Annotated in this window: 47 protein-coding genes; 23 read left to right on the top strand and 24 right to left on the bottom strand. The window is 62.8% G+C overall.

Translation table 11 applies throughout. The features are described 5' to 3' along the window. The first annotated feature begins 74 nt into the window (after positions 1-74). Positions 75-974: a LysR substrate-binding domain-containing protein gene (locus EN990_RS19830; protein WP_013531163.1), complete on the top strand. Its 900-nt coding sequence runs from the start codon at positions 75-77 to the stop codon at positions 972-974. Between the two features lie 27 nt (positions 975-1,001). Here the strand turns inward: EN990_RS19830 and EN990_RS19835 are convergent, their stop codons facing one another. The 10 genes from EN990_RS19835 to EN990_RS19880 all read right to left on the bottom strand — a co-directional run bounded on the left by EN990_RS19835 (position 1,002) and on the right by EN990_RS19880 (position 10,113). Further along, positions 1,002-1,949 (bottom strand): alpha/beta hydrolase, encoded by a 948-nt coding sequence (locus EN990_RS19835; protein WP_127370350.1) that lies wholly within the window; start codon positions 1,947-1,949, stop codon positions 1,002-1,004. Positions 1,950-2,181: 232 nt separating this feature from the next. Further along, entirely contained in the window at positions 2,182-2,367 is a 186-nt protein-coding gene (locus tag EN990_RS19840; protein ID WP_027160508.1) for a hypothetical protein, read from the bottom strand. 186 nt (positions 2,368-2,553) lie between these two features. After that, a complete protein-coding gene (locus tag EN990_RS19845; protein ID WP_063172386.1) occupies positions 2,554-4,707 on the bottom strand; it encodes an ASKHA domain-containing protein in 2,154 nt (717 codons plus the stop codon). Further along, positions 4,658-5,632 (bottom strand): methyltetrahydrofolate cobalamin methyltransferase, encoded by a 975-nt coding sequence (locus tag EN990_RS19850; protein ID WP_013531167.1) that lies wholly within the window; start codon positions 5,630-5,632, stop codon positions 4,658-4,660. The genes EN990_RS19845 and EN990_RS19850 overlap by 50 nt, the downstream gene beginning before the upstream one ends. An 81-nt stretch (positions 5,633-5,713) precedes the next feature. Continuing rightward, a complete protein-coding gene (locus EN990_RS19855) occupies positions 5,714-6,805 on the bottom strand; it encodes a methylenetetrahydrofolate reductase (RefSeq protein ID WP_013531168.1) in 1,092 nt (363 codons plus the stop codon). Then, positions 6,802-7,428, bottom strand: coding sequence for a methylenetetrahydrofolate reductase C-terminal domain-containing protein (locus EN990_RS19860; RefSeq protein WP_013531169.1), 627 nt, complete (start codon positions 7,426-7,428; stop codon positions 6,802-6,804). The genes EN990_RS19855 and EN990_RS19860 overlap by 4 nt, the downstream gene beginning before the upstream one ends. Next, the gene (locus EN990_RS19865) at positions 7,421-7,723 is read right to left on the bottom strand and encodes a virulence factor (protein ID WP_013531170.1); all 303 of its coding nucleotides are present in this window, start codon (positions 7,721-7,723) and stop codon (positions 7,421-7,423) included. Before EN990_RS19865 ends, EN990_RS19860 begins: the two co-directional genes overlap by 8 nt. A gap of 204 nt (positions 7,724-7,927) precedes the next feature. Continuing rightward, on the bottom strand, positions 7,928-8,710 hold the full coding sequence (locus tag EN990_RS19870; protein WP_027160505.1) for a formyl transferase: 783 nt from the start codon (positions 8,708-8,710) through the stop codon (positions 7,928-7,930). A 93-nt stretch (positions 8,711-8,803) separates the two neighbouring features. Then, a complete protein-coding gene (locus EN990_RS19875) occupies positions 8,804-9,379 on the bottom strand; it encodes a DUF4893 domain-containing protein (RefSeq protein WP_013531172.1) in 576 nt (191 codons plus the stop codon). Positions 9,380-9,483: 104 nt separating this feature from the next. Continuing rightward, a complete protein-coding gene (locus EN990_RS19880) occupies positions 9,484-10,113 on the bottom strand; it encodes a DUF1638 domain-containing protein (protein ID WP_127370317.1) in 630 nt (209 codons plus the stop codon). Between EN990_RS19880 and EN990_RS36820 the strand changes: the two genes are divergently transcribed. Beyond that, the gene (locus tag EN990_RS36820; RefSeq protein WP_318011966.1) at positions 10,099-10,317 is read left to right on the top strand and encodes a hypothetical protein; all 219 of its coding nucleotides are present in this window, start codon (positions 10,099-10,101) and stop codon (positions 10,315-10,317) included. The genes EN990_RS19880 and EN990_RS36820 overlap by 15 nt on opposite strands. Positions 10,318-10,405: 88 nt before the next feature. On the opposite strand, the gene EN990_RS19890 is transcribed toward EN990_RS36820, so the two are convergent. After that, on the bottom strand, positions 10,406-11,104 hold the full coding sequence (locus EN990_RS19890) for a cobalamin-binding protein (RefSeq protein ID WP_013531175.1): 699 nt from the start codon (positions 11,102-11,104) through the stop codon (positions 10,406-10,408). Positions 11,105-11,376: 272 nt separating this feature from the next. On the opposite strand from EN990_RS19890, the gene EN990_RS19895 reads away from it, so the two are divergent. The 6 genes from EN990_RS19895 (at position 11,377) to EN990_RS19920 (ending at position 17,946) form a co-directional block, all read left to right on the top strand. Further along, a complete protein-coding gene (locus EN990_RS19895) occupies positions 11,377-12,951 on the top strand; it encodes a trimethylamine methyltransferase family protein (RefSeq protein ID WP_127388352.1) in 1,575 nt (524 codons plus the stop codon). Positions 12,952-13,040: 89 nt separating this feature from the next. Then, positions 13,041-13,736, top strand: a complete 696-nt coding sequence (locus tag EN990_RS19900) for a 4Fe-4S dicluster domain-containing protein (protein ID WP_127384784.1) — start codon at positions 13,041-13,043, stop codon at positions 13,734-13,736. A gap of 102 nt (positions 13,737-13,838) precedes the next feature. Further along, on the top strand, positions 13,839-14,516 hold the full coding sequence (locus tag EN990_RS19905) for a FadR/GntR family transcriptional regulator (RefSeq protein ID WP_064993722.1): 678 nt from the start codon (positions 13,839-13,841) through the stop codon (positions 14,514-14,516). Beyond that, positions 14,513-15,811 (top strand): MFS transporter, encoded by a 1,299-nt coding sequence (locus tag EN990_RS19910; RefSeq protein ID WP_127368725.1) that lies wholly within the window; start codon positions 14,513-14,515, stop codon positions 15,809-15,811. Before EN990_RS19905 ends, EN990_RS19910 begins: the two co-directional genes overlap by 4 nt. A 110-nt stretch (positions 15,812-15,921) precedes the next feature. Then, positions 15,922-16,659, top strand: a complete 738-nt coding sequence (locus EN990_RS19915; RefSeq protein WP_127368724.1) for a dienelactone hydrolase family protein — start codon at positions 15,922-15,924, stop codon at positions 16,657-16,659. A 108-nt stretch (positions 16,660-16,767) separates the two neighbouring features. Beyond that, positions 16,768-17,946 (top strand): NAD(P)/FAD-dependent oxidoreductase, encoded by a 1,179-nt coding sequence (locus EN990_RS19920; protein WP_127368723.1) that lies wholly within the window; start codon positions 16,768-16,770, stop codon positions 17,944-17,946. Between the two features lie 2 nt (positions 17,947-17,948). On the opposite strand, the gene EN990_RS19925 is transcribed toward EN990_RS19920, so the two are convergent. The 6 genes from EN990_RS19925 to EN990_RS19950 are packed head-to-tail and all read right to left on the bottom strand — an operon-like array spanning position 17,949 to position 20,305. Then, positions 17,949-18,356, bottom strand: a complete 408-nt coding sequence (locus EN990_RS19925; RefSeq protein ID WP_024501305.1) for a DUF1801 domain-containing protein — start codon at positions 18,354-18,356, stop codon at positions 17,949-17,951. Between the two features lie 41 nt (positions 18,357-18,397). Next, positions 18,398-18,790, bottom strand: coding sequence for a VOC family protein (locus EN990_RS19930; RefSeq protein ID WP_024501304.1), 393 nt, complete (start codon positions 18,788-18,790; stop codon positions 18,398-18,400). Between the two features lie 39 nt (positions 18,791-18,829). Beyond that, entirely contained in the window at positions 18,830-19,270 is a 441-nt protein-coding gene (locus EN990_RS19935; protein ID WP_064993719.1) for a DUF1801 domain-containing protein, read from the bottom strand. A 13-nt stretch (positions 19,271-19,283) separates the two neighbouring features. Beyond that, positions 19,284-19,505 carry a hypothetical protein gene (locus tag EN990_RS19940; protein ID WP_013531185.1) on the bottom strand — a complete coding sequence of 74 codons (222 nt, stop codon included), beginning with the start codon at positions 19,503-19,505 and terminating at the stop codon, positions 19,284-19,286. Positions 19,506-19,559: 54 nt separating this feature from the next. Then, entirely contained in the window at positions 19,560-19,985 is a 426-nt protein-coding gene (locus tag EN990_RS19945; RefSeq protein ID WP_013531186.1) for an SRPBCC domain-containing protein, read from the bottom strand. After that, complete coding sequence (locus tag EN990_RS19950; protein WP_013531187.1) at positions 19,982-20,305, bottom strand: metalloregulator ArsR/SmtB family transcription factor; 324 nt, start codon at positions 20,303-20,305, stop codon at positions 19,982-19,984. The genes EN990_RS19945 and EN990_RS19950 overlap by 4 nt, the downstream gene beginning before the upstream one ends. 155 nt (positions 20,306-20,460) lie before the next feature. Here EN990_RS19950 and EN990_RS19955 point away from each other — a divergent pair, with 155 nt between their 5' ends. The 3 genes from EN990_RS19955 to EN990_RS35515 all read left to right on the top strand — a co-directional run bounded on the left by EN990_RS19955 (position 20,461) and on the right by EN990_RS35515 (position 23,620). Further along, complete coding sequence (locus EN990_RS19955) at positions 20,461-21,021, top strand: RNA polymerase sigma factor (RefSeq protein WP_013531188.1); 561 nt, start codon at positions 20,461-20,463, stop codon at positions 21,019-21,021. 2 nt (positions 21,022-21,023) lie between these two features. Next, a complete protein-coding gene (locus EN990_RS19960; protein ID WP_127384785.1) occupies positions 21,024-23,138 on the top strand; it encodes a VWA domain-containing protein in 2,115 nt (704 codons plus the stop codon). A 212-nt stretch (positions 23,139-23,350) separates the two neighbouring features. Then, the gene (locus EN990_RS35515) at positions 23,351-23,620 is read left to right on the top strand and encodes a hypothetical protein (RefSeq protein WP_024501300.1); all 270 of its coding nucleotides are present in this window, start codon (positions 23,351-23,353) and stop codon (positions 23,618-23,620) included. A 15-nt stretch (positions 23,621-23,635) separates the two neighbouring features. On the opposite strand, the gene bmt is transcribed toward EN990_RS35515, so the two are convergent. Both bmt and EN990_RS19975 read right to left on the bottom strand, forming a co-directional pair. After that, the gene (gene bmt, locus EN990_RS19970; RefSeq protein ID WP_063173709.1) at positions 23,636-24,658 is read right to left on the bottom strand and encodes a betaine--homocysteine S-methyltransferase; all 1,023 of its coding nucleotides are present in this window, start codon (positions 24,656-24,658) and stop codon (positions 23,636-23,638) included. 131 nt (positions 24,659-24,789) lie between these two features. Next, a complete protein-coding gene (locus EN990_RS19975; protein WP_013531192.1) occupies positions 24,790-25,647 on the bottom strand; it encodes a helix-turn-helix transcriptional regulator in 858 nt (285 codons plus the stop codon). A 230-nt stretch (positions 25,648-25,877) separates the two neighbouring features. On the opposite strand from EN990_RS19975, the gene EN990_RS19980 reads away from it, so the two are divergent. Beyond that, positions 25,878-26,888 (top strand): fatty acid desaturase, encoded by a 1,011-nt coding sequence (locus EN990_RS19980; RefSeq protein WP_024501297.1) that lies wholly within the window; start codon positions 25,878-25,880, stop codon positions 26,886-26,888. A gap of 91 nt (positions 26,889-26,979) precedes the next feature. Further along, on the top strand, positions 26,980-27,807 hold the full coding sequence (locus EN990_RS19985) for a PhnD/SsuA/transferrin family substrate-binding protein (protein ID WP_127369929.1): 828 nt from the start codon (positions 26,980-26,982) through the stop codon (positions 27,805-27,807). On the opposite strand, the gene EN990_RS19990 is transcribed toward EN990_RS19985, so the two are convergent. The 3 genes from EN990_RS19990 to EN990_RS20000 form a co-directional block, all read right to left on the bottom strand. Further along, entirely contained in the window at positions 27,772-29,127 is a 1,356-nt protein-coding gene (locus tag EN990_RS19990; RefSeq protein WP_127369928.1) for a Xaa-Pro peptidase family protein, read from the bottom strand. The two genes, EN990_RS19985 and EN990_RS19990, sit on opposite strands and share 36 nt — an antisense overlap. A gap of 9 nt (positions 29,128-29,136) precedes the next feature. Then, positions 29,137-31,707, bottom strand: a complete 2,571-nt coding sequence (locus tag EN990_RS19995; RefSeq protein WP_127388353.1) for an FAD-dependent oxidoreductase — start codon at positions 31,705-31,707, stop codon at positions 29,137-29,139. 254 nt (positions 31,708-31,961) lie between these two features. After that, a complete protein-coding gene (locus tag EN990_RS20000; protein ID WP_127384787.1) occupies positions 31,962-33,539 on the bottom strand; it encodes a trimethylamine methyltransferase family protein in 1,578 nt (525 codons plus the stop codon). A 252-nt stretch (positions 33,540-33,791) separates the two neighbouring features. Between EN990_RS20000 and EN990_RS20005 the strand changes: the two genes are divergently transcribed. The 8 genes from EN990_RS20005 (at position 33,792) to EN990_RS20040 (ending at position 43,923) form a co-directional block, all read left to right on the top strand. Then, positions 33,792-34,967 carry an MFS transporter gene (locus EN990_RS20005; protein ID WP_127384788.1) on the top strand — a complete coding sequence of 392 codons (1,176 nt, stop codon included), beginning with the start codon at positions 33,792-33,794 and terminating at the stop codon, positions 34,965-34,967. A 144-nt stretch (positions 34,968-35,111) separates the two neighbouring features. After that, a complete protein-coding gene (locus EN990_RS20010) occupies positions 35,112-36,284 on the top strand; it encodes an MFS transporter (RefSeq protein WP_024501292.1) in 1,173 nt (390 codons plus the stop codon). 66 nt (positions 36,285-36,350) lie between these two features. After that, entirely contained in the window at positions 36,351-38,423 is a 2,073-nt protein-coding gene (locus EN990_RS20015) for a prolyl oligopeptidase family protein (protein WP_127384789.1), read from the top strand. A 68-nt stretch (positions 38,424-38,491) separates the two neighbouring features. After that, positions 38,492-38,632, top strand: a complete 141-nt coding sequence (locus tag EN990_RS20020) for a capsid protein (RefSeq protein ID WP_082826679.1) — start codon at positions 38,492-38,494, stop codon at positions 38,630-38,632. Positions 38,633-38,680: 48 nt separating this feature from the next. After that, the gene (locus tag EN990_RS20025; RefSeq protein ID WP_127365792.1) at positions 38,681-40,060 is read left to right on the top strand and encodes an aspartate aminotransferase family protein; all 1,380 of its coding nucleotides are present in this window, start codon (positions 38,681-38,683) and stop codon (positions 40,058-40,060) included. A 142-nt stretch (positions 40,061-40,202) separates the two neighbouring features. Then, a complete protein-coding gene (locus EN990_RS20030; protein ID WP_127384790.1) occupies positions 40,203-40,568 on the top strand; it encodes a hypothetical protein in 366 nt (121 codons plus the stop codon). Positions 40,569-40,649: 81 nt separating this feature from the next. After that, a complete protein-coding gene (locus EN990_RS20035) occupies positions 40,650-41,294 on the top strand; it encodes a cytochrome c oxidase assembly factor Coa1 family protein (protein ID WP_024501290.1) in 645 nt (214 codons plus the stop codon). A gap of 193 nt (positions 41,295-41,487) precedes the next feature. After that, on the top strand, positions 41,488-43,923 hold the full coding sequence (locus EN990_RS20040; RefSeq protein WP_127388354.1) for an FAD-dependent oxidoreductase: 2,436 nt from the start codon (positions 41,488-41,490) through the stop codon (positions 43,921-43,923). A gap of 336 nt (positions 43,924-44,259) precedes the next feature. On the opposite strand, the gene mmsB is transcribed toward EN990_RS20040, so the two are convergent. Together mmsB and EN990_RS20055 are read right to left on the bottom strand one after the other, a co-directional pair. Further along, on the bottom strand, positions 44,260-45,144 hold the full coding sequence (gene mmsB / locus EN990_RS20050; protein WP_127369756.1) for a 3-hydroxyisobutyrate dehydrogenase: 885 nt from the start codon (positions 45,142-45,144) through the stop codon (positions 44,260-44,262). A 25-nt stretch (positions 45,145-45,169) separates the two neighbouring features. After that, positions 45,170-46,336, bottom strand: coding sequence for an isobutyryl-CoA dehydrogenase (locus tag EN990_RS20055; protein WP_127384791.1), 1,167 nt, complete (start codon positions 46,334-46,336; stop codon positions 45,170-45,172). A 144-nt stretch (positions 46,337-46,480) separates the two neighbouring features. On the opposite strand from EN990_RS20055, the gene EN990_RS20060 reads away from it, so the two are divergent. Beyond that, positions 46,481-47,095 (top strand): dimethylsulfonioproprionate lyase family protein, encoded by a 615-nt coding sequence (locus EN990_RS20060; protein ID WP_013531208.1) that lies wholly within the window; start codon positions 46,481-46,483, stop codon positions 47,093-47,095. Then, on the top strand, positions 47,095-47,951 hold an 857-nt coding region (locus EN990_RS20065; protein WP_127388355.1), incomplete at its 3' end, for a cobyric acid synthase. The genes EN990_RS20060 and EN990_RS20065, both read left to right, overlap by 1 nt.

Consider the following 47,951-nt stretch of genomic DNA (forward strand, 5'->3'; position numbering starts at 1 on the left):
ATCCTCCCAATCTGATGTTCAATCAAACGAAATGGAATGATGTTTTGTATCAGAAAAATTGAAGGTCGGTTGCCATGAACGCCCCGCTCAATCATCCGCTGCCACTGCTCGATCTCGACGTTTTGCGCACTTTCGTGGCGATTGCCGAGACCGGCAGCTTCACCACCGCCGCCAATGCCGTCTTTCGCACGCCTTCGGCCGTCTCCATGCAGATCAAGAAGCTGGAGGACATTCTCGGCCGCTCCGTGTTCGCGCGCGACGCCCGCTCGGTGTCGCTGACCACGGACGGCGAGATGCTGCTCGGCTATGCCCGCCGGCTGCTGTCGATCAACCGCGAGGTGGTGTCGAAGTTCATCATTCCCGAGATTGTCGGTGTCGTGCGGCTTGGTTCGCCGGACGATTACGGCGAGCGCGTGCTGCCGCATGTGCTGAAGCGTTTCGCGCAGTCGCATCCGTCGATCGCCGTCGACGTCACTATCGACCAGAGCAGCAATCTGCGCCGGCGCATGGACGACCGGGCGCTCGACATCACGCTGCTGACCAATTCCTACAAGACCAGCGCGCTCGGCGCCGAGGTGCTGCTGACCGAGCCGATTGTCTGGGCCGGCGCCAAGGGTGGCTGCGCGCATTTGCGCGAGCCCTTGCCGGTGTCGCTTTGGGAAGAGGGCTGCGCCTGGCGCGCCGGAGCGCTCGATGCGCTTGGCCGCGAGGGCCGCAACTACCGCATCGCCTATATGAGCGCGCACACAGCCGGCCAGCGCGCCGCGATCATGTCCGATCTCGCCGTGGCGCCGCTGCCGAAGTCGTTTCTCGGCAACGACATGGTCGAACTCTGCCCGAAGGACGGCATGCCCGACATCGGCACCTACAATCTGGCGATGGTGGTGGCGCCGGACGCCAGCGCGCCGGTCAAGGCCGTCGCCGACCACATCCGCGCGACCTTCGAAGTGTTCCGGGAAACCGGCAAGTTCTGACCGGCTGGTAAGGACGACAATATAGAGCTACTCCGCCGCTTCGGCGGGGCGCTGTTCAGGCCTTACTCTCGTGTCTTGCACGATCCGGCTCTCCCCGAGAAATTCGACGATGCGCTCGCGGGCGCGCCGGGCCTCCGGCATGTCGATCAGCGGCCAGACGTGGAACATGCCTTCCTCATAGACAAGATCGATTTCAACGCCGGCGGCGCGGGCTTTTTCCGCGAAGATCAGATTGTCGGGCGTCAAAAGATCGCGCGAGCCTGTCAAAAGCAGTGTTCTTGGCAGCACTGACAGATCTCCATAGACCGGGCTGATATGCCAGTCGCTGGGATCGATGCCGGCACTGTACAGACGAATCGCCTCTCGTCCGCCAGCTATGCCCAGCCAAGGGTCGTTGCGTTCCGCCTCGAACACTGCGGGATTGGTGAGCGACACGTCGAGACCCGGCGAAATGAGCACATGTCGTGACGGCAGGGACAGTCCTTCTTCGGCGGCCATCATGGTCAGCACCACAGCCATGTTGCCGCCGGCGGAATCGCCCATGAAGACGATGTCCTCGGCCTCCGTCTCGGCGAGCATCTGCCGGTAAACATCGCCAACCATTCCGAACATGGCGTGGAAATCATGTTCGGGAGCGATTGGATAGATCGGCACCGTGATTGCGTAGCCCAACCGATCCGCCATGTCGGCAATCAGGTGCCAATGATAGGGCGTGATTTCAAAGACATAGGCGCCGCCGTGCAAGTAGAGAATCCGCTTCTGTTCGCCGGACTTGGGTGGGATTTCGTATACGGGGAAGCCATCGACCGTATGCATCTCGATGTCGAGACGCTGGTGTAGCGAGGCGGGCGGCCGGTGGTTCTCGGTCTTGCGCGCGGCCGCGATCCAGCGCTGCAGATTTTCCGGACTGGCAAATGCCTGCTTACGGCTGTGCCGCAAGACAAAAGACACGACATGGCTTTTCAAACTTGGCATGCGAATACACGAACTTCGGCCAAAGCCGACTAAGAGAACCCCCTAGATCGAAAGATTGTGCCGTGGCTGAAAATGTCAAGATTTGCGCCCGCGTCTACACGGCGGTTTGATCCGCGCCGCAGTGGTCAGCGACGCGGTAAAAGTGCGGCTCGCAGCCGGTTGCTGGTGGTCGCCGGGGACATGCGAGGTTCCCGGCGCATGCCGAGCAATTTGCATTTGTCGGCGAAGGTCATCAGCGCGCGGCGCTCCAGATAGCGTTGCTGAGGGATGCCCTTTCACTGGATCGCGGCGACACCGGCCAGCCGATGTCCTTCTGGATTTCGGGCGGCAGGCTGTTCAGCAGGCGCCGCGCCTTGCTGCGGTCATGGGCTTGTCTGATGGCGGTGCCATAGCGGCTCAGGCTTTCGAGCATTGACATCGTTGTCTCCCCTGGAGCGTTGCAGCGGCTGAAAGATATTTCCTGCCTGCCGTTCGATGCCGGTTGAATGCGCCTGCCATGTATCTGGCGAATTTCACGAAAACAGCGTTTTGGTTTCCGGATCAGACGATCCGGAAACATTTGCATGCAAATGAGTTTCGAAAGGTGTTGGCGGGGGCGGGCCGCTTATTCCCGTCCACGCCTCCGCCCCTCGTGGCCTTCGCGCGAACGCCGGCGCGGAGCGGCGTCGCCGGCAACGCCATCCTCGCTGACCGTCTTGCGCGGCGGCAGTTTCACCGCTGCCGACAGTTTCGGGAACGGATCGACCTTGTTGGGCAGCGCCATGGCGTAGACGAAATGCTCCTGGAATTTCGGTTCCAGCGCCGTCTCGATCTTCTCGATCTTGCTGACCGTGTCCTCGATCTCGCGGCGGTAGCCGCGATTGAGCAGCGCCATGCGCGCGCCGGCACCGGCGGCGTTGCCGACCGCCGAGACCTTGTCGAGGTCGCAATCCGGGATCAGGCCCAGCACCATGGCGTATTTCGGATCGATGAAGGAGCCGAAGGCGCCGGCGAAATGGATGCGGTCGACATGCTCGGTGTTCTGCTTTTCCATCAACAGCTTGGTGCCGGCATAAAGCGCTGCCTTGGCAAGCTGGATGGCGCGCACATCGGTCTGGGTGATGGTGATCTTCGGCCCATCTTCCGTCAATGCGGCGGAGCCGTCCTTCAGCACATAGGAGAAGGTGCGGCCGTTGGCCGTAACGCGTGGCGAGCGCGCCGAAAGCCCGCCGTCGATGACGCCGTCCTCGGAAATGATGCCGGCGAGATACATCTCCGCCACCACTTCGATGATGCCGGAGCCGCAGATGCCGGTGACGCCGGTCGCCTGGACGCTTTCCAGGAAGCCCGGCTCGTCGGACCACAGTTCAGAGCCGATGACGCGGTATTTCGGTTCAAGCGTATCGGGATCGATGCGCACGCGCTCGATGGCGCCCGGCGCTGCTCGCTGGCCGCCGGAGATTTCGGCGCCCTCGAAGGCAGGGCCGGTGGGCGAGGAGGCCGCAACCACCCGCTGGCGATTGCCGAGCACGATCTCGGCATTGGTGCCGACATCGACGATCAGCATCATCTCGTCCTGGCGATGCGGGCCTTCCGACAGCGTCACCGCCGCCGCATCCGCACCGACATGGCCGGCGATGCAAGGCAGCATATAGAGCCTGGCGCCCTGGTTGAGCTTGAGGCCGATGTCGGATGCCTTGATGTGCACCGCGCCCGAAACGGCGAGCGCGAAGGGGGCACCGCCAAGCTCGGTCGGATCGATGCCGAGGAACAGATGGTGCATGATCGGATTGCCGACGAAGACGCTGTCCAGGATGTCGTTGCGCTGGACATTGCCTTCGGCGCAGACCTTGTCGACGAGACCCGAGATCGCCTCGCGCACGGCGACCGTCATGCCCTCGCGGCCGTCCGGGTTCATCATCACATAGGAGACGCGGCTCATCAGATCCTCGCCGAAGCGGATCTGCGGGTTCGAGGTGCCCGACGAGGCGGCGACGCGGCCCGACAGCAGCGACACCAGATGCATGGCGATGGTGGTCGAGCCGATATCGCAGGCCAGCCCATAGGCTTCGTTCTTGAGGCCGGGCCAAAGTGCTACGACGCGCGCTGTCTCAGAGTCGGCATCCTTGTAGATGGCGGCGGTCGCGGTCCAGTTGCCCTTGCGCAGGATGCCTTGCACCTGCGGCAGCAGATAAAAATCGAAATCGAGGCTTTTCAAACCCCAATCGTGCATCAGCGCGATCTTCAGCCGGTCGAGATCACCAAGCGGCTTGTGCATGTCGGGTTCTTCGATCTCGACATAGCACATACGGATCGCCGCATCGCGGGCGATGACCCTGGTGTCGGCATCCTTGCGGATGGTCTGCGCGTTGATGACGGTGTCCTGCGGCACGTCGATGACGAGATCGCCGAGGATTTGTGCCGAGCAGGAGAGGCGACGCCGTTCGGGTAGGCCGCGGACGTGCTCATAGCGCTCTTCCTTGGCGCCCTTGGGCGTGATGTGGTCGTTGGAGGAGGTGATCTTGTGCTTGGCGAAATTGCCTTCCTGCACTTCGATCTGGCAACGCCCGCAAGTGGCGCGTCCGCCGCACACACTTTCGACATAGACGCCGAGCTGGCGCGCGGCATCGAGCACCGGGGTGCCGACAGGAAACCGCCCGCGCTTGCCCGACGGCATGAACAGCACGAGCGGGTCGGTGATGTTTGCAGGTGAATTCACGATTGCGCGCTTACCCTCGGCCCATCCGGGCTTCACGGCCGCCACGGCGGCGACCGCCATTGCCGGCGCCGTCGCCCGGCGCATTGACTTGCGTCGGGGCGGCAACGGCCTGGCCGCCTTCGGCCGGCTTGTAATCCTTGTAGGTGCGGATCCAGTTGGTGCAGTTCTCGTCGGTGCCGTTCAGCACATTGGCCCCGCGCACGGCTTCCATTTCCTGCGGCCGCACCGGGTTCATGATGGCCGAGGTCATCCCGGCGCCGATCACCATCGGGATGAAAGCGGCGTTGATGCCGTGGCGATGCGGCAGGCCGAAAGAGATGTTGGACAGGCCGCAGGTGGTGTTGACCTTGAGCTCTTCACGCAGGCGACGCAGCAGCGCGAAGACCTGGCGGCCGGCATCGCCCAGCGCGCCGATCGGCATGACCAGCGGGTCGACGACGACGTCATGCGCCGGAATGCCGAAATCGGCGCAGCGCTCGACGATCTTCTTGGCGACGGCGAAACGCACGTCCGGGTCCATCGAAATGCCGGTTTCGTCGTTGGAGATGGCGACGACCGGCACGTTGTACTTCTTGACCAGCGGCAGGATGGCTTCGAGCTTTTCTTCCTCGCCGGTGACGGAGTTGACGAGCGGGCGGCCCTTGGCAACCTTGAGTGCGGCTTCGATCGCGGCGGTGACGGAACTGTCGATCGACAGCGGCAGGTCGACCAGCCCTTGCACGATCTCCAGCGTCTGCACCAAAAGGCCGGGTTCGGTCTCGTTCGGATTGACCGAGGTGACGCCGGCGTTGACGTCGAGCATGGTGGCGCCACAGGCTGCCTGCTCCAATGCGTCCCTGATGACGGTCTCGAAATTGCCCGCGATCATCTCGGCGGCCAGCTTCTTGCGGCCGGTCGGGTTGATGCGTTCGCCGATCACGCAGAACGGCTGGTCGAAGCCGATGATGATTTCTCGTGTCGCCGAAGCGACGATGGTACGGGTCATAAATTCTCTCCGCCGTGATATAAAGATTTCTTTATATCGTTGTCTGGTTTCGTTCAAGCGAATGGGTGACCGTCCGCGCCGTCAGTGCGCGGTCTTCACCATGTCCACCTGCGTTTCGGTAATGTCGTCGTGCAAGATGCTGTCGAGCCGGTCGGCGACAAGCTGATCGTCGCGGCGGATCTCACGTTTCCATGGCTGGCGGCCCTTCAGCACGCCCGATTCATCGACGATCTCGGCAACATATTCTTCCTGTCGGTAGGCCATCACGTGAACGCCGGAAACACCTGATATTTCCTTCACCTCGTTGATGATGTCGATGCAGAGCTGCTTGCCTTCCTTTTTCTGGTCCTGGGCGCCTTCCAGCCGCTTGATGACAGAATCGGGAATATGGATGCCCGGCACGTTCGAGCGGATCCACTTGGCCGTCTTGGCCGAGGCGAGCGGCCCGACGCCAACCAGGATGAAGCATTTTTCGGTATAGCCGAGGTCGCGCACCTTTTGCATGTAGGTGCGGAACATGGGCACGTCGAAGCAATACTGGCTCTGTACGAATTGCGCGCCGGCGGCGATCTTCTTGCCCAGCCGGTGCGGGCGGAAGTCGATCGGCGGCGCGAACGGATTGATCGCAGCACCCAGGAAAAGCTGTGGCGGCGTCGTCAGCTTGCGGCCGGACAGGAACTTGCCGTTGTCGCGCATGATGCGGCAGGTTTCCAGGAGCGACATGCAGTCGAGGTCGAACACCGGTTTGGCGCCGGGCTGGTCTCCGGCCTGGACGCCGTCACCTGTCAGGCACAGCATGTTGGCGACGCCCATCGCAGCCCCGCCCAGTACGTCGCCCTGGATGGCGATGCGGTTCTTGTCGCGGCAGGCGATCTGCATGATCGGCGCATAGCCCATGCGGGTCAAAAGTGCGCAGATGCCGACCGAGGACATGTGGCAGTTGGCGCCCGATGCATCGACGGCGTTGATGGCGTCGACCCAGCCGTCGAAGATTTTCGCCCTGTTGTAGACGTCTTCCGGATCGGCGCTGTCGGGCGGGTTGAGCTCCGTCGTCACAGCGAACTCGCCGCGCCGCAGTACGCGCTCCAGCCGACCGCGCGAGGTGTGGCCGGGCAGGGGTTCGAGCGGCAGGTGGATGCCGGCCGGGTTTTCGTCGCGCTGGCGGCCGATCATGCCGACGCCCCGGTGCTGGCCGCCTCATTCTTGGCGGCAGCGGCGGCTTCGCGCGCGGTGGCCGCCTGCGCGGTCACCCGCAGCCAGGCCGAGGTTTCACGCAGCGACTGGTCGACCGGCTTCTGCACGGTCAGGATCCTGTCGCTGTGCACCATGTTCTGCGAGCCTTCCCAGGCCTTGACCCAGACGCAGGGCATATCGGGCTCGACCTCGCAATTGCCGTTGGCGCGGACACCGCCGCAAGGGCCGTTGCGCAATTGCTTGGGGCAGTTCATTGGACACGACATGCCTGTCGAGGACAAGATGCACTGGCCGCACATGCGGCAGTCGAACATGAAGCCCTTGACGCGCTTCTCGACAAATTTGATCGGCCCTTCGACACGGCCATAGCCTATGCCTTTCCATAAGGGATGGAGGAGCAGGAACATGTCGGCGAATTTGGCGTAGAACCATTCGAGTAATCGCGAGTGCCGCACCGACCATAATCTGACCGCGAAGGAACGCTGCACGCGCCGCTGCGGCGATACGTCGGCCGGCTTGTAGTCGGATTTCGGCGCTGCCTTCTTGACCAGAGTGGCCTGGGTAACAGCCGGCCTCTCCTTGGCAGGAATGGTTTCAGACATTTTCTTTGCCGCCCGCCTTGACCAGAGCGACCAGCCGCTCGCGGTCATATCTCGTGTCGATGTCGTTGAATGCCTTCTCGACTTCGGCTTCGAGGTCGTCGCCGACCGGAATGGGATCGGCTTTGCGCCATTCGGCCAGATAGTCGTCTGTACCGCCGGCGCCGGTGCGCATGGCGCACATGTCGATCGCCTCGGTAAAGCGCAGCGGCAGTTCGCGCTTGGCGTTCTGCCGGCCCTTCTTGACGATCACCTGGGCAGGGATGTCGCGCCAGTAGACGACGATCAGATCGGCCATGAATTCTCACTCCTCGAACTATCGAGCATTGCCGCAAGCGCAGTGGTGCCGCTTGTTATGGGACGACGCGCGCGCATTCAAAAGCGACGCATTTCGATGTCGTAAAATGAAAGGTGGGTTTATTCGTTTGCGGCGTGTGCCGGCGCCCGGTCCAGCGCGTCGGAAACGCTGGCGCGCAGTATGCCGTCCAGGACGAAAAACGCGCTACCAGATGCCAGTTCTGAGGCCCGTCCAGACGTAGAACCAGATCGTCGGATGATACCAGAGTTTCGAAGGCAGGCCGGGATCGATCGTCGTGAGTTTTCCAGCCAGTGCATCGCTGACAGCCTCGACGCAGATGTCGCGCGAGAACGCCGTCTGGCGTAGCGCGTGACTTGAGATGGTGTCGCCTTTTTTCGATCTGCCGCGCGCCTGCTTCAGCACGCCACCAGTGTCGACGCCAGCGTCGACGAGGTGGACAGTCGTGCCGAAATTCTCCGCATCGCCTGATACCAGAGCCCAATAGCCGCCATTCATGCCGCGATATTTCGGCGTGATGCCCGCATGGTAGTTGAGCACCGGGCAGGGCATTTTGCTCAGCATCTCAGCCGAGATTAGTCGGCAACCGTTGAGCAGCACAACGCCTGGCCGGATCTTCTGGATCGCCTGCAGGCACTCAAGCCCATTGGCCGAGGCTACCGGGATGATCTCCTGGCCTGGTCGCGGCTCAACCTCCAGCTTCTCCTCGGCAATCAGTCGCGCGCTATGGCCGGCCAGGAATCGCTTGCCCAACCTACTCAGTACCATCGTGCCAAGCTGGCCGATGGCGGAAATCCAGCCTTGGCGGCGAGCCCGGCCACGCAGCAATTGCTTTTTGGATTCAGGCGTTTCGAGGACGACGCTGACAGGACCTACGCGGTCGGCGATCGCATTGATCATAGCCCAGACATGCTGGCCGCCTCCGGTGACGACCACGATCGGACGCGTATTGGATTCTGATGCTGCCATGGATCTTGCCCCCTCCAAGCAACCGTTCTCGACAATAGACGGGATGCTAGGGTGTCCGGGTTAATCCTTGGTGATCAGCTCTTCGATACACAGTCAGCGCTTGAATTCGATGATATCGAGCTTCGATTCATAGTAGGGCGCCGGAAATTCGATGCGCCATTCCTTGGCGCTGTTGCGGAAGGCGTAGCCGACCTGGTCGGTTTGCGGACCGCTGCCATAGGGCTTTGCCGGATCGCTGTTGACATAGAAGGAGCCGAGATAGATCGCGCGTTTCTCGCCATCGTCGAAGAAACGGCCCCTGGTGCGCTGCGAGCCGCTGATCTTCTCCAGCCGCCAGCCGGAACCGTCATCGGTCACCTTGCACTTGAACCAGCCATAGATGACGAGCGGCAAAGGTCCGCCGGCCTTGATGGTGCGGCACTGCCAGTTGCCGGTCAGGTCCTTGTCGGAAAAGGCCACCAGCGGCTTTGCCAACAGGGCATCGAGTTGCTTGACCTCGGCCGGGTTGCCTGTCTTCGCCTCGGCAAGGGCTGCCTTGCGGGTCTCGCCATATTTGTCGAGCCGCGTCTTGTCGGCCGGGGTGATGAGTTTCTGTATCTCGCCGTCGGCATGGGCGGGCAGGGCCAAACAGAGGAGGCCGAGTGCAGCTATCAAGAGGCGAGGGGTCATCAGTGCGTTTCCATGGCTGGCAGTCTGTTTGCTTGTGGCGCACACCTTACCCGTCCACGGCGGCCTGTCATCTAGCCTTGAGTCATCGCGGGGCAAGAATTGCTTCAGGCGCCTGCAGCCGCCTGCGCCATCCCGGCCGTCAGGTCGCCATAACCGGTGGCGCGGCGTTCATAGACGAGATCGAGCATTCTGGCGGCTTTTTCGGCGACCTTGTCGAGTTCCGGATCGTTGGTCTGGGCGAGGTAGATCAGCTTCTCGTAATTGCCGAAATAGTCCTTGATCAACTCCGGGTGCTTGTCGAGGCCGAGCGGTTTCATGAAGAAAGCGTCGAACTGCCGGCAGAGGAAGTCGGTCATGTAGAACGACATCATGTCGTCGTCTGCGACTTTCGCATAGGCCTCCATGCCCTGGTAGAAGGCGAAGCAATGCGGGCCGGCCATGCGCTCGACGCCATGCTTCTCGCAGATGCGGTCGAGCAGACCGCCGGTGCCGCAATCGGCATAGCCGACGAAGATGTTGCTGTAGCCTTCGGTCTTGGCTTTTTCGATCGCCTTGTCCATGGCCGGTGCGATGCGGTCCGGGTAGAAATGGAATTCCGCCGGCAGGCAGGTCAGGTCGAGGTGATCCAGCCCGAGCTGTTCCTTGACGGCCAGAACTTCGCGCGCAATCATCCCGCAGGCGATGACGAGCAGCCTGTCGTCTTGATTCGGTTTCGTTTTTTGCGTCTTGGCCATGGAACCAGTCGAGCGGCCTTCGTTGTTGTGGCGCTAATTTATCTGTTGAGGGAGACACCGTCCATGAAACTGCTGCGCATCACGCCGATTGCCATCCTGGCCTGCGCCTTGGCCCTTGCGGCCTGCGCGAACACCGTCCGTGGCGTCGGCAGGGATGTCAAATCGACGGCCAAGGCGGTCGAGGACACCGTCACCAAGCCCTGATCCGCACGCGGCCACCTCATCATTTGGTAACAAAAAAGCCGCGCGGCAAGGGCGCGGCTTCTCCTGTCGTCCAGGCCGAATTGGCCAATCAGGCCGAAGCGCGCACATTGTGCTTGCGCTTCATGAAGTCCTTGGCGGTCTCGACCGCCACCGCCGCGTCGCGGCAATAGGCATCGGCGCCGACGGCCTTGCCGAATTCCTCGTTCAGCGGTGCGCCGCCGACCAGCACGACATAATCGTCGCGGATGCCCTTTTCCTTCATCGTGTCGATGACGACCTTCATATAGGGCATGGTCGTGGTCAGCAGTGCGGACATGCCGATGATGTCGGGCTGGTGCTGTTCGATCGCATCGAGATATTTCTCGACCGCATTGTTGATGCCGAGATCGATGACGTCGAAGCCAGCGCCCTCCATCATCATGCCGACAAGGTTCTTGCCGATATCGTGGATGTCGCCCTTGACGGTGCCGATGACCATCTTGCCTTGCTTGGGCGCGCCGGTGGCGGCGAGCAGCGGGCGCAGGATGAACATGCCCGCCTTCATCGCATTGGCGGAAAGCAGCACTTCCGGCACGAACAGGATGCCGTCGCGAAAATCCTCGCCGACGATGCGCATGCCTTCGACCAGCGCCTCGGTCAGCACCTTGTAAGGCGCCCAGCCGCGCTCGAGCAGGATGTTGGTGCCTTCTTCGATCTCTTCCTTCAGCCCGTCATAGAGATCGTCGTGCATCTGCTGCACCAACTCGTCGTCGGAAAGTTCGGAAAGGATGATCTCGTCGTCGGACATTTGTATCGAGCTCCTGCCGGCATCGCGACCATGTCGCAAGGCACATATCTTCGCGTTCATACCTAACCCGCTGAGGGCATGTATCCATAGCTGATTTGCGACTTCCCGCAAAAGGAAAGCGACCGTAACTCTCTTGGAATTCTTGTCGATTTTGCGACAGGCGTTGGCGCTGGCGGGCCGTTTCGAATAGGGTGCATGGCTACGATCTGGCAAGAAGCGGCGAGAGCAGCCGCTATGGATTCCAGACAAGAACAGATTCAGGGAAGAACACCATGAGCGAATACGCGGCAGTCGATCAGGAAGCGTCAAACGCGCGACGTGGGCGCGGCGCCAGCGGCGGGGCTGCTGCCCGGCGGGCCGCGCGTTCGGGCGGAGGCCCGGGCACGCAGCTCACCTACATCAAGCGCAAGATCAACGTTTACGAGGTGCTGGACGAGGAAGGCCTGGCGCTGATCGAGAAGAACACCGACACGGTTCTCGAGGAGATCGGCATCATCTTTCGCGACGATGCAGAAGCGCTGCAACTGTGGAAAGAGGCCGGCGCCGACGTCAAGGGCGAGCGCGTGCATTTCCCGAAGGGGCTGTGCCGTTCGCTGCTCAAGACCGCACCGTCCGTCTACACCCAGCACGCCCGCAATTCCGAGCGTTCGGTGCAGATCGGTGGCAATGCCACCGTGTTCGCGCCGGTCTATGGCCCGCCCTTCGTGCGTGACCTCGACGGTGTCAGGCGCTACGCGACGATCGAGGATTTCCAGAATTTCGTTAAGCTCGCCTATATGGCGCCGTCGATCCACCATTCGGGCGGCACGGTATGCGAGCCGGTCGATGTGCCGGTCAACAAGCGCCATCTCGACATGATCTACAGCCACATCAAATATTCCGATAAGCCGTTCATGGGCTCGGTGACCGCGCCGGAACGCGCCGAGGACACCGTCGCCATGGCCAAGATCGTGTTCGGCGACGATTTCGTCGAGAACAACACGGTGCTGACCAGCCTGATCAACGCCAACTCGCCGATGGTGTTCGACGAGACCATGCTCGGTGCGTTGAAAGTCTATGCGCGCCACAACCAGGCCTGCATCGTCACGCCGTTCATCCTCGCCGGCGCGATGAGCCCGGTGACGGTGGCCGGCACGCTGACGCAGGTTCTGGCCGAAGTGCTGGCCGGCGCGTCGTTCACGCAGCTCATCCGGCCAGGCGCGCCGGTGCTGTTCGGCACCTTCGCCTCGTCGATCTCGATGCAGTCCGGGGCGCCGACCTTCGGCACGCCGGAGCCGTCGCTGGTGTCTTATGGCGCCGCACAGCTGGCGCGCCGTCTCGGCCTGCCGTTCCGCACCGGCGGCTCGCTCTGCGCGTCCAAGGTTCCGGATGCACAAGCGGCTTATGAAAGCGCCAACACGCTGAACTCGACCATCCTGGCCGGCACCAATTTCGTGCTGCACTCGGCCGGCTGGCTCGAGGGCGGGCTGGCCTCCTGCTACGAAAAGTTCATGATGGACATCGACCAGCTCGGCATGACGCAGAAATTCTCCGAAGGCGTCGACCTGTCGGAAAACGGCCAGGCGATGGACGCCATCCGCCAGGTCGGGCCGGGCAGCCACTATCTCGGCTGCGACCACACCCAGGCCAATTTCCAGACCGCCTTCTACCGCTCCAACATCGCCGACAACAATTCCTACGAGCAGTGGCTGGCCGAAGGCGAGAAGACAGCGCCGCAGCGCGCCAACGAACTCGCCCGCCGCTGGCTGGAAAGCTATGAGGCGCCGCATCTCGATCCGAGCATCGACGAAGCGTTGAAGGACTTCATCGCCAAGAAGAAGGGGTCGATGCCCGACGCCTTCACTTGAAAGGAGCCCGAGTCAGGCGGGGCTAAAGTCGCCAACATCATCCACAAGGAAGTCTGGCGGAGCGCGTTCTCCGATCCGGACAAGAAGGGATGATTACGCCCGCCGGCAGCGTTGACCGCATTGCTGCGGCGCTTCTCGCCAACGGCCTTGTCCTTCGCGGCGGCTTCAATTTTACGCCAAGCGATGTGCCGCCAACGGGATCATCGGGTGCGCCGGCAGCGGCCGTCCTGCTGGTGGGGCAGGCGGGCGCGGCACCCTGGCCGCATTTCCTGCGTTGGTGGGAGCAACAGCCACAGGCAATCGCCAATCCGCTCGACACATGGTCGCGCGAAGTGATCGGCGCCGTGGCGCAGGATTTTGGCGCACGGGCGATTTCTCCGTCGGACAAGCCCTATCTGCCGTTCCAGCAATGGGCAATGCGGGCGGAGGGGCTGAAACTGTCGCCGCTCGGCATCCTCATGCATCCGCGCTACGGGCTATGGCATGCCTACCGCGGTGCGCTGCTGTTCGAGGACGAAATTCCAGTTCAAGTTGCCGAGGCAGCGCCCCACCTTTGCGATAGCTGCGTCGAGAAACCCTGCCTGAAATCCTGCCCGGTCGACGCCTATTCCGCGCAAGGATTCGCTTATCAATCCTGCCTGGCGCATGTGGGGGGAGCGCATGGCGAACCCTGCCGCAGCGGCGGTTGCCTTGATCGCAATGCGTGCCCCTATGGCGCGGGATACCGCTATCCGCCGGAGGTCCAGGCGTTTCACATGGCGAGCTTCGCACGAGCCACCAGCTGATCCGTTCCCATTGCGTGGTGCTCGTTGGCTTCGATGAGCATCTTGACGGCAGCTAGAAGCAGGCCTATTCATCAAGTCATCTGATGACTTATGAATAGGCCTATGCAACCCGCCACCAGAACCAATCTCACCGACAGCGCCACCAGCAGCCTGCGTGCGGAGATCGTCAGCGGCCGCTGGGGCGTCGGCGAGCGCATTCCCAATGAGGCAGCCCTGACCGAGCTTCTGTCGGTCAGCCGCGGCACGGTGCGCGAGGCGGTGCGGGTGCTGGTCTCGCAAGGATTGCTGGATACGCGCCAGGGCTCGGGCACATATGTGCGCTCTACCGTCGATGCCTCTGCCGCGCTCGACCGGGTCAAGCGCACCGGCCTGCGCGATCAGTGGGAGGCGCGGGCGGCGCTCGACCTGGAGGCGGCACGGCTCGCCGCCATGCGCCACACGCCAGCCGATCTTGAGACGATGCGGCAACTGCTTGCCGAACGCGGCACCGTCGCGGGCGGCGGAAGCGATGCCTTCATCCGGCGCGATCTCGCTTTCCACAAATCGGTTGTCGCGGCGTCCGGCAACAAAGCGATGATGGAGCTCTACGACTTCTTCACCGCCGCCATCACCGAGACCATCCATGCCACCATCGACGGCGATCTGCCCGAACCGGACCACCAGGCGCATGCGGCTATCGTCGACGCCATTGCCGCGAGCAATCCCGAGCGCGCCGTTGCCGCCGTTCGCGCCTTCATGGCGCCGGTGCTTGCCCAACTTGAAAGACTGCTTTCGCAATGAACCAGAGTTTTCGTCAGCCTGACCCGACGGCGCAATCCGCCGCCATCGAGGGTCTGGAACTCATCGATGCCGAGGCCGACAGCCTGCCCGTGCCGCAGCCGCCTGAACTGCGCAGCCGTGCGGCGCGCATCGTGCTTGGCGCGAGCCTTGTGCTGATCGCCTTCAGCCTGCGGCCGCTGTTTTCCAGCCTGTCGGTACTGCTGCCCGAGGTGATGCAGGCAACCGGACTGTCGACGACGGGCGCCAGCCTGCTGACGACGCTGCCCGTTCTGTGTCTGGGTCTGTTCGCGCCCTTCGCGCCAAGATTTGCCCAGCGCTATGGAGCCGAGCGCACTTTGCTCGGGGCGCTCATCTTGCTGGTGCTGGGAACCGGCCTGCGCTGGTTCGGTACGGTTCCCCTGCTGTTTGTCGCCACCTTCCTTGCCGGCGGCGCCATTGCCATCGGCAATGTGCTGCTGCCGGGCCTGGTGAAGCGAGATTTCGCCGACAAGGCCGCCGTCATGACCGGGCTCTACACCATGGCGCTCTGTGCCGGCTCGGCGGCCGCCGCCGGCTTCACACTGCCGATCGAGCATTTTGTCACCGGTTCGTGGTCCGGGGCACTTGCTGCCTGGGCGGTGCCTACACTGGTCGTGCTTTTGATCTGGATTCCGCAGGCGCTGGGCAGCCGTCGGCAGGTCAGTCATCGGGGCTTTCGCGTCGTTGGTCTCTGGCGCGATCGCCTGGCTTGGCAGGTGACGCTGTTCATGGGCCTGCAGTCGGCACTTGCCTATTGCATCTTCGGTTGGCTGGCGCCGATCCTGCGCGAGCGTGGCTTCGATGCGGCCACCGCCGGCGCCATGGTTTCGGTGTCTGTCATGGCGCAGGTCATCACCTGCCTCGCCGTGCCGTCCTTCGCGATGCGGCTGAAAGACCAGCGCGGCATCAATGTGGCGCTCGTTGCCACGGCGGTGATCGCGCTGCTCGGCATTCTGTTCGCACCGACCTCGACCGTGCTGTTCTGGGCGATCCTGCAAGGCATCGGGCAGGGCGGCCTGATCGCGGCTGCCATGAGCCTGATCGTGCTGCGTTCGCCGGATTCGCATGTCGCCGCGCATCTTTCAGGTATGGCGCAAGGCGTCGGCTATGTGCTGGCGGCATTCGGCCCGCTGCTGGTGGGCCTGATCCGCGACTGGACCGGCAGTTTTTCGGGAACGGCGTTCCTGTTCGTCGCGCTCGGGCTTGGCGTAGCCATTATGGGGCTCGGTGCCGGCCGCGCGCTGCATGTCGGTGCGCGGACGGTGCGAGAAGGCTAGCAATAGCGTCACGCAATCCCGCACGAAATTTTGACTGCCATGCTCAGGGAGCGCCTTGCCGTATAGGCTTGCGCGGATATGTATCGCGCATCTGTCGAACGGAGCGAGCGATGACGAAACACGACCTTCAGATCAAGACCAGGGATGGTGTTGCCAATGCCGGGCTTTTCCGCTCGGCAAACGCATCTCCTGCCAAGGCCGGCGTCATTCTCTATCAGGACGCCTTTGGTCCGCGGCCGGCGCTCGACAGTATGGCCGAGCGACTGGCGAATGAAGGCTATGCGGTGCTGGTGCCCGACCTGTTCTACCGCAATGCACCCTACGGGCCGTTCGACGCCAAGACCGCCTTCGCCGAGGAAAAGACCAAAATCCCGCTGATGGCGCTGGTCACCGGCACGACGCAGGACATGACCATCAGCGACAGCGGTGCGTTCCTCGATGCGCTTGCTGCCGAGGGTATTACCGGGCCGATCGGCACCATCGGCTATTGCATGGGCGGCGGTCGATCATTGAATGCGGCTGCAACCTATCCCAAACGGATAAAAGCGGCCGCAAGCTTCCATGGCGGCAATCTGGCCGGCGACGCCGCCGACAGCCCGCATCGCAAGGCAGCCTCGATCAAGGCGCGCGTCTATGTCGGCACATCCGGCGTCGACAGGAGTTTCCCGCCGGAACAGTCGGCGCGGCTGGTCGAGGCGCTCAGGGTTGCGGAAGTAGATCATGTCATCGAGAACTATGCCGGCATGGCGCATGGCTGGTGCGTGCCCGATCATAGCGTTTTCAATGCCGCGGGCGCGGAACGCCACTGGAAGCGCTTGACGACGTTGTTCGCAGAGACGCTGATCTGAGCCTTTGCCTGGCTGTTCTTGCCTGTTGGCTGTCCGCCCCGTTCGCGGTATCAGGCAGCACAAATGCGCTGCGCCGGATGAGTGGGCCGAGCGGGAACGAACAGCCTGATGCAATCCTATGATGTCGTGATCATCGGCGCGGGTGCCGCCGGAATGATGTGCGCCGTGGAGGCGGCCAAGCGCGGCCGTTCTGTGCTGATCCTCGATCATGCGGCGGCGCCTGGCGAGAAGATCCGCATCTCCGGCGGGGGCCGGTGCAATTTCACCAACATCCATGCCAGCCCGAAGAATTTTCTGTCGGGCAATCCGCATTTCTGCATTTCGGCGCTCAGCCGCTATACGCAACGCGATTTCATCGCCCTCGTCGAACGCCACCGCATCGCCTATCACGAAAAGACGCTTGGGCAGTTGTTCTGCGACGGCTCCGCACGCCAGATCACCGACATGCTGGTCTCGGAAATGCAGGACAAGGGCGCCGAACTGGTGCTGTCGACCAGCGTTGAGGATCTCCGCAAAACCGTGGAGGGGTTTGTGCTCACTCTCTCCACGGGCACGATTAGGTGCCAGTCTCTGGTCGTGGCCTGCGGCGGCAAGTCGATCCCCAAGATGGGGGCGACCGGTTTCGGCTACGAGCTTGCCGAACGGTTTGGGCTTGCCATCGTCGAAACGCGGCCGGCGCTGGTGCCGCTGACCTTCGACGCAAACACGCTCGAACGGCTGGCGCCGCTGGCCGGCAACGCCGTCGACGCGGAAGTCGCCTGCGGCAAGACGCAGTTCTCCGAAGCGATGCTGTTCACGCATCGCGGCGTTAGCGGACCATCCATCCTGCAAATCTCGTCCTATTGGCGCGAGGGCGACGAAATCCGCATCGCCATGCTGCCGGGAGTTGATGTGGCGGACCTCATTCGTAGTGCCAAGCGCGGTAATGGGCGGCAGGCGGTGCAGACCGTGCTGGCAAATCACCTGCCGAAGCGGCTGGCGCAGTCGATCGCCGAACGCACCGGGATCGATGGCAATCTCGCCGATCTTTCCGACGCCCAGATCAAAACCATAGCTGCCGCAGTCAATGACTGGCGCATCAAGCCTGCCGGTTCTGAGGGCTACCGCACCGCTGAAGTGACACTGGGCGGGGTCGACACCAACGGGCTGGACCAGAAGACGATGCAGGCGAAATCCGTGCCGGGCCTGTTTTTCATCGGCGAAGCCGTCGATGTCACGGGTTGGCTGGGCGGTTATAATTTCCAGTGGGCATGGTCGTCGGGCTGGGTGGCAGGCCAGGCAGCATAGACTTACTTCCGTGGCTTCGCCCCAGTAGCTGCCGGCGCCTTTTTCTTCTTTTTGGCCTTGTTGTAATCGATGGCGGCCCGGACGAGCTCTTTCAAAGCGCTCTCATTGAGCGTGTCGCCCTTGAACACATCGATAGCCCGCCACACCTTGCCGCCAAAACCATTGTTGAACAGCCTGTCGGGATCCGGCAGGCTGGCGCCATGGGAAAAGGTCAGCTTCACCTTGTCCTTGTGGGCGTTGCCGACCACGATGTTGCCGTCGAGGCACCATACCGGGCTGCCCATCCACTTCCACTCCTCGATGATGTCCGGGTCGGCTGCAAGGATGGTCTTGCGGATGTCGGCGAGCGTCTCGCCGCGCCAGTCCGAGAGACCGGCGATCAGCTGGTCGATCTGTTGCGAGGGGGTCATTTGCGTGTCTCCTGTGCGTCGACGCGTTCAACCGCTGCCTGTCACCAGCGCGCCAGTTGGGTAATCTGAACGAGGTTGCCGCAGCTGTCGTTCAGCTGGGCGATGGTTGAACCGGTCACCTCGGTCGGCGGCATGGTGAACGCGCCACCCTTCGCCTTGATGCGCTCGTAGTCGCCCCTGACGTCGTCGGTGAAGAACATGACCGCAGGCTGACCCTGCTGGAAGATGGCTTCCTGATAGGCCTTGGCGGCCGGGTTGTCGTTGAGCGCGAGCTGCAGTTCGGTTCCATCAGGCTCTTCAGCCGAGGTCACTGTCAGCCAGCGATAGGGCCCGTTGCTGAAATCGGCCTTCTTGGTGAAGCCCAGCACGTCGGCGTAGAAGCGCAATGCGTTTTCCTGGTTGTCCACATACACGCTGGTCAGCTTGATCTTCATCGCTCTTTCTCCTCTGTCGTATTCTTGCGTCTGTGGCCGCTACGGGGTCCAGCCGGGCAGGGCGGCGGCCTGCTTGATCCATTCCGCCATTTGCGCCTCGTCGAACCGGTCTTCGCGGATGTCGATCCAGCGCACATCCTTGCTCTTGGCCGTGCCGCCTGGTGGGATCGGTTGCAATGAGATGCCACTGAAAAAGGTCATCTTCACATAGTGGGTGAAGACATGGAAACTCGCGAACCAGCCCTGGCCTTCGATGCCGTAGAAGGGTGAGTTCCATCGCACGGCCTTGCGGACGTCAGGCACGTTGCCCACGATGAGCGCGTCGAGGCGCTCGCCCAGGCCGCGCTTCCAGTCCGGCATCGCAGCGATATAGGCCTGCACCGGGGCGTCGCCGTCGCCCTTGGCGATTTGCGGGTTGCCGCCGGAGAGCAGCACTGGCGCAGCCTTGGCCTCGGTCGATTGTCCCTGCGTCCTGGCCACTCTGCCCCACTCCCTATCCGCCGGCACGCTGCACGCCGCGTCCCTTGGCGGCATAGGGCAGCACGAACATGTACAGGCCGCTGAGCAGCAGCAGGAGGAGCGGCAGGAGCGGCGAGTAGACCACCCAGGCGGGAGGCTGCCTGAATGCCATGGTGGCGAAGTTGGCGATGACGGTCAGCGCAAAGATGATCGACAGCCAGCGATGCATTTGCCGAACCCACTTGTTCCAGTCCAATAGTTCCTCCTGTCAAAACAACCGGTGCGGACCACCGATCCGCACCTGCGAGTTTCAATCTATCCGCGCCAGGACCTGACTCAGATTTGCAAAGTACTGCCGCCACCCGCTCGTCGCGCCCCGATACGCCTGCTCCTGATCCGGCCGGAAGCCGGACTGTTCCATACGCAACCGGGTGCCTGTGCTGGTCGGCACGAGGGTCCAGGTGACGACACTCTCAAGGCCATAGGCCTGCCACGTGTAGGACAGTGTCTTGTTCAACTCGACGGCTGTTACCTGACAGTCCACAACGATGCTCACGTCAGGTTGCGGTTCCTTCCGCAGCTTGAAACGGTGGTCCACGACTGGCTTGAAGTCGTTCTTCATCAGCCATTCCTCGATCAGATGCGGTTGGGTCAGCGCGCGCCAGATTTTTTCCGGCGGATAGGGGATCTCACGTTCGACGATGACAGAGCGCGTTTCGGTCGCAATGTTGGTCATTGGTCCATTCTTTTGAGCAAATTTTCGAGATCGTCGAACCGGCTCTGCCAGAACGCGTTCATCTGGTTCGTCCAGTCGGTCAGTGGGGAAAGTGCTGCCAGTTGGGCGCTGTAATGGGTCTGCCGTCCTTGATGGCGGTCGCGCACCAGCCCGGCCTGCTTGAGGACGCCGAGATGCTTCGACACCGCAGGTTGAGAGACCCCCGACTGAGCCGTCAGGGCGCCGACCGTCTGCTCGCCTTGCCGGCACAGGCGCTCGAAGATCGCGCGACGCGTCGGATCGGAGAGCGTTCTGAAGAGGACATCGTGAGCGTTCGTCATCCGGGATCGATAACCCTGTGGCTATTGATTACGTATAACTGTCGAGATATGGATATGTCAAGCGGGGGTGTTGGCGGTCCCGATCCGGCGGTTTCCAAAAAAATCTTTCCATTGCCCCAAGGATTAGCCATTAGCGTTCGTCCAACAGGCAAATGATGGCGATGATGCTGGATGAGAGCGAAGCCTCCGACGCCGAACTGATCGGGCGGGCGAAGGGCGGAGACAGGAGGGCCTTCAGCACATTGCTGGAAAGGCACTATGACTTCGTCTATCGCGCCGCCTATCGCTGGTGCGGCAGGAAGGCCGATGCCGAAGACATCGCCCAGGAAGTCTGCGTCAGGCTGGGCAAAGCGATCCGCGACTATCGCGGCGGCGGCGCCTTCACCACATGGCTCTATTCCGTGACGATGAACGCCGCGCGCGACGTGATGAGAAAGTCCGCCCGCGAGACCGTGAAGACTGAGGCCTATGGCGTCCATGCACTGATCTCGGGCGAGGCGTCGGTCGAACCGGAAGACCCTGCCGAAGCGTTATGGGCGGCCGTCCGGCGATTGCCGGACAAGCAGCGCGACGCGGTGCTGCTGGTCTATGGCGAAGGGTTGAGCCATGCGGCCGCGGCCGAGGCGATGACAATCTCGGAGACGACGGTTTCCTGGCACATCCATGAAGCGAAGAAACGGCTGAAGACGCTGATGCGCGCGGCCGGGGAAGTGTGACCATGGTTGACGACAACGAACTCAACAGACTGCGCGATATAGCGGCGCCGGCGCCCGCCAAGGATGCCAAGGCACGTGCTTTCGAAGCCGCCCTGCGTGCATACGATCAGGAAAATATTTCTGCCGTTACCCAAGGATCGGTTGGCGGGCTTCGTCTCACAGAGCGAGCACAAAAGCTCTGGAGCGAGATCATGCAAAAGAAACTCATTGCCACGCCGGTTCTTGCCGGGCTCGTCGCCCTGCCGATCGCCGGATACGCCACCTTCCATATGCTGAGGGAACAGCCGCCGAAATTCGGCGGCGACGAGAAAATCACCGAGACGCTGGCCGACAAGCCGGCGACCGTCAAGCCGACGACCGCCGAGCCGAAGCCGGCTCCGACCGGGCTGGAGACGGACAAGAAAGCCGACGCCGATGTGGAAAGCCGCGACGCGACCGATGCGCTTGTGGCGCCGGCCTCGCCGCAGAAATCCGAATCGACCGTTGCTTCCGGCGCGGCACAACAGAATGCACTGGAGCGCGGTGTGCTGGCCGAGCCTGCGCCACCGGCACCGACAGGCGAATTCGCATTGGATGGCGCCGTAAGTGCGCCCAGTACGTCGCGGGCCCGCATGCCGGCCGAGTCCAAGCTGATGGCGCCGCAGCAGCCGTCGACCTTGCCGGCCGACCAGATGCAGCCGCAACCGGAAAACCGCGACCGCATCGAGGATTTCAAGACCAATCCGGTGCATGCGGCACTCGAGGATCCGGTCTCGACCTTCTCGATCGACGTCGACACAGCCTCCTATTCCTTCGTGCGCAGCTCGCTGAAGCAGGGCACCCTGCCGCAGGTCGATACTGTTCGCGTCGAGGAGATGATCAACTACTTCCCCTATGACTGGAAGGGTCCGGAGTCGGCCTCGACACCATTCAACTCGACCGTCAGCGTCATGCCGACGCCGTGGAACACGCATACCAGGCTGATGCATGTCGCCATCAAGGGTTTTGACGTCAAGCCGACCGAGCAGCCGAAGGCCAATCTGGTCTTCCTGATCGATGTCTCGGGCTCGATGGACGAGCCGGACAAGCTGCCGCTGCTCAAATCGGCTTTTCGGCTGCTGGTCAGCAAGCTGAAGGCCGACGACACGATCTCGATCGTAACCTATGCGGGTGACGCCGGCACGGTCCTGGAGCCGACCAAGGCGTCCCAAAAGGACAAGATCCTCAGTGCCATCGACAATCTGACGCCCGGCGGCAGCACGGCCGGCGAGGCGGGCATCAAGGAAGCCTACAGGCTGGCGCAGAAATCCTTCGTCAAGGACGGCGTCAACCGGGTGATGCTCGCCACCGACGGCGACTTCAATGTCGGCCAGAGCGACGACGACGATCTGAAGCGGCTGATCGAAAAAGAGCGCAAGACCGGTGTCTTCCTGTCGGTGTTCGGCTTCGGCCGCGGCAATCTGAACGACCAGATGATGCAGACCATCGCCCAGAACGGCAACGGCACCGCCGCCTATATCGACACGCTGGCCGAAGCCGAGAAGGTGCTGGTCGAAGATGCATCGTCGACGCTGTTCACCATCGCCAAGGACGTCAAGATCCAGGTCGAGTTCAATCCGAACAAGGTCTCGGAATATCGCCTGATCGGCTACGAGACCCGCGCCTTGAACCGCGAGGATTTCAACAATGACCGCGTCGATGCCGGCGATATCGGCTCGGGCCATTCCGTCACCGCGATCTATGAAATCACGCCAAAGGGCAGCGGCGGCGAACAGATCGACGCGCTGCGTTATGGCCAGGCGTCGGTGGACAATGGCGGCGTTGCCAATGCGGACGAATATGCCTTCGTCAAGATCCGCTACAAGCTGCCGAATGAAGACGTCTCGAAGCTGATCACCACGCCGGTGACCTCGGCCAACGAGATCTCGTCTTTCGACCAGGCCAGCACCGACCAGCGCTTCTCCGTCGCGGTCGCCGCCTTCGGCCAGAAGCTGCGCGACGAGGATGCGACCGCGAAGTTCGGTTACGACAAGATCATGGAGATCGCCACTGCCGCTCGAGGAGCCGACCCGTTTGGGTACAGGTCCGAGTTCCTCTCGCTTGTGCGCCTTGCCTCGGCGCTGGGCGGTAATCGGTAGTGGTGATGACGGCCGGTTTCTTTCAGATGGGATCGTTCTGACAGGGGAAACCGACCGCGGGCGGGTGAGGCATGCCGGCGAGGGGTTCATTCCCTTGCCGGCCTTTTTTCGGAGAATCTCCAGGTCGTTAAATTGCGCGGCATTTCCGGTAGCGGATCGCAACCCCCTGCTTGTTACGCAGGACAGGTGTACCGGGCTTGAGGGAGCCGAAATTGCAGATCAGGACTATCGCCAACTCGACACCGCCGGCACGAGATGCTTCGGCGGTTTCATCGGCCCCATCATCGGAATCCAGGCGTATCAGTGACGATGTCGCGCAGGCGCGCCACACCGCCATGTCGGCGCTGACCAACGACCGCTTCCGCATCATGCTGGAGCAGATAACCGATCCGGTTTCATCCGGCGCGCTGATGACGATGCACAGCGACAATGTGGTCGACTTCAAGTCGGCGCAGTCGAGCTACGCCGACAACAGCGAATAATCGAAACCGATAAGCTCAGGCCCGGCTGCGGCGGCGCTCGCGGCGGGCTTCGCTGGTCTCGGCGGTATTTTCCGTCGCCACCTTGTTGCGCATCGGGCCGATGCGCTCGACGATCGCGGCAACCGTCGGACGATCCGCCTTGGTGTGCGCGTCGAGCGCCTTGCGCATGGCGGCAAGGTGCTGGAACGAGGTGCCGCAGCAGCCGCCGATTATTTTGGCGCCGCCATCGACGGCGAGCCTGACATAGTCGGCCATCAGTTCGGGTGTGCCGGAATAATGGATTTCGGTGCCGCGGAATTCGGGAATGCCGCAATTGCCCTTGACGATCACCGTTGCCTCCGGCTTCGCCTCGGTCATGTCGAGCAGCGAGGCCAGGATGTCAGACGCGCCGACGCCGCAATTGGCGCCAACGCCAAGCGGCGCCTGCGACAGCCCGTCGGTGACGCCGTGGATATCCCTGGGTAGCAGGCCCATCATGGTGCGGCCGGCGGTGTCGAAGGAACCGGTATAGGTGTAAGGCAGGCCGACGCGGATGGCAGCCTCGGCGGCGGCGCGGATCTCGTCGGGAGCAGACATCGTCTCGATCCAGGCGACTTCGGCGCCGCCTTCCTTGAGACCCTCGATCTGCTCGGCGAAGGCGTCGACCGCCTCGTCGTAGGTCATGGCGCCGAGCGGCACCAGCAATTCGCCGGTCGGGCCGACCGAACCGGCGACGATCACCTTGCGGCCGGCCTTGTCGGCGACAGCACGGGCGATCTCGGCGGCGCGCTTGTTCAGCGCATGCACACGGTCCTGCGCATGATGCAGCTTCAGCCGGTGGCGGGTGCCGCCGAACGAGTTGGTGAGGATGATGTCGGCCCCGGCATCGACGAAATTCTGATGCAGGCTGGTGATGGTGTCAGGCGCCGTCTCGTTGAGCAACTCGGGCGCCTCGCCGGCTTCCAGCCCCATGGCGAACAGGTTTGTGCCGGTGGCGCCATCGGCCAGCAGCACGCCCTTTTCGGCCAGCAGAGCATCGATCGGGTTGGTGGTCGTCATCGGATTGGCTTTCATGTTTCGAAGTCGAATAAGGATATAAAGAAGTCTTTATGTGTAGTCAATGGAATGGCGGCAACGCGGCCACCAATGCGGAGGCCGGTTTCCGTCCGAAGGATCATTGTTGCCGAAGATCAGACAGTGCCTGTTGGGAACGACATGCCGGCCAGTCTGTGCGCGAAGCCGGACGCCTCGTGCGCATTGATGTCGGCGGCCCGGATCAGATTGTCGAAATGCTGGATCAACGTCTGGATCGGCTGGGTGGCGTTGAGCACCAGATACATGTCGCCGACATAGATGGCGGCGCGATAAGGGCCGAAGATTGTGTAGGGGATCGAATAGCGCATGCGCCCGTCATAGAGAAACAGCCGGAAGGTCGGATAGAGGTCGTCGAGCAGCGTCGCCATGTGCAGCAGCTGCGCGCGCCGGTCGGCTTCGGGGAAACGGTCCCAGACACCCAGCCCGCGGGCAAATATCTCCAGCGTGTGGCGCGGCATGCAGACTTCCATGTCGGTCTCAGGCCGCCTGTTGTAGTCGATGCGGTATTGCGTTTCGCCGGCCTGCGCCAGGCGGCTCTTGTTGGCGATGCCGGCTTCGTAGTCGACCAGCGCTTCGGTGCGCAGAAGATCGGGAATGCCGGCAGGCACGTAGCGGATCTTGGTGCCTGCCGCCTCGGCATGCCATTTGGCCAACAGCGTGCGGTCGAAACCATCCGGTGCCTCTTCGATCTCCAGGCTTTCGCGGATTTCGCCGGTGAGACCTTCGTCCTGGCTGAGGCCGAGGAGCCAATCGAGCGACACCTTGAACTCGGCGGCGATGTTGAGCAGTGTTTCGGCGCGGGGCAGGCGCGTCGAGGCGCCCGACAGCAGTTGCGACAGCGCCGAGCGGTCGATGCCGACCGCGGTTGCGAAGGCCGACTGATTCAGGTCGGAGCGTGTCAAGAGCATCTTCAGTCGCTCGCGGAAGATCGTCGACAGGTCGCGCTTGTCCATGTCCGTGCTCCACCTGGATTGAGGAAAAATTTGCGCCGGAACCGCTCCGAGGGTGGCGTTAGGCGTAAATGAATCCCTAAGTCTGTTTACAATGTATAACATGTGCGGTCAAAAATGCGCAATCGCAACAGTTCGTGCACTTTGTCTCGTTGAGTGGAATCATTTCTCCTGACACAATGCTGTCAGGAATCAATTGGGATTCCGGCGACTGAGGGGCAGTGGTCGATAGCATGACGAGCAAGAGCATCAGGCGACACAGCGTACGGGCCATTGAGTGGCCAACCGTGGTACTCGCCTTCTTCTGCTACGCGACATGGCTCGCCACCGGTTTCCTGCTCTGGCCTTCCTATCCCGTCCTGGCGCTCGCCGTCCTCGCCTTCACCGCCGCATTGCAGTCGTCGATCATGCACGAAGTGCTGCACGGGCATCCGACGCGCAACGCGCGGGTCAACGAAGCCTTCGTGTTTCTGCCGATCGGTCTGGTCTGGCCGTTCCGCCGCTTCAAGACCATTCATCTGCGTCACCACGCCGACGAGCGGCTGACCGACCCGCTCGATGACCCGGAAAGCTATTATCAGGCGCTCTGGCAGCATGACGAGCTGCCGCCGACGATGAAATTCCTGCTCAAGATCAACAACACCATGGCAGGCCGCTTCGTGCTCGGCCCGTGGCTGTCCTGCGTCGGCTTCTTCATCGACGATGCCAAGCAGGTGATCGCCGGCGACAAGCCGATCCGCAAGGCCTGGCTGCTGCATGCGATCGGCCTGGCCGTCGTGCTGCCGATCGTTCAGTTCGGCTTCGGCATCCCGCTGTGGCTTTACATTCTGGTGCCGGTCTGGCTCGGCCAGTCGCTGATCTCGATCCGTACGTTCGCCGAGCATCAATGGTCGGAACATCCGGAAGGCCGTACGGTGATCGTCGAGCGCTCGCCGCTGTCGTTCCTGTTCCTCAACAACAATCTGCATTTCGTCCATCACAAGACCCCGACCGTGGCCTGGTACAAGCTGCCCAAGCTGTTTCGCGACCGCCGTGAGGAATGGCTGCGGATGAACAATGGCTATGCCTATCCGAATTATTTCGCGCTGGTCAAAGCCTATGCGTTCAAGGCGAAAGAGCCGATCGTGCACCCGGTGCTGCGGCGTGCGCCTGAGCCGGGCAGGGCCTTCAAGCCGCGCATCAGGGCGCGCAGCATCAGCGGGCTCGGCAGTGCGCCGGTTCCCGCCGAGCCGCCCAAGGAATAATTCCGGCCTACCCGGAATCCGTGTCGGCCAATTCTGATTGGACGCCGCGTTTTCGCGATCCTTTTTCCAGACATGATGATTTGATATCGGCATGAGTGAATTGGTTGCGGCGTTGCCGATGTATGATTGGCCCGAAATGCGCGATGAGGTCGACGCGCAATGGGTGCTGCTGCGCGATGCGTTTCGGCAAAAGGGGATCGACGCGCCGGGAGCCATCGTGCGGCGCAATGGCGACCTGCCGCCGGTGCCGGGCGGAATTCGCGATGCTGCCGGTGCATTGATCGCACCCGATCCCGCGACATTGCCACCGGATGAACTCGATTTCCATAGATTGTGGCTGCATCCTTTGCTGCTGTTCGCGCAGACCTGCTGGGGGCCGATGGAACTTGGCCTGTCCAGGCATGTGCAGGTGGTCGGCCAGCCGAGCTATGACGCCTATGAAGGCGGGCAGGGCGAGCTCTATTCGAGCGCTCTGGTGATGCGGATAGGCGAGGGACCGGAAGTTCGATCGCCTACGGATGGCAGCGCTCTCATCCCGCTCGATCTGATCCGCGGCAAGCGCTTCACCTTCAACAGCCTCGATTCCATGTCGGGCATCATTGCGCTGACGCGCGACCTGCAAGCGGCCGGCGAAGGCTTGGACATCTTTTCGTCGCGTAGCGAGAGCGGCGGTCACCGCGCTTCAATCGTCGCCATTGCCGAGGGCAGGGCCGATGTTGCAGCGATCGACTGCGAAAGCTGGGCGCTGGCGCAGCGCTTCGAGCCAGCAGCGCGGAAAGTCGCGATCGTCGGCTGGACCGGACGGCGCAAAGGCCTGCCGTTCATCACGGCGAGGGCAACACCGGAAAAGACAGTCAGGGCAATGCGAGAAGCGCTTGCCGGACTATCCGAGCAGCCTCGTATCCAGCGGGTAGGTTGAGAGCTGTTCGTTGCCGGTCTCGGTGATCAGGATCTGCTCTTCGAGCTTGACGCCTTCGCGCCCGCCAAGCCGGCCGATATAGCTTTCCACGCACAGCACCATGCCAGGTTCCAGCACGCCGTCCGGCGTGTCCGATGTCCAGTCGCTGGCATGCGGCAAGGTCGGGTATTCATCGGCCAGACCGACGCCGTGATAGAGCACGCCGTAGCGCGTCGGGAAGCAGTCACCCGGCGGCACCGCCGAGGCTTCGACGAGGGCGCGAAACGAGATGCCTGGCTGCATCAGAGCCATGTTGTGTTCGATCTGGTCGGCGGCGATGCGGAACAGGGCGCGCTGTTCATTCGACGGGTTTGCATCGCCGCACAGCCAGGTGCGCGACAGGTCGGCGCAGAAGCCGTAGGGGCCGATCAGGTCGGTGTCGAAGGCGACGAGATCGCCAGCCTCGATCTTTCGCGAAGAGCATTCCTGGAACCACGGATTGGTGCGCGGGCCTGACGTCAGCAGTCGCGTCTCGATCCACTCGCCGCCGCGCGCGATGTTGCCACGATGCAATTCCGCCCATAGCTCGTTCTCGGAAATGCCCGGCTTCAGCGCCTGTTCCATCTCGCCCATCGCCGCTTCGCAAGCGACAATCGCCCGGCGCATGGCGAGGATTTCGTCCGGCGATTTGATCAGCCGCGCGTTCTCCATCACTGCTTCGCCATTGCCGATGGAAATGCCGAGGCGAGCCAGCTCCTCGACGCCTTCGGGATTGATGTGGTCGACAGCGATGCGGCTGTTGCCGCTACCATGTTCCCTGACCAAATCGGCTATTCCGGCGGCCCAACGGCGGACCTTTTGCTCGGTCAGCTCACCGCCATAGAGATACATCCACGACACCGCCGGCCGCACCTCGTTGACGACGCCGGAATGGTCGGACAGGTGCTCGCAGGAAAAATAATCGAACAGCACCACCGGGCCTTCAGTGGCGATAAAGCAATGCCGCGTCGGATTGTGCGCCACCCAAAGCTGCATGTTGGTGCTGTCGGTGGCGTAGCGGATGTTGACGGGGTCGTAGAGCAGGGCGCCGGCATAGCCGCGCCGCTTCAACTCGGCGCGGATACGCTCCAGCCGGTATTTTCGCATCGCCGCCAGGTCGGGCGCGGCAATGCCTGCCGCCGCCCACTCAGCCTCGGCCCGCGGGCCATAGCCCAGCACATGCTGATTGAGCGAACCCGCCTTCTGACGGGAGGCGTCGCGCAAAGCTTCGATCGAGCCCGGCTCGAACGGCATGATCTTGCGGTGGCGGCCAAAGCTGCCCTTCGGCCCCGCGCTGTCCATCGTCGAACCTCAGGTCCGCATCTTCTCGCCGCTCGGATCGAAGGGCGCTTCGACATTGATGCGGGCCGGGCGCCGGTGACCGAGGATCTCGATCTCGAACAGCCCGGCACTTTCGTCCTCGGCAAGCGCTGCGGGGATATAACCCTGCGCCATCGACTTCTGCACATAATGCGCATAGCCGCCCGATGTGACCCAGCCGACCACGCGCCAGTCGCCGTCGACGATGCCGCGCACGGCGGATGCGCCTTCGGCAGCCTTGGAGCCACGTATTTCCTTGCCGCCCTTGTCGAAGCGCGGCGCGCCATAGCCATGCGGCTTTTCCACCGTGCCGTAGTCCTTGCTGACCTTGGCCCAGATCGGCTCGTCGCCCATGACATCGGCGTCGGCGGCATCGACGATGAAGGAGACGCGGCGCAGCTTTGGCCCCTCGGCCTGTTCCTTGGCGGCGGCCTCGCGGCCGATGAAGTCATTCTTCTCGAGCTTGATGAAGCGGTCCATCGCGCCTTCGAACGGTCCATAGATCGGCCGCAACTCGCGGAACCAGGTCGGAAAGTTCTTTTCGAGGCGCATGGAGAGCAGAGCGCGCATGCCGAAATCGACAAGGCCGAATTCCTCGCCGGCGTCCTTGATTGCTTTGTAAACCAGGCGTTCGTAGGCCGGCGCCATCCAGATTTCATAGCCGAGGTCGCCGGTGTAGGTGATGCGGTTGACCATGCAGGGCGCCCCGCCAACAGCCATCTCGCGGAAATCCATGAAACGGAAGGCTTTTGTCGAGACGTCGACATCGACCAGTTTCTGCAGCAGGTCCCGTGATTTCGGCCCGGCGATCGACAGGCCGACCAGCGTCTGGTCGAAGCGGTGGATGCGCACCGTTCCGTCCTTCGGCAGGTGCTTCTCGAACCAGCGCATGTGGTATTTCTGCGCCGCCGAAGAGCCCCAGATCATGAAGCGGTCTTCTGCCGCCTTGGCGATGGTGAAGTCGCCGATCAGCTTGCCGAACTCGTTGAGCATCGGCGTCAGCACGATGCGGCGGGTCTTCGGCATGCGGTTGGTCATCAGCCGGTTGAGGAAATCCTCGGCCGCGGGTCCCGAGACTTCGTATTTGGCAAAATTGGCGATCTCGGTGACGCCGACGCGCTCACGCGTGGCGCGCACTTCCTCGCCGATCGGCCCAAAATCGTTGGAGCGATGGAAGGAGACGATATCCCTGGGTTCCTTGCCTTCAGGTGCGAACCAGAGCGGGGTTTCGAGGCCCCAGCTGTCGCCCATGACCGCGTTGCTGGCCAGCATCGTGTCGTAGAGCGGCGTCGTCTGCGCCGGACGTGCCGCCGGCAGTTCCTCATTGGGGAAGCGGATGGAGAAGCGGCGCGAATAGTTTTCCCGCACCTTGGCGTTGGTGTAGCGCAGGCCGGCCCATTCACCGAAGCGTGTAACATCCATGCCCCAGACATCGAAGCCAGGATCGCCATGCACCATCCAGTTCGACAGCGCCAGACCGACGCCGCCGCCTTGGCTGAAGCCGGCCATCACGGCGCAGGCGCACCAGAAATTGGTCAGGCCCTGCACCGGGCCGACCAGCGGGTTGCCGTCCAGTGCGAAGGTGAAGGGGCCGTTGATGATCTGCTTGATGCCGGCCTTCTCGATGCCGGGGAAATGCTTGAAGCCGATTTCCAGCGACGGCGCGATGCGGTCGAGGTCGGGGGGCAGCAATTCATGGCCGAAATCCCACGGCGTGTTGACCGGCGACCATGGCTTACAGGCTTTTTCATAGGTGCCGAGCAGGATGCCGTTGCGCTCCTGGCGGGTGTAGATCTCGCCCTTGAAGTCGAGCACGCCGATCATTTCGCGGCCGGTCGACTTGTTGAATTCCTCGACCTCCGGCATCGGCTCGGTGAGCAGATACATGTGCTCCATGGCAAGAACCGGCAGCTCGACGCCGACCATGCGGCCGATCTCGCGCGCCCACAGGCCGCCGCAGTTGACGACATGCTCGGCCTTCACCGTGCCCTGTTCGGTGACGACATTCCAGGTGCCGTCGACCTCCTGCGTCAATTCCACGACGCGGTTGCGCAGCACGATCTCGGCGCCGAGTTTTTTCGCCGCCTTTGAATAGGCGATGGTGGTGCCGGACGGGTCGAGATGGCCTTCGACCGGATCCCACATGGCGCCGACGAAATTGGTCTCGTCCATCAGCGGGAACATCGCCTTGGCTTCGGAAGGGGTGATCAGCTCTGTGTCCATGCCGAGATAGCGGCCCTTGGCGTGGGCAAGGCGCAGGAAGTCCATGCGCTCGGGCGTATCGGCCATCATCACGCCGCCGGTCAAATGCAGCGAGCAGGACTGGCCGGATATCTCCTCGATCTCCTTGTAGAGCTGCACCGTATAGGCCTGCAGCTTGGCGACGTTGGGGTCGCCGTTCAGCGTGTGGAAGCCGCCCGCCGCGTGCCAGGACGAGCCGGATGTGAGTTCAGAGCGCTCGATCAGCATGATGTCGGTCCAGCCGGCCTTGGCCAGGTGGTAGAGAACCGAGCAGCCGACGACGCCGCCGCCGATGACAACCGCTTTTACGTGAGATTTCATCAAGATAGGTCCGCTTTTGGAGAGATTGAATCGGGGGAGTGGGGCGTGCCTGTTTCGCGACGGCTGCGTGTTTCGTGAATGGCTTCCCCCACTCCGTCGCTGCTTCGCAGCGCCACCTCTCTCCCCTCCGGAGGGAGAGGAAGGGCGCTAGCCGGTATAAGCTCGCGCCCTTCCTCTACCCCGTGGATCGGGGGAGAGGTGTCGAGCGCAGCTCGACGGAGTGGGGGTCGACTGTTCATCAACAACACAGATGATCAAAAATCGGTCGGCGCGCCGCCCTCGGACCGCCGCTTGGCGACGAAGGCGTTGAGTTCCTCGTGGATGGCCGGGTCCATGTAAGGCTCCTCATAGGACGCCAGCCGCTCCTTCCAGACCTTGTTGGCCTTTTCGAGCGCCGTCGGGGAGCCGGCTTCCGCCCAGGTCTCGTAATTGCGCCAGTCGGAGAGGATCGGCGAGTAGAAGGCGGTCTTGTAGCGGTCCTGCGTGTGCTGGGTGCCGAAGAAATGGCCGCCCGGGCCGACCGACTGGATGGCGTCGAAGCCGAGTGCCTCTTCGGAAAGGTCGAGCGGGGTCAGGAATTCGGCCACCATCTGCAGCAGGTCGATGTCCAGGATGGTCTTCTCGTAGGAGCAGCGCAGGCCGCCCTCGAGCCAGCCGGCGGCATGCATCATCAGGTTGCCGCCGCCCTGGATGGCACCCCACAGCGAGAATACGCTTTCATAAGCCGCCTGCGCGTCGACCGTGTTGGCGGCGCAGGTGTTGGAGGTGCGGTAGGGGATGTTGTAGCGGCGGGCAAGCTGGCCGCCGACGAGCTGCGCCTTCATGTATTCCGGCGTGCCGAACGCCGGTGAACCGGACTTCATGTCGACATTGGAGGTGAAGCCGCCATATCCAACGGGGGCGCCCTTGCGCACCATCTGGGCGAAGGCGATGCCGGCAAGCGCCTCCGCGTTCTGCTGCACCAGTGCGCCGGCGATGGTGACAGGCGCCATCGCACCCGACAGGGTGAACGGCGTCACGACGACGACCTGGCCCTTGCTCGACATCTGGATGATGCCTTCCATCATCGGCACGTCGAGCTTGAGCGGCGAATTGGTGTTGATGATGGTGAAGACGGACGGCTCTTCGAGCATCTGCTCGTGGCTGATGCCGCGCGCGATCCTGGCGATCTCGATGCCGTCGACATTGCGTTCCTTGCCGAGCGAATAGATGTGGAACACCTTGTCGGTGAGCACACTGAGATCGCGGATGCATTCGAGATGGCGGACGGATGGATGGATATCGGTCGGCTCGACCGGGTAGCCGCCCGTGCAGTTCAGAATGTTGTGCATCTGCGCGAGTTTTAAGAAATTGCGGTAGTCCTGCTGGTTGCCGGGCCGGCGGCCGCGATCGATGTCGGAGCAATTGGGCGCCGACGCCATCATCGAGACGATCACATTGTTGCCGCCAAAGCGCACATTGTGCGCAGGATTGCGGGCATGGATGGTGAATTCCGACGGGCAGTGCGACACCAGGTCGAGGATCATGTCGCTGTCGAAGCGCACCCGCTCTGAACCGTCACGCACGTCGGCGCCATGCGCCTTCATGATGCTGCGGGCCTCGTCATGCAGCACGTCGACGCCGATTTCCCGCAGCACGCGCAGGGAAGCGAGGTGAATCGATTCCAGCTCGTCGTCGGAGACCAGCCTGGTTGGCGCCAGCGGGTTCTTCAACTGGCGAAAAGCCGGCTGCTCGAACGCGGCCGAGCCGCCGGCGCGCTTTCCAGCGCGGCCGCCGCGACGGGCACGGTCGGTGGCCAATGCCGGTTCTGAGGGTTGTAGGGCGGCGGTCATGATGGTCCTCGTGGGATGCGATAGCGGGCGGCATAATGGACCGGCGGCTGTCCGGCCATTGCGGAGGCGACGACCACTAGGGCGAGGGAAGCGACATGCCGGAACGACAGGTGCCCGGCCGCGACATCGGCTTGATCAGGTTGCCGCGTTGGAGCAAGCGGATTTCGGTGGCCGGCCCTTCCCTTCCGGGGATCGAACCGATAGCTACTTGGCTTGCCGGCCTGATGGCCAGCAGTTCATCTGGATGGCAGCATGGTCGCGACCGGCTCGAGCGAAGGCGAAGCAGGAACGCAATGGGCAGCGCTTGCCGGCGTCACCGCGGCACTTGCCATGTTTGGCGCCGCGCAAGGGCTGAGCTCGCCGCTGTTCACATTGCTGATGCAGAAGCAAGGCATGTCGCCGGCGCTGATCGGCCTGTCGGCGGCGATGATGCCGCTCGGGCTGATCCTGTCGGCTTCCTTCGTGCCGGCGGCGGTGCGGCTGGTCGGCGGGCGCAACCTGGCGGTCGGCTGCTCGCTGACCGGCGCGCTCTGCTTCCTGGGCATCGGCTATCTACAGGACTGGGTGGCGTGGTTCGTCATCCGCTTCATCATCGGCGTGGTCATCAATCCGCTTTATATCCTTGGCGAGGTGTGGGCGCTGTCGCTGGCACCGCCGTCGCGGCGCGGCCGGGTGATGGGCGTGTTCAACACGCTGATGGGCGCCGGTTACGCCGCCGGACCATTCGCGCTGACCCTGCTCGGCACGTCGGGCTGGGCGCCTTTCATGGTCGGCGTCGCCGGTTTCGCGCTCTGCGCGGTGATCCTGCACGCCGTCTCGTCAAAGCTCACCGGCTTCGAGGATGACGGCCAGCCTGCCAGCGGCCTTGTCGGGTTTGCCAAAATGGCGCCGGCGCTGCTGCTTGCCGTGCTTGTCTCGGCGGCGGTCCAGCAGAGCACCTATGCGCTGGTCCCGGTCTTCGGCGCCAGCTATGGCCTGGCGGAAGCCGTTCTGGCCTCGCTGGTGATGGCGCTTTCCCTCGGCAACATCCTGCTGCAGATACCACTCGGCCTTCTGGCGGAGCGTTTTGGCGGCCGCGCCATGATCATCGTCTGCGCACTGGCAACAACCGTTTGCGCGCTTTTGCTGTCTCTGCTGATCACAACGCCGTTGATCTGGGTGGTGCTGCTGGTGATGGGCGCGGTCGGTTACGGTGTCTACACCATGGCATTGGTCGAACTCGGCAGCCGGTTCAAGGGCTCTGTGCTGGTCGCCGGCAACGCTGCCTTTGCGCTGATGTGGGGCGTTGGTGGCATCGTCGGCCCACCCGGTGCGGGCCTGCTCATGCAAGGCATCGGCCCACTTGGGCTGCCGGTGGTTATTGCCGCTCTCGACGCGGTGCTGGTGATGTTCGCGCTGTACCGCTCATCCATGCGCCGAGCTTCCTGATAAGCCCAACCTCCTGACAGGCCCAGCCTCCTGACAGGCCCAGCCTCCTGACAGGCACTGTCTGGAGCAAGCAGTTTTCGCCCGCCAGGGGCTTACCTCTGCGCAACTCAATCGCTAATCCTGCAGCCCGACAGCGGTGCGTACATGAATTTGGTTGAATCGAACAAGGACGAGACGATGCAATGGGCGGCGATCACCGGTGTGATCGCGACCGTCTCGGTGTTCGCCATCGCGCAAGGGTTGTCCTATCCGCTGCTGAGTTTCATCCTGCAGCGCCAGGGCGTTTCGCCAGCGATGATCGGCTTGTCGGCGGCCATGACGCCGATTGGCTTCATTCTGTCATCGCCGTTGATCCCGGCGCTGGCCCGCCGATTCGGGGCAGGGCGCACCGCGCTCACCTGTGCGGCCCTTTCGGCTGTCGTGCTGGCGCTGATCGGCTGGACGCAAAATGTCTATTTGTGGTTTCCCCTGCGCTTCCTGATCGGCGTCGTGACCAATCCGCTCTATGTGCTGAGCGAGATCTGGGTGATCGCGCTGGCACCGCCGGCCCGACGCGGCCGCGTCATGGGTGTCTATTCGACGATCATCTCGGCCGGTTTCGCGACCGGGCCACTGTGCCTGCTTGCAGTCGGCACTGAGGGCTGGCCGCCCTTCCTCGTCGGCATTTTCGCCTTCGTGCTGTGTGGCATTTGCCTGGCCTCGGTGCTGCCGCGTTTGCCCAAGGTCGACGAGGCCGGGCACCAGGTTTCCGTCCTGGGTTTCGTGCCGCTGGCGTGGCTGCTTTTGTTCGCCGTCATAGTCGCCGCCGGCTTCGAACAGGGTGCGTTGGCGTTGCTGCCGGTCTATGGCACCCATCACGGCATCACCGAAACCCGCATGTCGGCGCTGCTGTCGGTGATGATCGCCGGCAACATCGCCATGCAGGTGCCGCTCGGCCTTTTGGCGGAAAGGCTTTCCGCGCGCCTGGTGCGGCTTGCCTGCGTCGCGATCACGGTGCTCGGCTGCGTCCTGCTTCCGCTTCTCATCGAGTCGCCGCTGATCTGGCCAATGATCTTTGTCTGGGGCGCGGTTTCCTACGGCATCTACACAATGTCGATCATCGAGCTCGGCGAACGCTTCACCGGCTCCGCACTGGTCGCCGGCAATGCGGCCTTTTCCTTGATGTGGGGCGTCGGCGGCATCGCCGTGCCGCCGCTGGCGGGGGGCGCCATGGATGTTATGGGCGCCGGCGGACTGCCGATCACGCTTGGGCTGCTGTGCCTGGCGCTGGCCATTGCGAGCCTCGCTGGTCGGCGGAAAGCCTCAATTGTGCGCTGAACATGGTGAATATCGACGGCCTGTCGGCGTTGGCTTTTTCAAAGCAACGCGTTTATCGGAGACCTCATGACCAAGCCTGCCACCCAGACGCCGAATTCCGCCCCCACGACCGACGATCCCTTTCTCTGGCTGGAGGACAGGACGGCCAAGCAGTCATTGGACTGGGTACATCGCCAGAACGAGATCACGGTTGGTGAATTGCAGGGCGATCCGTTCTATCAGGCGTCGTTCCAGACCGCGCTCGACCTGATGACGGCCGAGGACAACATCGCTGTCGGCGCGGCAAAAGCCGGCCATGTCTACAATTTCTGGCAGGACAAGACCAATGTGCTCGGCCTCTGGCGCCGCACGACCGTCGCTTCCTACAAGACCGAGAAGCCCGACTGGGAAACGATCATCGACTTCGACCAGCTTGCGGCGGAGGAAGGGATAAAATGGGTTTTTGGCGGCGCCAGCCGGCTCTATCCCGACTTCAACCTTTGCCTTGTCTCGATGTCGCCGGATGGCGGCGACGCCAGCGAGATGCGCGAATTCGACATCGCGACCAAGTCGTTTGTCGAGGGTGGGTTTCGTGCACCCGCTTCCAAGTCGGGTTTCAGCTGGCTGGATAAGGACACCGTGATTGTTTCGGCCGCTTTCGACGAGGCCGACAAGACCGAGTCCGGCTATCCGCGAATCATAAAGCTGTGGAAGCGCGATACCAAGCTGGAAGACGCAACGCCGATCTTCGAGGCGCAGAAAGAGGATCTCGCCGTTGGTGCCGCTGTCGAGTACGACGGTGACAGACGCTATCTGGTCCTGGCTCGAACGCTGAATTTCTTCGCTTCGCACATCTTCCTTCGGCTGCCTTCCGGCGAAAACAAACAGCTGCCGCTACCGGACGACATGACCGATACGGCAATATTCAGGGATCAGCTCGTGTTCGGCGTGCGCAGTGCATGGACGGCGCCCGACGGCACGGTTTGCAAGCCCGACGGCCTCTATTCGCTGGACCTGGCGCGCTGGGTCGAAACCGGCGCGATCGGGCCTGTCGAAACCTTGTTCGAGCCGGCCTATCGCGTTTCCATAGCCGGCATTGCCCGCACGCGGGACCGGCTGTTCGTCAGCCTGATGGACAATGTGCGCGGCAAAGTCGTCGTCTGCGAGCGCATGGATGGCAACTGGTCGCTGAAACCGGTGGCGCTGCCCGAAAATGGCAATGTCGGCATCAGTCATGCCGAGCAGTTCGGCTCGAGTGTGTCCTTCTCCTTCACCGATTTCCTGACCCCGAGTTCGATCATCTGGTCCGACGACAATGGCGAGACGCTCGCCACCGTGAAGTCGCAGCCGGCGCGTTTCGATGCCTCGCCGCTGATCTCGGAACAGTTCGAGGCGCGCTCCAAGGACGGCACGATGATCCCCTATTTCGTCGTCAGGCGGCGCGACCAGAAAGGTCCGGTGCCGACGCTGCTTTACGGCTATGGCGGCTTCGAAGTGCCGCTGCTGCCCGGCTATGCCGGCGTGCGTGGTAAGCTGTGGCTGGAGAAAGGCAATGCCTATGTGCAGGCATGCATCCGCGGCGGCGGCGAGTTCGGCCCGGCCTGGCATCAAGCGGCGCTCAAGGGCAATCGCCAAAACGGATTCGACGATTTCGCAGCGGTCGCGCAGGACGTCGTCAAGCGCGGCATCGCGACAGCAAGCTCGCTCGGCATCCAGGGTGGTTCGAATGGCGGCTTGCTGACCGGCGTTTCCTTGACGCAGCATCCCGAGCTTTTCGGCGCCGTCATCATCGAGGTGCCGCTGCTCGACATGCTGCGTTACGCCGAATTGCCGCCTGGAGCCTCGTGGATGGCCGAATATGGCGATCCGTCGAAACCCGAAGACGCGAAGTGGCTTTCAGCCTACTCGCCCTACCAGCATGTCGACGCCGCTGCCGCCTATCCGCCTGTGCTGCTGACCACATCGACCGCTGACGATCGAGTCCATCCCGGCCATGCGCGCAAGATGGCCGCCCGCTTGCAGGAAGCCGGCCATGCGAGGACGCTGTTCTTCGAGGAGACCGAGGGCGGCCATGGCGGGCGTGGCGACCGCCGGCCGCAGGCGGCGCAGACGGCGATGAAATATGTCTTCCTGCAAAGGGCGCTGACAGCCAAGGCCTAGAGTCATTCAGTTATGGGCCAAGCAAAGGGTGGTTCTCCTCGAGCAGCCTTTGCTCTAAGGTGGCTTCCATGGCTCTCGTCAGGACGTTGATTGACGCATTTGAGGCTCGCGCATTGCGGGTCGCGGTGACGCCGTCACCGCGCACGCTGCGCGCCGAGCTTTTGCGGCTGTGTGCCCGCATCGGCTATTCGCCACCTCTCTGCCTCTGAAGCATTCGCCCCGGCTTGGCCGGATAGAATCCAGAGGGAAGATCAGACATGACCTATCAGAATTATTCGCTGACGCAGCTTCAGCAGATCGACGCCGCGCATCATCTGCATCCGTTCACCGACCACAAGGAAATGCGCGGGGCCGGGTCGCGCATCATCACCCATGCCAACGGCCCTTTCATCTACGATTCCGAGGGGGCTGAAATCCTCGACGGCATGGCCGGGCTGTGGTGCGTCAACATCGGCTATGGCCGTGACGAGCTGGCCGAGGCCGCCTATGCCCAGATGAAGGAACTGCCTTACTACAACTCCTTCTTCAAATGCTCGACGCCGACGCCAGTGCTGCTGTCCAAGAAGCTGGCGGAGATCGCGCCGAAGCACGTCAACCAGGTATTCTACGGCTCTTCCGGGTCGGAAGCCAACGACACCGCGCTGCGCCTCGTGCGCCACTATTGGGTGCTGGAGGGCAAGCCGGAGAAGAACCGCATCATCTCGCGCAAGATGGCCTATCACGGCTCGACCGTTGCCGGCACCTCGCTCGGCGGCATGGATGGTATGCACAAGCAGCTCAACGGTGCGGTGCCCAACATCGTCCATGTGATGATGCCCTATGCCTATGAGCTGGCGCTGCCTGGCGAGAGCGATCATGATTTCGGTCTGCGCGCGGCCGGGGCTGTCGAGGAGGCGATCCTCGAAGCCGGCGCCGACAAGGTTGCCGCGTTTATCGGCGAGCCGATCATGGGAGCCGGCGGCGTGAAGATACCGCCGGCGAGCTATTGGCCGGAAGTGCAGCGCATCTGCCGTAAATACGATGTCCTGCTGATGCTGGACGAAGTCATCACCGGTTATGGACGCACCGGCGAATGGTTTGCCGCACAGACACTCGGCATCGAGCCAGACACGATCACCACGGCCAAGGCGCTGACCTCGGGCTATCAGCCGCTGTCGGCATTGCTGGTTGGCGACCGCATCGCCTCGACGCTGGTCGAGAAGGGCGGCGAGTTCAACCATGGCTACACCTATTCCGGGCACCCGGTGGCCTGCGCCGTGGCGCTGAAGAACCTCGAGATCATCGAGCGCGAAGGGCTGGTCGACCGCGTCCGGAACGACACCGGCCCTTACTTCGCCAAGGCGTTGCAGGAGCGCATTGCCGGACATGATCTGGTCGGCGAGGTCCGTTCGATCGGACTGATGGGCGCGATCGAGATCGTCAAGGACAAGGCGACCAAGGAGCGGTTCCTGCCGGCTGGAAGTGCGGCGGTAACCGTGCGGGATCACGCCATCACGAATGGCATGATGCTGCGCGCCACCGGCGACACGATGATCCTGTCGCCGCCGCTGATCTGGACCCGCGATACGATCGATATGGCCTGCGACCGCATCTCGAAGGCGCTGGATCTGGCGCAAGCCGATCTTCGCAAGCGGTAGAACTCGACCCCTTGGCTGGGCGCTCTTCGGCGGGCGCGCCCAGCCTTGAGACCATGCCGAAGCGGCGAGGGAACGAATTCCATCACAAGCGCGTAGTGTGTGGGGCAGCGGCTGATTCGGCCGCCACAAGGGGTTTGTTTCCATGAGAAAAACCGGCAAGAGCCGACGGACGCGAGAAGCGGCCAGCATCGGCGGCGACCTGATGCTGGCGCCGCTGGTGGCGATGATGCGGCTGCCGTTGATGGCCATGGATGGCGCGAGCCGCCAGCCATGGAGTACGGAGACGGCGCGTGCGGTCAACGAGAAGACCGCCGCTATGGCCGAAGGCGCGTTTGCGGCACAAATGTCTTTCCTGCAATCGGCATCGCGGTTCTGGCCGGAAGTCTTTTCCGGCCGCACGCCGTCGCTGTTCAACGGGGTTGCGGCGGAGCGCTCGATCAGCGCCGCGCTGAAGCCGGCAAGCCGTGCCGTGAAAGCGAATTTTCGCCGGCTGTCCAACAAGACCTGACCGGGGTTGCAAAACTTTGATTTTGCGCATCGAGGAGCGCATGCGCTAGAATCAGTCCGTACGTTACCGATTGGGGACATGATGGCCGGACAACCGCTCAACCAGCCGGCTGAAATTCCAGCCGAACTCGACCGCTGGAACTGGGGCGCCTTCTTCCTCAACTGGATCTGGGGCATCGGCAACAGCACCTTCATTGCGTTGCTGGCGCTGATCCCTGTCGTCAACATCATCATGATCATCGTGCTGGGCGCACGCGGCAGCCGCTGGGCCTGGCAGAACCGCGCCTGGCGCGACCCGGAGCAGTTTCGCAAGACGCAGCGCAACTGGGCAATCGCCGGCCTTGCCGTCTGGGTGGTCGGGATTGGCGGCTGCGCGACGATGGTCGGCAGCATTCCCTACGTCCTGAAAGGCAGCGATGCCTATCTCATGACGATGGACAGGCTTCGCGCCGACGACCGCGTCAAGGCGGCGTTGGGTGATGATTTGACCGACAGTTTCTGGGTCGGCGGCCATCTCAACGTCGATGCGAATGGGGCTGGTGACGCCCAGTTCGGCATTCCGGTCCACGGCGCCAGGGGCAAGGGCACGGCCTATTCGACGGCTGTCCGGACAGCCGGCACGTGGAGCCTGCGCCTGCTGGTCGTCAGGGTCGAGGGAGCCGATGCGCCGATCGTGCTGATCAACGAAGATCATGTCCCGATCCCGAATGCTGCAATCGGAATATAGCTGGGCAAAACGCAAAAAAGCGGCCTGAACGCGGGCGGGACAGCTGACAGTTCGGCCGGCTTCGTGGCCCAACAGTCGGGTGACCGCTGCAGCGTTCCAGACAAGGAAATATGCTGAAAAGCCGGATGCTGTCTGACAGTATGCGCATGCGTTCATGTGGACCGGTGGCAATTTCAGACAAGGGCACGCGCATATGGTGAGTTCCTTTCGTGCGGTCGTGGTCGGTGGCGGCTGTGTGGGCGCCGGCATTCTCTACGGCCTGGCAAAGCGCGGCTGGACCGATGTGGCATTGCTGGAGCGAACACAGCTTACGGCCGGCTCGACATGGCATGCCGCGGGGCTCATCCCCTCTTACGCGCGCAGCCGCAATGTCGGCCGCATGATCGCCAGATCGATCGCGATCTATGAAGGCCTGGAGGCGGAGACGGGCCAGAACGTCGGCTGGCACAAATGCGGGCAACTGCGCATTGCCAACACGCGCGACAGGCTGGACGAGTACAGAAGCTACATGGACGTTGCCGAGGTCCAGGGAGTGCGGGCCCGGATCGTATCGCCCGCGGAGGCGCGCGAGATCTGGCCGCTGCTCGACAACAACACCATGCTGGGTGCCCTCTACCATCCCGATGACGGCCACATTGCACCCGCCGATGTCACCCAGGCCATGGCCAAGGGTGCACGCGACCTCGGCGCGAAGATCCATCTTGATACCGAGGTCGTGGGTTTCGAGCGGATGCCGAGCGGCGAGTGGAGAGTCAAGACCTCACGCGGCGAGATCGTCTGTGAACATGTCATCCTTGCAACAGGCAATTACGCACGCCAGACAGGCGCCATGCTGGGCCTGGACATTCCCGCGATTCCGATCCTGCACCAGTATTGGATCACCGAGGCGGTTCCCGAAATCGTGGAACGCAAACGGCTTGGTCTTCCGGAGATGCCGATCCTCAGGGACGAGGGTTACGAGGGCTATCTGCGCGAAGAGGGAGACGGGCTGATGTTCGGTCCCTATGAGCGCACCGAGCAGCTCAAGCTGTTCGCCGAAAACGGCGTCCCGGAATGGTTCGGCGCCGATCTGCTCGATGAAGATTTCGATGCCGTTTCCTGGAACTGGGAGCGCGCCACCGAACTGGTTCCCGCGCCCGGGCGCGCCGGCATCAAGCGCAATGTGCGAGGACCTTTCCAGATGACGGCCGATGAGCTGCCGCTGATGGGGCAGGCGTGGGGCCTGGAGAATGTCTGGCTCGCCGAAGGGGTGCCGGGGGGCATCCTTTGGGGCGGTGCGATTGGCTACTACCTCTCCGAACGGATCGTGGAGGGTGGCAACAGCATCGACACGGCGGAGCTGGATCCCCGCAGGTTCGGCCGCTATGCCAACAAGAACTGGACCCGGGCCAAGGTCCGGGAAGCCTGGGGCACCCACGCCGTACAGCACTATCCGGGCCAGGACATGCCGGCGGCGCGACCGCAGAAAACGGCCCCGTCCTATGACCGCCTAAGTCAGCTTGGCGCGGTATGGGACGTGTTGAACGGCTGGGAGATGCCGAGCTGGTTTGCGCCCGCGGGTGTCGAGGCGCGCAATGTCTACAGCTGGCGCCGGACCCCCAAGGGGAACCACGTCGCCGCAGAGGTCCAGGCTGTCCGCCAGGCCGCCGGTCTGGTCGAGATGACACCAATGACCAAGTTCGAGGTCGGCGGGCCGGGCGCCGAGGGCTGGCTCGACGGAATCCTGGCCAACAGACTGCCGCGTCCCGGTCGTGTCGCTCTTGCCCATCACCTGACGCCGACCGGCGGCGTGCAGGCCGAGTATGTGGTGGCGCGGCTGCAGAGCGACCTGTTCTATCTCATATCGACGCCGCGCGCCGAACGCTGGAACCTTGACGATCTCGACCGGCTGTTGCCGAAGGACGGCAGCGTGCATCTGCGCAACGTCACGGAGGATCGCGGCAGCTTCACGGTGATTGGGCCGAAGGCGCGCGACATACTGCAGCCGCTGACGGAGATCGACCTCTCCAACGAGGCCTTCCCATGGTTCAGCGTACAGTCCGGCACCGTCGGCATGGCCAGCGACGTACGGCTGCTGCGTGTCAACTATTCGGGTGAGCTGGGATGGGAACTCTATCATCCACTCTGCTACCAGCGGCATTTGCTGGATGCGCTTCTGGCATCGGGAGAGGCACACGGGCTGAGGCTGGTCGGACTTCAAGCGCTGGAATCGCTTCGTCTCGATAAATCCTACCGGGCCATGTACCGCGATATGAACCCCGAATTGTCCGCCTGGGAAAGCGGCCTCGAGCGCTTCATCAGCCTCGACAACAGGGACTTCATCGGCCGGGCGGCACTGGTCGCGAAACAGCAGCAGGTTACACGCCGGATCGCCACACTGTCGATCGACACGGATGGTGCGAGCGCATTCGCCTTCGAGGGCGTTTACCGCGAAGGCGAGCTCGTCGGCCACATCACCTCGGCGGGCTATTCCTACACTTTTGGTCACGACATAGCACTTGCGCTGCTGCCCCTGGAACTTGTGTCGCCCGGTACCGAGCTCGAGGTTTCGATCCTCGGCGAGCGCCGCGCGGCAAAGGTGATCGCCGACTCGCCCTATGATCCGGAAAGCGCCCGCGGGCGCATGTGAGGTATCCCGGAGTACAGTTTCCGGTTCATCGATGTCTCAAACGTGCTGCAGGGTAAAACGCAAAAACCGCGCTCCATCGGGAACGCGGTTTTGCCAGATACGCATGGCGCTTCGCTACGCAAACACTTTGCGAAACTTATGGCACTTGTCGAAACTTACGGGCTCCGGTACGCGAGACCTGATCCGGAGCGCCGGACGGATGAGATGTCCGCCTCACAGTCCGTTTTATAGGGACATCGTTACCGCGGAGTTATCGAGAGCTTAAGCAAATCTAAATTTTCATTTTTTCCACCGAAGGAAACCGGAAAAATCCGCCAAATCCGCCAAATCCGCGGGTTACGCCGGGCTACCCCTGAGAAAATTAATTATGCCGGAGAAATCGACGCCGCCATGTCCCTGGGCGTTGAACAAGGCATAAAGCTGAGCCGCTTCGGCACCAAGCGGCGTTACAGCACCCGCACCTTGCGCGGCTTCCTGGGACAATTTCAGGTCTTTCAGCATCAAGGCGGCTGCAAATCCTGGGTTGTAGTCCTTGTTTGCGGGCGAAGTCGGCACCGGGCCGGGCACCGGGCAGTAGGTGGTCAAGGACCAGCACTGGCCGGAGGAGGTCGAGGCGACGTCGAACAGCGCCTGATGCGACAGGCCGAGTTTTTCGGCCAGAACGAAGGCTTCGGCGACACCGATCATCGAAATGCCGAGGATCATGTTGTTGCAGATCTTTGCTGCCTGGCCGGCGCCGTCGCCGCCGCAATGGACGATGCGGCCGGCCATCGGCTTCAGGATCGGCTCGGCGGCAGCGAAGGCATCATCGGAGCCTCCCGCCATGAAGGTCAGCGTGCCGGCTGCGGCACCCCCGGTGCCGCCCGAGACCGGTGCATCGATCGACGACAGCCCGTGCTTCCTGGCGACGGCATGGGCTTTGCGGGCTGACTCGACGTCGATGGTCGAGGAATCGATAAAGAGTGCGCCTTGCCTGGCCTTGGGCGCGATGTCTTCGTAGACGGAGAGGACATGCTTGCCTGCAGGCAGCATGGTGATCACCACGTCGGCATCCTTCACCGCGGCCAAGGCATTCGCCATAATCGTCACGCCATGTTCCTTGGCGACGGTGAGGTTTTCCGGAACGAGGTCGAAACCGTTCACCGCATGCCCGGCCTTGACCAGATTGGCGGCCATTGGATTGCCCATATTGCCGAGGCCGATGAAGGCGATCGTCGTCATTGTCTGTCTCCCAGAGTTGCTGGCTTCAACGGCCAATCAGCGCGCGAGCGATGATGACGCGCATGATCTCGTTGGTGCCTTCGAGGATCTGGTGCACGCGCAGGTCCCGCACCAGTTTCTCGATGCCGTAGTCGTGCAGGTAGCCGTAGCCGCCGAGCAGCTGCAGTGCGTCATTGGCGACATTAAAGCCGGTGTCGGTGACGAAGCGCTTGGCCATCGCCGACCATTTGCCGGCATCCGGCGCCTTGCGGTCGAGCTTCGAGGCGGCGGCATAAAGGAAGATACGCGCCGCCTGCAGCTCGGTCTCCATGTCGGCCAGCCTGAATTGCAGCGCCTGGAATTGATTGATCTTCGAGCCGAAAGCCTTGCGCTCGGCGGTGTAGGACAGCGCCTTGTCGAACGCCGACTGCGCGCCGCCCAGCGAACAGGCGGCGATGTTCAGCCGGCCGCCGTCGAGCCCGGCCATGGCGATGCCGAAGCCAGCGCCTTCGTCGGACAGAAGGTTCTCCGCCGGCACCTTGCAATCCTCGAAGATGACCTGGCGGGTCGACTGCATGTGCCATCCCATCTTGTACTCGTTTGCCCCAAAGGAGAGGCCCGGCGCATCTCTGGGCACGACGATGGTGGAAATGCCTTTCGGCCCGTCCGCGCCGGTGCGCACCATGACGGCATAGACATCGCTGTCGCCGGCGCCGGAGATGAACTGTTTGGTGCCGTTGAGCACATAGTCGCCGCCGCTCTTCACCGCACGGGTCTTGAGCGCCGCGGCGTCGGAGCCGGAGCCTGGCTCGGTCAGGCAGTAGCTGGCCAGCCATTCCATCGAAGTGAGCTTGGGCAGGAAGCGCTGGCGCTGTTCGTCATTGCCGAAACGGTCGATCATCGAGGCCACCATGTTGTGGATCGAGATGAAGGACGAAAAGGCCGGATCGGCGTGCGACAGCGCCTCAAAGATCAGCACGGCGTCGAGCCGGCCAAGTGCCGAGCCACCGACATCGTCCCTGATATAGATGCCGCCGAGCCCGAGCGGGCCGGTCTCGCGGATCACGTCGGCCGGGAAATGCTTGTTGCGGTCCCAATCGAGCGCATTCGGTGCGACACGGTCGGCGGCGAAGGCCTGCGCCATCTCCTGGATGGCGCGCTGCTCCTCGTTGAGTTCGAATTGGCTGGTGCTCGCATCGACCGCGGCGTCCATGGCGTGCTCCCTGTGTGCTGGCCAGCTAGCTCGCTGGCCTGTTGTTTTTGGCTTTGCGCGCGCACCAATCTAGACCAATGATGCCGCCGCGCAACCCGATCCCCTGCGGAGCGGCTGTGCATCAATGCATGTCCGGAGCAAGATGTGACGACAAAATTCGATGAACTGCTGGGCCGGTTCCACGCATACCTTGCGACCGTGGATCATGTCCTGATGCGCGATGCCGTGGCCCGGATCGGCTGGGACATGCCGGCCCGCACGCTAGAGCCGCGTCCGCTTGCCTGCCTGCGCCATCTCGATCGCGCCGCCGAACTGGCGCCTCCGGATGCCAAGCCGCTGGTGCAACTGCTTGCCGGACGTCGGAATGATTTCCGCTGGGGGCAGACTTATGGCGAGGCGGATTTCGGGAAAGAGTTCATCGAGAATTACGGCTGGCTGGAAGTGTTCGGCACACGTGGCCACTTTGCCAATGACGCGGCCGCCGCCGGCCTGCTGATTCTTGGACCAGATATCGTCTATCCCGACCACCATCACGTCGCCGAGGAAATCTACATTCCGCTGACCGGCGGCACCGAATGGCGCATGGGCGAGAGCGGCTTTTGCATGCGTACGGCCGGCGAGGTCGTTCATCACGCTTCCAACGTCAATCACGCCATGCGCACGGGCAAAGACCCGTTGCTGGCGCTGTACATCTGGCGCGGCGGGCCGTTGGCGCAGAAATCCGATATCACCGGAACCGTGGCGCAGGGCAGGGACTGATGGCCAAAGCGATCATGCTGCAAGGCACGGGTTCCGACGTGGGCAAGACGGTGCTGGTCGCCGGCCTCTGCCGCGCGGCAAAAAAGCGTGGGCTGAAGGTGCGGCCGTTCAAGCCGCAGAACATGTCGAACAATGCCGCCGTCGCCGAAATTCCAGGTGACAACAATGCCGGCGGCGGTGAGATCGGCCGCGCGCAATGGCTGCAGGCGATCGCTTGCGGTGTCGCACCATCGGTCCACATGAACCCGGTGCTGCTGAAGCCGCAGACCGATGTCGGCGCGCAGGTCATCGTGCAGGGCAAAATGTTCGGGGAAGCGCGGGCGCGCGACTACCAGGCGATGAAGGGCCGGCTGATGGACGCCGTGCTGGAGTCCTGGGGCAAGGTCGGCGAGGGCGCCGATCTGGTCATCGTCGAGGGCGCCGGCTCGCCGGCCGAGATCAACCTGCGCAGCCGCGACATCGCCAATATGGGCTTTGCCACGCGCGCCGATGTGCCCGTGGTGCTGGTCGGCGACATCGATCGCGGCGGCGTCATCGCTTCGGTGGCCGGCACGCATCTGATCCTGCCGGAAGAGGACCGGCGCATGATCGCCGGCTATCTCATCAACAAGTTCCGCGGCGACGTTTCGCTGTTTGACGACGGCCTGAAGTCGATCGAGACATTCACGGGCTGGCGCTGTTTCGGTGTCGTTCCGTGGCTGAAGGCGGCGGCACGCTTGCCTTCGGAAGATTCGGTGGTGCTGGAGCGGCTGGCGTCCGGCGAAGCGCGCGCGTTGAAGGTGGCGGTGCCGATGCTTGGCCGCATCGCCAATTTCGACGATCTCGACCCGCTCAAGGCTGAGCCGCAGGTCGAGGT

This window comes from Mesorhizobium sp. M7A.F.Ca.US.005.03.1.1, from assembly GCF_003997975.1.
In the GTDB taxonomy this organism is placed as follows: domain Bacteria; phylum Pseudomonadota; class Alphaproteobacteria; order Rhizobiales; family Rhizobiaceae; genus Mesorhizobium; species Mesorhizobium ciceri.

What these genes read in the sequence shown, in the direction of transcription:
- EN990_RS19830 (WP_013531163.1), top strand. Translation starts at nt 75, where the DNA reads ATGAACGCCCCGCTCAATCATCCGCTGCCACTGCTCGATCTCGACGTT.
- EN990_RS19835 (WP_127370350.1), bottom strand. Translation starts at nt 1,949, where the DNA reads ATGCCAAGTTTGAAAAGCCATGTCGTGTCTTTTGTCTTGCGGCACAGC.
- EN990_RS19840 (WP_027160508.1), bottom strand. Translation starts at nt 2,367, where the DNA reads ATGTCAATGCTCGAAAGCCTGAGCCGCTATGGCACCGCCATCAGACAA.
- EN990_RS19845 (WP_063172386.1), bottom strand. Translation starts at nt 4,707, where the DNA reads ATGGCGGTCGCCGCCGTGGCGGCCGTGAAGCCCGGATGGGCCGAGGGT.
- EN990_RS19850 (WP_013531167.1), bottom strand. Translation starts at nt 5,632, where the DNA reads ATGACCCGTACCATCGTCGCTTCGGCGACACGAGAAATCATCATCGGC.
- EN990_RS19855 (WP_013531168.1), bottom strand. Translation starts at nt 6,805, where the DNA reads ATGATCGGCCGCCAGCGCGACGAAAACCCGGCCGGCATCCACCTGCCG.
- EN990_RS19860 (WP_013531169.1), bottom strand. Translation starts at nt 7,428, where the DNA reads ATGTCTGAAACCATTCCTGCCAAGGAGAGGCCGGCTGTTACCCAGGCC.
- EN990_RS19865 (WP_013531170.1), bottom strand. Translation starts at nt 7,723, where the DNA reads ATGGCCGATCTGATCGTCGTCTACTGGCGCGACATCCCTGCCCAGGTG.
- EN990_RS19870 (WP_027160505.1), bottom strand. Translation starts at nt 8,710, where the DNA reads ATGGCAGCATCAGAATCCAATACGCGTCCGATCGTGGTCGTCACCGGA.
- EN990_RS19875 (WP_013531172.1), bottom strand. Translation starts at nt 9,379, where the DNA reads ATGACCCCTCGCCTCTTGATAGCTGCACTCGGCCTCCTCTGTTTGGCC.
- EN990_RS19880 (WP_127370317.1), bottom strand. Translation starts at nt 10,113, where the DNA reads ATGGCCAAGACGCAAAAAACGAAACCGAATCAAGACGACAGGCTGCTC.
- EN990_RS19890 (WP_013531175.1), bottom strand. Translation starts at nt 11,104, where the DNA reads ATGTCCGACGACGAGATCATCCTTTCCGAACTTTCCGACGACGAGTTG.
- EN990_RS19895 (WP_127388352.1), top strand. Translation starts at nt 11,377, where the DNA reads ATGAGCGAATACGCGGCAGTCGATCAGGAAGCGTCAAACGCGCGACGT.
- EN990_RS19900 (WP_127384784.1), top strand. Translation starts at nt 13,041, where the DNA reads ATGATTACGCCCGCCGGCAGCGTTGACCGCATTGCTGCGGCGCTTCTC.
- EN990_RS19905 (WP_064993722.1), top strand. Translation starts at nt 13,839, where the DNA reads ATGCAACCCGCCACCAGAACCAATCTCACCGACAGCGCCACCAGCAGC.
- EN990_RS19910 (WP_127368725.1), top strand. Translation starts at nt 14,513, where the DNA reads ATGAACCAGAGTTTTCGTCAGCCTGACCCGACGGCGCAATCCGCCGCC.
- EN990_RS19915 (WP_127368724.1), top strand. Translation starts at nt 15,922, where the DNA reads ATGACGAAACACGACCTTCAGATCAAGACCAGGGATGGTGTTGCCAAT.
- EN990_RS19920 (WP_127368723.1), top strand. Translation starts at nt 16,768, where the DNA reads ATGCAATCCTATGATGTCGTGATCATCGGCGCGGGTGCCGCCGGAATG.
- EN990_RS19925 (WP_024501305.1), bottom strand. Translation starts at nt 18,356, where the DNA reads ATGACCCCCTCGCAACAGATCGACCAGCTGATCGCCGGTCTCTCGGAC.
- EN990_RS19930 (WP_024501304.1), bottom strand. Translation starts at nt 18,790, where the DNA reads ATGAAGATCAAGCTGACCAGCGTGTATGTGGACAACCAGGAAAACGCA.
- EN990_RS19945 (WP_013531186.1), bottom strand. Translation starts at nt 19,985, where the DNA reads ATGACCAACATTGCGACCGAAACGCGCTCTGTCATCGTCGAACGTGAG.
- EN990_RS19950 (WP_013531187.1), bottom strand. Translation starts at nt 20,305, where the DNA reads ATGACGAACGCTCACGATGTCCTCTTCAGAACGCTCTCCGATCCGACG.
- EN990_RS19955 (WP_013531188.1), top strand. Translation starts at nt 20,461, where the DNA reads ATGGCGATGATGCTGGATGAGAGCGAAGCCTCCGACGCCGAACTGATC.
- EN990_RS19960 (WP_127384785.1), top strand. Translation starts at nt 21,024, where the DNA reads ATGGTTGACGACAACGAACTCAACAGACTGCGCGATATAGCGGCGCCG.
- bmt (WP_063173709.1), bottom strand. Translation starts at nt 24,658, where the DNA reads ATGACGACCACCAACCCGATCGATGCTCTGCTGGCCGAAAAGGGCGTG.
- EN990_RS19975 (WP_013531192.1), bottom strand. Translation starts at nt 25,647, where the DNA reads ATGGACAAGCGCGACCTGTCGACGATCTTCCGCGAGCGACTGAAGATG.
- EN990_RS19980 (WP_024501297.1), top strand. Translation starts at nt 25,878, where the DNA reads ATGACGAGCAAGAGCATCAGGCGACACAGCGTACGGGCCATTGAGTGG.
- EN990_RS19985 (WP_127369929.1), top strand. Translation starts at nt 26,980, where the DNA reads ATGAGTGAATTGGTTGCGGCGTTGCCGATGTATGATTGGCCCGAAATG.
- EN990_RS19990 (WP_127369928.1), bottom strand. Translation starts at nt 29,127, where the DNA reads ATGGACAGCGCGGGGCCGAAGGGCAGCTTTGGCCGCCACCGCAAGATC.
- EN990_RS19995 (WP_127388353.1), bottom strand. Translation starts at nt 31,707, where the DNA reads ATGAAATCTCACGTAAAAGCGGTTGTCATCGGCGGCGGCGTCGTCGGC.
- EN990_RS20000 (WP_127384787.1), bottom strand. Translation starts at nt 33,539, where the DNA reads ATGACCGCCGCCCTACAACCCTCAGAACCGGCATTGGCCACCGACCGT.
- EN990_RS20005 (WP_127384788.1), top strand. Translation starts at nt 33,792, where the DNA reads ATGGTCGCGACCGGCTCGAGCGAAGGCGAAGCAGGAACGCAATGGGCA.
- EN990_RS20010 (WP_024501292.1), top strand. Translation starts at nt 35,112, where the DNA reads ATGAATTTGGTTGAATCGAACAAGGACGAGACGATGCAATGGGCGGCG.
- EN990_RS20015 (WP_127384789.1), top strand. Translation starts at nt 36,351, where the DNA reads ATGACCAAGCCTGCCACCCAGACGCCGAATTCCGCCCCCACGACCGAC.
- EN990_RS20020 (WP_082826679.1), top strand. Translation starts at nt 38,492, where the DNA reads ATGGCTCTCGTCAGGACGTTGATTGACGCATTTGAGGCTCGCGCATTG.
- EN990_RS20025 (WP_127365792.1), top strand. Translation starts at nt 38,681, where the DNA reads ATGACCTATCAGAATTATTCGCTGACGCAGCTTCAGCAGATCGACGCC.
- EN990_RS20030 (WP_127384790.1), top strand. Translation starts at nt 40,203, where the DNA reads ATGAGAAAAACCGGCAAGAGCCGACGGACGCGAGAAGCGGCCAGCATC.
- EN990_RS20035 (WP_024501290.1), top strand. Translation starts at nt 40,650, where the DNA reads ATGGCCGGACAACCGCTCAACCAGCCGGCTGAAATTCCAGCCGAACTC.
- EN990_RS20040 (WP_127388354.1), top strand. Translation starts at nt 41,488, where the DNA reads ATGGTGAGTTCCTTTCGTGCGGTCGTGGTCGGTGGCGGCTGTGTGGGC.
- mmsB (WP_127369756.1), bottom strand. Translation starts at nt 45,144, where the DNA reads ATGACGACGATCGCCTTCATCGGCCTCGGCAATATGGGCAATCCAATG.
- EN990_RS20055 (WP_127384791.1), bottom strand. Translation starts at nt 46,336, where the DNA reads ATGGACGCCGCGGTCGATGCGAGCACCAGCCAATTCGAACTCAACGAG.